This window comes from Pseudomonas sp. HN11 (assembly GCF_021390155.1).
Taxonomy (GTDB): Bacteria; Pseudomonadota; Gammaproteobacteria; order Pseudomonadales; family Pseudomonadaceae; genus Aquipseudomonas.
The window spans coordinates 6,136,754-6,194,424 of sequence record NZ_CP089985.1 but is presented as its reverse complement, the minus strand read 5'-3'; the positions used below and the strand labels follow the sequence as shown (position 1 = coordinate 6,194,424).

Annotated in this window: 48 protein-coding genes and 3 pseudogenes (2 of these 51 running past the window's edge); 18 read left to right on the top strand and 33 right to left on the bottom strand. The window is 60.1% G+C overall.

Annotated elements, in window-relative coordinates:
• The 7 genes from LVW35_RS28520 to aspA form a co-directional block, all read right to left on the bottom strand.
• Positions 1–288, bottom strand: partial view of a polyamine ABC transporter substrate-binding protein gene (locus LVW35_RS28520; RefSeq protein WP_233893011.1) — the start only. 804 nt of this gene lie to the left of the window's left edge; the window shows 288 of its 1,092 coding nt (coding positions 1–288); its start codon is at positions 286–288; the stop codon falls past the left edge of the window.
• Positions 285–1,322: a histone deacetylase family protein gene (locus LVW35_RS28515; RefSeq protein WP_233893010.1), complete on the bottom strand. Its 1,038-nt coding sequence runs from the start codon at positions 1,320–1,322 to the stop codon at positions 285–287. The genes LVW35_RS28520 and LVW35_RS28515 overlap by 4 nt, the downstream gene beginning before the upstream one ends.
• A gap of 133 nt (positions 1,323–1,455) precedes the next feature.
• The gene (locus LVW35_RS28510; RefSeq protein WP_233893008.1) at positions 1,456–2,442 is read right to left on the bottom strand and encodes an AraC family transcriptional regulator; all 987 of its coding nucleotides are present in this window, start codon (positions 2,440–2,442) and stop codon (positions 1,456–1,458) included.
• Between the two features lie 42 nt (positions 2,443–2,484).
• A complete protein-coding gene (locus LVW35_RS28505; protein WP_233893006.1) occupies positions 2,485–7,074 on the bottom strand; it encodes a hypothetical protein in 4,590 nt (1,529 codons plus the stop codon).
• Between the two features lie 106 nt (positions 7,075–7,180).
• On the bottom strand, positions 7,181–8,158 hold the full coding sequence (locus LVW35_RS28500) for an asparaginase (RefSeq protein WP_233893005.1): 978 nt from the start codon (positions 8,156–8,158) through the stop codon (positions 7,181–7,183).
• 77 nt (positions 8,159–8,235) lie between these two features.
• Positions 8,236–9,681, bottom strand: a complete 1,446-nt coding sequence (locus LVW35_RS28495; RefSeq protein WP_233893004.1) for an alanine/glycine:cation symporter family protein — start codon at positions 9,679–9,681, stop codon at positions 8,236–8,238.
• Positions 9,682–10,060: 379 nt separating this feature from the next.
• Complete coding sequence (gene aspA, locus LVW35_RS28490) at positions 10,061–11,485, bottom strand: aspartate ammonia-lyase (protein WP_010207594.1); 1,425 nt, start codon at positions 11,483–11,485, stop codon at positions 10,061–10,063.
• 182 nt (positions 11,486–11,667) lie between these two features.
• Between aspA and LVW35_RS28485 the strand changes: the two genes are divergently transcribed.
• Positions 11,668–12,579 carry a LysR substrate-binding domain-containing protein gene (locus tag LVW35_RS28485; RefSeq protein ID WP_233893003.1) on the top strand — a complete coding sequence of 304 codons (912 nt, stop codon included), beginning with the start codon at positions 11,668–11,670 and terminating at the stop codon, positions 12,577–12,579.
• 56 nt (positions 12,580–12,635) lie between these two features.
• On the opposite strand, the gene LVW35_RS28480 is transcribed toward LVW35_RS28485, so the two are convergent.
• The gene (locus tag LVW35_RS28480; RefSeq protein ID WP_233893002.1) at positions 12,636–13,160 is read right to left on the bottom strand and encodes a hypothetical protein; all 525 of its coding nucleotides are present in this window, start codon (positions 13,158–13,160) and stop codon (positions 12,636–12,638) included.
• A 486-nt stretch (positions 13,161–13,646) separates the two neighbouring features.
• On the opposite strand from LVW35_RS28480, the gene purE reads away from it, so the two are divergent.
• The 4 genes from purE (at position 13,647) to LVW35_RS28460 (ending at position 16,201) form a co-directional block, all read left to right on the top strand.
• Positions 13,647–14,138 (top strand): 5-(carboxyamino)imidazole ribonucleotide mutase, encoded by a 492-nt coding sequence (gene purE / locus LVW35_RS28475; RefSeq protein ID WP_003176980.1) that lies wholly within the window; start codon positions 13,647–13,649, stop codon positions 14,136–14,138.
• 11 nt (positions 14,139–14,149) lie between these two features.
• Positions 14,150–15,235 (top strand): 5-(carboxyamino)imidazole ribonucleotide synthase, encoded by a 1,086-nt coding sequence (locus LVW35_RS28470; protein WP_233893001.1) that lies wholly within the window; start codon positions 14,150–14,152, stop codon positions 15,233–15,235.
• A 106-nt stretch (positions 15,236–15,341) separates the two neighbouring features.
• The gene (locus LVW35_RS28465; protein ID WP_005792540.1) at positions 15,342–15,587 is read left to right on the top strand and encodes a GlsB/YeaQ/YmgE family stress response membrane protein; all 246 of its coding nucleotides are present in this window, start codon (positions 15,342–15,344) and stop codon (positions 15,585–15,587) included.
• A 77-nt stretch (positions 15,588–15,664) separates the two neighbouring features.
• Entirely contained in the window at positions 15,665–16,201 is a 537-nt protein-coding gene (locus tag LVW35_RS28460) for a DUF3299 domain-containing protein (RefSeq protein WP_233893000.1), read from the top strand.
• Positions 16,202–16,226: 25 nt separating this feature from the next.
• Here LVW35_RS28460 and LVW35_RS28455 read toward each other — a convergent pair whose 3' ends face one another.
• Both LVW35_RS28455 and LVW35_RS28450 read right to left on the bottom strand, forming a co-directional pair.
• Positions 16,227–17,126 carry a D-hexose-6-phosphate mutarotase gene (locus tag LVW35_RS28455; protein ID WP_233892999.1) on the bottom strand — a complete coding sequence of 300 codons (900 nt, stop codon included), beginning with the start codon at positions 17,124–17,126 and terminating at the stop codon, positions 16,227–16,229.
• Positions 17,127–17,184: 58 nt separating this feature from the next.
• Entirely contained in the window at positions 17,185–17,589 is a 405-nt protein-coding gene (locus LVW35_RS28450) for an acyl-CoA thioesterase (RefSeq protein ID WP_003176975.1), read from the bottom strand.
• 453 nt (positions 17,590–18,042) lie between these two features.
• On the opposite strand from LVW35_RS28450, the gene LVW35_RS28445 reads away from it, so the two are divergent.
• The 8 genes from LVW35_RS28445 (at position 18,043) to LVW35_RS28410 (ending at position 28,239) form a co-directional block, all read left to right on the top strand.
• The gene (locus LVW35_RS28445; protein WP_233892998.1) at positions 18,043–19,332 is read left to right on the top strand and encodes an MFS transporter; all 1,290 of its coding nucleotides are present in this window, start codon (positions 18,043–18,045) and stop codon (positions 19,330–19,332) included.
• 178 nt (positions 19,333–19,510) lie between these two features.
• Positions 19,511–20,497, top strand: coding sequence for a phosphate ABC transporter substrate-binding protein PstS (locus tag LVW35_RS28440; protein WP_092241611.1), 987 nt, complete (start codon positions 19,511–19,513; stop codon positions 20,495–20,497).
• Between the two features lie 384 nt (positions 20,498–20,881).
• Positions 20,882–22,915, top strand: a complete 2,034-nt coding sequence (locus LVW35_RS28435; protein ID WP_233896563.1) for an ABC transporter permease subunit — start codon at positions 20,882–20,884, stop codon at positions 22,913–22,915.
• Between the two features lie 15 nt (positions 22,916–22,930).
• A complete protein-coding gene (pstA, locus tag LVW35_RS28430) occupies positions 22,931–24,601 on the top strand; it encodes a phosphate ABC transporter permease PstA (protein WP_233892997.1) in 1,671 nt (556 codons plus the stop codon).
• Between the two features lie 94 nt (positions 24,602–24,695).
• Positions 24,696–25,529, top strand: a complete 834-nt coding sequence (gene pstB / locus LVW35_RS28425; protein WP_010207582.1) for a phosphate ABC transporter ATP-binding protein PstB — start codon at positions 24,696–24,698, stop codon at positions 25,527–25,529.
• Positions 25,530–25,643: 114 nt separating this feature from the next.
• Positions 25,644–26,405, top strand: a complete 762-nt coding sequence (phoU, locus tag LVW35_RS28420; protein WP_233892996.1) for a phosphate signaling complex protein PhoU — start codon at positions 25,644–25,646, stop codon at positions 26,403–26,405.
• 168 nt (positions 26,406–26,573) lie between these two features.
• On the top strand, positions 26,574–27,485 hold the full coding sequence (locus tag LVW35_RS28415) for a response regulator (RefSeq protein WP_028618509.1): 912 nt from the start codon (positions 26,574–26,576) through the stop codon (positions 27,483–27,485).
• Positions 27,486–27,576: 91 nt separating this feature from the next.
• Positions 27,577–28,239, top strand: coding sequence for a M23 family metallopeptidase (locus tag LVW35_RS28410; RefSeq protein ID WP_233892995.1), 663 nt, complete (start codon positions 27,577–27,579; stop codon positions 28,237–28,239).
• 3 nt (positions 28,240–28,242) lie between these two features.
• Here LVW35_RS28410 and LVW35_RS28405 read toward each other — a convergent pair whose 3' ends face one another.
• The 3 genes from LVW35_RS28405 to phoB form a co-directional block, all read right to left on the bottom strand.
• A complete protein-coding gene (locus LVW35_RS28405; protein WP_010207573.1) occupies positions 28,243–29,583 on the bottom strand; it encodes a hemolysin family protein in 1,341 nt (446 codons plus the stop codon).
• Positions 29,584–29,707: 124 nt separating this feature from the next.
• Positions 29,708–30,994 (bottom strand): phosphate regulon sensor histidine kinase PhoR, encoded by a 1,287-nt coding sequence (phoR, locus tag LVW35_RS28400; RefSeq protein ID WP_233896562.1) that lies wholly within the window; start codon positions 30,992–30,994, stop codon positions 29,708–29,710.
• Between the two features lie 136 nt (positions 30,995–31,130).
• Positions 31,131–31,820 carry a phosphate regulon transcriptional regulator PhoB gene (phoB, locus tag LVW35_RS28395; RefSeq protein WP_003176964.1) on the bottom strand — a complete coding sequence of 230 codons (690 nt, stop codon included), beginning with the start codon at positions 31,818–31,820 and terminating at the stop codon, positions 31,131–31,133.
• Positions 31,821–31,975: 155 nt separating this feature from the next.
• Between phoB and LVW35_RS28390 the strand changes: the two genes are divergently transcribed.
• On the top strand, positions 31,976–32,353 hold the full coding sequence (locus LVW35_RS28390; protein WP_078050766.1) for a COG4315 family predicted lipoprotein: 378 nt from the start codon (positions 31,976–31,978) through the stop codon (positions 32,351–32,353).
• A 128-nt stretch (positions 32,354–32,481) separates the two neighbouring features.
• On the opposite strand, the gene ubiA is transcribed toward LVW35_RS28390, so the two are convergent.
• A complete protein-coding gene (gene ubiA / locus LVW35_RS28385) occupies positions 32,482–33,372 on the bottom strand; it encodes a 4-hydroxybenzoate octaprenyltransferase (RefSeq protein ID WP_233892994.1) in 891 nt (296 codons plus the stop codon).
• The gene (locus tag LVW35_RS28380) at positions 33,372–33,935 is read right to left on the bottom strand and encodes a chorismate--pyruvate lyase family protein (protein WP_233892993.1); all 564 of its coding nucleotides are present in this window, start codon (positions 33,933–33,935) and stop codon (positions 33,372–33,374) included. Before LVW35_RS28380 ends, ubiA begins: the two co-directional genes overlap by 1 nt.
• Before the next feature lie 194 nt (positions 33,936–34,129).
• Between LVW35_RS28380 and LVW35_RS28375 the strand changes: the two genes are divergently transcribed.
• The 3 genes from LVW35_RS28375 (at position 34,130) to LVW35_RS28365 (ending at position 35,950) form a co-directional block, all read left to right on the top strand.
• Positions 34,130–34,297, top strand: coding sequence for a rubredoxin (locus tag LVW35_RS28375; RefSeq protein ID WP_015886569.1), 168 nt, complete (start codon positions 34,130–34,132; stop codon positions 34,295–34,297).
• Positions 34,298–34,334: 37 nt separating this feature from the next.
• A complete protein-coding gene (locus tag LVW35_RS28370) occupies positions 34,335–35,483 on the top strand; it encodes an NAD(P)/FAD-dependent oxidoreductase (RefSeq protein WP_233892992.1) in 1,149 nt (382 codons plus the stop codon).
• Between the two features lie 191 nt (positions 35,484–35,674).
• Complete coding sequence (locus tag LVW35_RS28365; protein ID WP_003176958.1) at positions 35,675–35,950, top strand: HU family DNA-binding protein; 276 nt, start codon at positions 35,675–35,677, stop codon at positions 35,948–35,950.
• Positions 35,951–36,220: 270 nt separating this feature from the next.
• Here LVW35_RS28365 and LVW35_RS28360 read toward each other — a convergent pair whose 3' ends face one another.
• From LVW35_RS28360 to tssA, 18 genes and pseudogenes are all read right to left on the bottom strand, one after another.
• The gene (locus tag LVW35_RS28360; protein WP_267924910.1) at positions 36,221–36,778 is read right to left on the bottom strand and encodes an AHH domain-containing protein; all 558 of its coding nucleotides are present in this window, start codon (positions 36,776–36,778) and stop codon (positions 36,221–36,223) included.
• A 24-nt stretch (positions 36,779–36,802) separates the two neighbouring features.
• A pseudogene (locus LVW35_RS28950) lies at positions 36,803–36,916 on the bottom strand (RHS repeat-associated core domain-containing protein); the annotation flags it as partial.
• Positions 36,917–36,982: 66 nt separating this feature from the next.
• Positions 36,983–37,261 carry an imm11 family protein gene (locus LVW35_RS29300; RefSeq protein WP_442799701.1) on the bottom strand — a complete coding sequence of 93 codons (279 nt, stop codon included), beginning with the start codon at positions 37,259–37,261 and terminating at the stop codon, positions 36,983–36,985.
• Between the two features lie 11 nt (positions 37,262–37,272).
• Complete coding sequence (locus LVW35_RS28355) at positions 37,273–37,551, bottom strand: hypothetical protein (protein ID WP_233892990.1); 279 nt, start codon at positions 37,549–37,551, stop codon at positions 37,273–37,275.
• Positions 37,552–37,590: 39 nt separating this feature from the next.
• Positions 37,591–37,854 (bottom strand): annotated as a pseudogene (locus LVW35_RS28350) (AHH domain-containing protein); the annotation flags it as partial.
• 63 nt (positions 37,855–37,917) lie between these two features.
• A pseudogene (locus LVW35_RS28345) lies at positions 37,918–39,022 on the bottom strand (RHS repeat domain-containing protein); the annotation flags it as partial.
• Positions 39,023–39,043: 21 nt separating this feature from the next.
• A complete protein-coding gene (locus LVW35_RS28340; RefSeq protein ID WP_122729912.1) occupies positions 39,044–39,484 on the bottom strand; it encodes a hypothetical protein in 441 nt (146 codons plus the stop codon).
• Positions 39,481–43,857: an RHS repeat-associated core domain-containing protein gene (locus LVW35_RS28335; protein ID WP_233892989.1), complete on the bottom strand. Its 4,377-nt coding sequence runs from the start codon at positions 43,855–43,857 to the stop codon at positions 39,481–39,483. The genes LVW35_RS28340 and LVW35_RS28335 overlap by 4 nt, the downstream gene beginning before the upstream one ends.
• Before the next feature lie 12 nt (positions 43,858–43,869).
• On the bottom strand, positions 43,870–44,304 hold the full coding sequence (locus LVW35_RS28330) for a DcrB-related protein (protein WP_233892988.1): 435 nt from the start codon (positions 44,302–44,304) through the stop codon (positions 43,870–43,872).
• Between the two features lie 15 nt (positions 44,305–44,319).
• Positions 44,320–46,263: a type VI secretion system Vgr family protein gene (locus LVW35_RS28325; protein WP_233892987.1), complete on the bottom strand. Its 1,944-nt coding sequence runs from the start codon at positions 46,261–46,263 to the stop codon at positions 44,320–44,322.
• Positions 46,264–46,359: 96 nt separating this feature from the next.
• Positions 46,360–49,017 (bottom strand): type VI secretion system ATPase TssH, encoded by a 2,658-nt coding sequence (tssH, locus tag LVW35_RS28320; protein ID WP_233892986.1) that lies wholly within the window; start codon positions 49,015–49,017, stop codon positions 46,360–46,362.
• A complete protein-coding gene (gene tssG, locus LVW35_RS28315; protein ID WP_233892984.1) occupies positions 49,010–50,053 on the bottom strand; it encodes a type VI secretion system baseplate subunit TssG in 1,044 nt (347 codons plus the stop codon). Before tssG ends, tssH begins: the two co-directional genes overlap by 8 nt.
• Entirely contained in the window at positions 50,017–51,876 is a 1,860-nt protein-coding gene (tssF, locus tag LVW35_RS28310; RefSeq protein ID WP_233892983.1) for a type VI secretion system baseplate subunit TssF, read from the bottom strand. The genes tssG and tssF overlap by 37 nt, the downstream gene beginning before the upstream one ends.
• The gene (tssE, locus tag LVW35_RS28305; protein WP_005792513.1) at positions 51,873–52,388 is read right to left on the bottom strand and encodes a type VI secretion system baseplate subunit TssE; all 516 of its coding nucleotides are present in this window, start codon (positions 52,386–52,388) and stop codon (positions 51,873–51,875) included. Before tssE ends, tssF begins: the two co-directional genes overlap by 4 nt.
• A gap of 90 nt (positions 52,389–52,478) precedes the next feature.
• Positions 52,479–52,967 (bottom strand): Hcp family type VI secretion system effector, encoded by a 489-nt coding sequence (locus tag LVW35_RS28300; RefSeq protein ID WP_005792512.1) that lies wholly within the window; start codon positions 52,965–52,967, stop codon positions 52,479–52,481.
• Positions 52,968–53,055: 88 nt separating this feature from the next.
• On the bottom strand, positions 53,056–54,552 hold the full coding sequence (gene tssC / locus LVW35_RS28295; RefSeq protein WP_233892982.1) for a type VI secretion system contractile sheath large subunit: 1,497 nt from the start codon (positions 54,550–54,552) through the stop codon (positions 53,056–53,058).
• Between the two features lie 2 nt (positions 54,553–54,554).
• Positions 54,555–55,061 (bottom strand): type VI secretion system contractile sheath small subunit, encoded by a 507-nt coding sequence (gene tssB, locus LVW35_RS28290; RefSeq protein WP_010207547.1) that lies wholly within the window; start codon positions 55,059–55,061, stop codon positions 54,555–54,557.
• 54 nt (positions 55,062–55,115) lie between these two features.
• Positions 55,116–56,135, bottom strand: coding sequence for a type VI secretion system protein TssA (gene tssA / locus LVW35_RS28285; RefSeq protein WP_233892981.1), 1,020 nt, complete (start codon positions 56,133–56,135; stop codon positions 55,116–55,118).
• Positions 56,136–56,528: 393 nt separating this feature from the next.
• Here tssA and tagH point away from each other — a divergent pair, with 393 nt between their 5' ends.
• On the top strand, positions 56,529–57,671 hold the 5' portion of the coding sequence (tagH, locus tag LVW35_RS28280; protein WP_233892980.1) for a type VI secretion system-associated FHA domain protein TagH. 186 nt of this gene lie beyond the right edge of the window; only the first 1,143 of its 1,329 coding nucleotides appear in the window; the start codon lies at positions 56,529–56,531; its stop codon lies beyond the right edge, outside the window.

Sequence of the window (57,671 nt, the reverse complement as noted above, 5' to 3'; positions counted from 1 at the left end):
GTCCAAGGGTTGGAAAACGCCGGCCTCAATCTGCTTGGCCAGGAATACGTTGGATGGCACTACCACGTCATAGCCGGAGTTGCCGGTGAGCAGCTTGGCTTCCAGGGCTTCGTTGGTGTCGAAAATGTCGTACACCAGTTTGATCGATGGGTTCTGCACCTTGAACGCTTCAAGGGCCTTGGGCGTGATGTAGTCGAACCAGTTGTAGACCTTCAGGGTTTTTTCTTCGGCCTGCACCGCGCCGCTCAGCACCGCCGCACACAGGGCCAGGGATGTGAACATCTTCATTGGGCTGCACCTTGTTCGAAACCTTCGAGGACATTGACGGCGTTGACGCCGATTTCTGCTACCGCGTAGCCGCCTTCCATCACAAACAGCGTGGGCTTGCCGAGCCGGGCGATGCGCCGGCCCATGGCCAAGTAATCCGGACTGTCGAGCTTGAATTGGGAGATGGGGTCGTCCTTGAAGGTGTCGACACCCAGAGACACCACGATGACCTCGGCACCGTAGCGCTCTATCTCGCCGCAGGCCGCGTCCAGTGCCGCGCTCCAGGGCTCCCAGCCGGAACCGGCGGGCAGGGGATAATTGAAGTTGAACCCTTCGCCAGTGCCTTCGCCCAATTCATCGGCATAGCCCAGGAAAAACGGAAATTCCGCCTCCGGATGCCCATGAATTGAGGTAAAGAGCACATCGCTGCGTTCGTAGAAGATCGACTGCGTACCGTTGCCGTGGTGGTAATCCACGTCGAGGATCGCGACCTTCTCGTGACCCTGGTCGAGAAACGCCTGAGCGACAATGGCGGCGTTGTTGAGGTAGCAATAACCACCCATCAAGTCGCTGGCGGCGTGATGCCCCGGTGGTCGGCAGAGGGCGAACGCAGCAGGGGCGCCGCGTTGTACCGCCTGCTGAGCCGTGAGCGCGACCTGGGCCGCACTGTATGCCGCTTGCCAGGTTCCGGCGGTGATCGGCGCGCCGCCGTCGAAGCTGTAGTAACCCAGTTGTCCATGCAGGCTGGTGGGCAATAACCGGCGCAACGTGCGTGCGGGCCAGGTGTAGGGCAACAGGTCGCCGTCCTGGCCATATTCGGCCCAGCGTGCCCAGGCGCTTTTGAAAAAATCCAGATAGTCGCGGCTGTGGATACGTTGCAGCGGTGCCATCCCGAAGTCTTGCGGTCCCTGCACCGGGCCCAGCTCACGCTCCTTGACCCGCTGCAGCACGTGATCGGCACGGGATGGCATTTCGAAACAAGGCATCAGTTGCCCATCCATCAATTCGCAGCGGCCGTGGTGCAGATGGTGATCGTCGGAGTAGATCGTCAGCATAGTGTTGTTCTCCCGGCATAGAGTCGTGTCCACAGTGTTGCTGCGCGGACGATGCATGAGAATGCCAGGAACGGCCAAAAGGGGATAAATAGGGCCAATAAACCTGACCGCTATTCGCCCCTTAACGGGGGCGTCAGGCCCGGAACTGGCTGGGGGCCACACCACTCCAGCGCACGAACGCGTGTCGGAAACTTGCCGTTTCGCTGAACCCCAGTAACTCGGCGATGCGGTGGATGGGCAACTGATCCTGCGCCAACCATTGTTTAGCCTGTTCGAAACGCAATTCGTCCAACAGCTCCTGATAACTGCACCCCAAATCGTGCAAGTGCCGACGCAGGGTGCGTGGCGAGCAATTCATCTGCACGGCCAGGCCATCGACTCCGGGTGCGGCATGTAACTGCGTGGCAAGTAGCTGGCGCACGCGGTTGAGCCAGGTCTGACGTCCGGTGAATTCGGTGTTCTGTTTGCGACAACGCTCGGTCACGGCGCAGTGGGTGATGGCATCGGCCAGGGGCAGTGGTTGTTGCAGCCAGCGCTTGTCGAACGCAAATCCATTGCTCGTTGCTGCAAATTGCAGCGGGCAGTCGAAGTGTTCGGCGTATCGGGCCTGGTAATCCGGCGCCGGGTAGGCAAATCGCGCACCCAGCAAGGGCAAGCGGTGGCCGAGCAGGTCATCGCAGATCACCTTCAGCGATACCAGGCAAAATTCGATATTGAATCGGGCCAGCGCCGGTGCTTCCCGATAATCGCTGGCGGTGAACCAGATGCGCTGCCCGTCCTCTTCAATGTTCAAATCGAACAGTGTTCCCAACAACGCCGGGTAGCGCAGGGCCAGGCGCAAAGCGTCACCGAAAGTGGCACTGGTGAGCAGGGCGTAGCCGAGCAGACCATAGGACGACACATGCATGCGCTGGCCCACCTCCAGGCCAATCTCCCTGCGCAGGGCCACCGCATTGGCGCACACCTGCATTTCCTGGTGGGTGGTGATGCAGGTGTCGGCCTGGCGCAGGTCGGCCAGGCTGATGCCGCTGCCCGCCAACAAGGCTTCGGGCGGTTGGCCTTCGAAGGTGGCCAGTAACAGGGAAACCGCATTGAGCGTGGTCAGATGTGAATGCAGCATGGTCAACGTACGCCAAGAGAGAGTCACTCTGGAAAGAGCAAGTTATGTGCCGTCGCCGAAAAACAGTCGGCGGGCCGCGCCGAGACTTATTTCACTGCGGTAGAAAGCAGTTTTCTGTTCGTCGCTCAACCCTTTCGGGGTGTCGGCGGCCGCACCCAGGCCGTGTTCCTCTACGGTCTTAAGGCGCCCCGACAGGTAGGTCTTGGCTGGCGTCCAGGAGGTACTGTAGTGAAAGTGCGCGTACCAGAGGGGTTTATGAGTGTTGCTATCAATCAGGGTGTATTCATCGAGGTAGTCGCGTGCCGGGCTTTTAAGACGGCGACGGATGATCGTCTGCTTGATGGTGATTGCGTTCTGGTGTTTCAGCCACTCCACGGCGGCGACTGTCGGGGGGTGCTGTTTGAGCAGGTGTATCACCTGCTCATTGCTCTTGCGGTATAGATTGGCGATGGCTTCAGTCAGCGCTTTGGTGACCCAACTGGCTGGCAGATTGGCGTCCTCGGTGACATTGCTTTGCGTCAACGCGGACTCGATCGCGCTGACGGCCTGTTCCAGGTGCTTGGCCTGTTGGTGATACAGGTACTCGATACCGATGGGGTTGCGTTCGGGCTGGGCCGCCATTGTCTCGGCGCGTGCCAGGAAGGCCGGCAGTTCATCCAGTAGGGCCTGGCCTCGACGGACACTGGTTTGCACATCGACCGCCGCGCGGCTGACCGGTGGAGTTTTGATGCGCTCGACCCAAAGCCCTGGCGTTTTTTCGTGGTAGGTGGCAACCACTTTGCGTGTTATCGGCGAAAAGATATCCACCAGGCCTGTGTCCAGGCCAATCGAGGTCAAGCGCGGCTCGCCGATCAACTGGCCGCTGTAACGGGTGCGGATAAACCGTTTCTGTGGACGCGGCGGCGTCGGTGGCGGGGCGGGTCGGTTGCGCAAGGTCTCCCGTTCGGCACTCGCCAGCGCCAGGTTAATGACCGCGCGTCGCTTGAACTCGGACAGTTGATCGCGCAGGCGTTGCAACGGTTCATCCAGGACATGGGCAGAGTGCTGGTCCTTGAGGTCGACCAGGCGCTCGTCCACCAGGCGAAATTGCTCGATCAGGTTGCTCAAGGTATCGAAGCGTTCATCCAGGCGGTTTTCACTCTGCTCGTCCAAGGTGTCACGCAGGCATTGGATCGCCACGCCTGCGGTATCGACGATGCTGTCCAGCATGGACCAGGCTTGCGGTTCGGTGCGCTCGGTCTGTTCGTTCAGGCATAGGTTGCGGCTCAACGCGACTTGCAGCGCCTTTAGCGCATCGATGTCGTACGCGGGCAGGGTGCTTTTGATGGTATTGATCAACCGCAGGCCATCGCGTTGCAGCTTGCGCAGTTCGACAAAACGGCCCTGCATGTATTCAAGGTGTTGGATCATCTGCCGATTCAGCGCGCTCATGCGTCGGGAGTCCTCAATATGGCGTTCTTGCGGTTCCTCGGCCTGACGATCGATCTGGTCCAGCACCGTGCGCAGCGTAGGGGTGAAATCGGTCAGCGCATCGCGAATATCCGCGCGGGTGAGTTCGGTCTGTGCCTTGAGGTAGTTGAGCGCTTTTTGCGAATAGTCGGCAATCGGCGCGTGCACGTTGAGCTCCTTGAGTTGCTGCAGGGCGGTTTCATAATCGTTGCGCTGGGTTTCCAGGATTTGCAGGTAGGTCTGTCGTGACGCTTGGGCAGAAGTAGAAGGGGCCGCTACCATAGCTTGGTGAGCCTGTTGCAACTCGCTTAGGGCTTTCTTTTTATCGTTTTCAAAGTCGCTCAGTTGCTTGCGTAGCTGCTCGGCACGCTTTTCGGCCAGGGTCTTGGATTTGCGCAGCATGCTTTTGGGGCCGCCGCCGCGCAGGCGCAAGCGCGTGTCTACAAACCAGTTGCCCTGGCGATTGCTGATCAAGGGGGGGCCGGTGCGCTCAGGTTGGGTGGAATCGACGATCAACACGGTATCGTTCTCATCCACCTTCACCTCGAACCAGCGCGAGCCAACCGGGGCATAGTATTTCCCAGCGTCGAGATATAAATGCAGGTGTGCTCCTGGCGCTTTGATGGGCTCGCCCAAGGTCGCCGGTTTGGCGACCTTGAAGCGCTCCAGTACCGCGCTCAGCCGTGCGGGTGTGCGGCTCATGGCGCCAAGGGTATGCAATGGCTGTAGGTGCGTTGTCGGCAGTTCGTCGGTACTGAGGGTGGCCAATCGGGTGGTCTGTTGGACCTTGGGCTTGGAGGGTCTGCGCGGCCCAGGAGCGCGTTTTATCGGTGGTTCGGGCCGCGCTTTTGGACCGTCTCGAGAAAGGCCGTGCAGTGCGGCGGCCATGCCGAGGTTGAGCAATAGCTCGCTCAAGGCTTCCCAGAGGGACTGCTGCTCGGGGTGCTCGCTGGCGTCGACCACCTGTTGCAGTTGATCCATGATTTGCCACAACCAGGCTGCTGCACCTGCGGTTCGCCCCAGAAACGGCAGTGCGGCATTGAATATCAGCCAGCCGGCACGTTTGAAGGTTTCCCAGCGGGCCTCGGCATTCGACACCGATTGACGGTTCGCCAACTCAGCCATCGCCTGGGCATTGGCCATGTACAGGAGTGCGAAGATATCACCTTCCAGGGCATGTACCCCCACGCTCATCGGCCCACTCAGGGTCCAGAGCTTGAGCGGGTCGACCAGAAACTCCGCCGCCGCCCACGGCGAGGGCAGCGCGCCGGGGAACACGTAGCGGGTGTAGTCCTCACGTGCGTCGTCGGGCAACCAGGCCAGTACGGATTCGCGCAGCCGTGACGACTGCTGCACGGCGTACAACAGGTTGGTCGGCGAAGGGTATTGGATCAGCGGCGGATCCAGCAGCGGGCGATACAACAGGCACGGCCCGGCGGATACGTCCTGGGGGCCGATCACGTACATGTTCTGCACCTCATCTTCTGAGTTATCGGAGCGCCGTTGTGGCACGAATGCCAAGGGCCGCAGGTTGATCCGCAGGCCATCCACCTGGCGGTCCACGGCCTGCTCCTGCATCAGTGCGGCCACGTAGCGGTAGCCTCGCTCGTCGATACCGTACTGCCCACGGATTTTGCATTGCAGCGCGAGCAGCGGTAGTTGGATACGCAGGTGGTGAGTGAAGAGTTGCTGGCGACGGGCCGATTCCTGGGGGTCGTTCAGCAGGGTGCTGTTGATCAGGGCCGGGTAACGTCGGCCAGTGTCGATGCGGCTGATCAGGCCTTCCAGATAGCTGACGGTGAGCCAGTCCGGCAGACCATTACCGCCTTGAAAGCGCAGCGTCTTATCGCCCAGTGGCACAGCGATCAGGTTTTGCAGGGCCAGTTCGGCAAGATTGAAGGTGGTTATGTCCGTTTGGCCCGGTACGGTGAAAGTGCCCCAGATCACCGGACTCTGCACCACCAACTCAATTTTATCGAGCATCAGTGTGGTGGCGTCGGCATGTTCCTTGAGCATTTCGCTGCGTAATTGGTCGAGGGCATAGGTCTGGATGGGCGCTATGGCATCCAGGTAAGTCTTGCCCTCGTTGACGCGATGCAGTGCCGCCAGATCCTTGAGGTGCCGGGAGAACGCGTTGATGTCGGAGCTGGTTGCCTGGCTCAGCCAATCCGGCAAGGCCTGTTGGAACCATTGCAGGTCATCGTCCGACGCGGCAGGTTCGCTGCCGGGTGGCGCGGCCAGTGGTGCACGACTGACGGCATCGCCCTGAATGTCGGAAAAGTCCAGCGCGCCGATGGCTTCGATCTGTATGGCGATCAATGCGCAGGCCAAGTGATCGAAGTAATTGCCCTGGGGCTCCACCAACCGCCACTGCAGGTTAGTGTGAGCGACTGAGGTATCGACCAGCATAGTCAATGCCTGGCCCAATTGCTCCAGGGTGCTGAATTTGTCGAAGCCTTGCAGAAGCGAGTGAGTCAGGATCACCTCACGGCCGTCCTGTTTGCCAATCAACACGGTGACCAGGTGCTCGTTCAGATGCCTGACCTTGCCCCGGCTGTCGACCTCGTCGATGTCCAGCAAATAGGCTCGAGTGGCATAGCTGTCCTGGTGCCGATCCTCCGAGTCGGGCGCGCGGTACAACTGGCGTGCCATCAGGCAGTCCGTTGTCGTCCAGCCCTGCACTTGATCCACGTTCCAGAGGTCGCGCAAGGTGCTCGATAATTGGTGCCAATAGGGGCCGCTGCCATTGGACTGGTTCCAGTAGCCCACCTGCCGATCTTGGTAGGCACGAATCATCACCGGCGCCAGCACGTTGATCAGTTCTGCGATTTCGTCGATGCGCACGGGCAGGTGCACGACGGGCTCGACGATGGGCAGGCGGGTAAGAAAGTGCTCGCCTTCAAGATAGATCGCAGGCACTGCCAGCACCGCCTGCCTGACCAATACATCACTCAGTGCCTGGTAATGCGGGGCGGCGGCGACGATCTGATCGTCGACGAACTCCCAGGAGGGTGTACCGACCACGGTGCTTTCGGGGTCGATGTCCAGCTTGGGGTAATGTGCTTGCAAGTGCTCGCGCAACAGTGCCGAAGCCACTTCGTGGAATGTTGGTCCGGCGGACATTTGGGCGATCACGGCGGCACTGGGGGCGGGCCGGGTGTGATTGGGCGGGGTTGAAGTCATGGACAGCTCCTGACGTGCCTAGGATTGGAAAACACCCGAGGTCATGCCTCGGGTGTCGCCATGCTAGGAAACGTGGAATCAGGAGGGCGGTGATTATGTAGAGGGCTTAACCCAACTCACCGCACAGGTTGGTTTGCGCCAGGCGGCGGACGTCGTCGCTATCGAGCCCTGCGCCGAGCAGCGCATTGAGTTTGCCGAACGCCGCTTCACGGGTCATGCCACCGCCCGACAACACGCCTACGCCGCGCAGGCGGCTGCCGGCTTCGTAGACATCCAACGCCACACCGCCTTCGTGGCATTGGGTGATCGCCACCACCACCACGCCTTGAGCCTGCGCGCGCTCAAGGCTGGCGAGGAACTCAGGGTTGTCGCTAGGGCCGGTGCCGCTGCCGAAGCATTCGAGCACCAGCGCTTGAATGCCGCTGCCGATCAGCGCGTCCAACTGCGCCGCGCCGATACCCGGAACCAGCGGCAGCACGCCGACACTGGCCAGGGTTTTGGGTTGGCGATAGTCCAGCGCCGCAGGGATGGACTCGGCACGGGCCACGCCACCCTGGCGATTCAATGCGGCGAACGGGTTGCGACCGAAGCTGCGAACCTTCGCGCAGGCGGTGGGCGCCATCGTTTCGCCATGAAAATGCAGGTGTACACCCGCCGACAGGCCTGCGCCCAGGGCTTGCAGCGCGCCACTGACGTTTTCCCAGGCATCGCTGTCCGGCACGCCGGCGGGTAACATCGAACCGGTAAACACCACGGGTACCGGCAGCCCCAGCAGTTGGAAGCTCATGGCCGCTGCGCTGTAGGCCAGGGTGTCAGTGCCGTGCAGGATCAGCACGGCATCGCAGCCGTCATCCACTGCCTCGACCACCGCCGTGCGCAGGCGCTGCCAGTAGCCCGGGGTCATGTTGGCGCTGTCGATCAGTGGCGCCATTTCGCGAAAGCGCCACGCGGGCGAGGGCTGAACGGCAAGCTGCTCGCGCATGCGCGCTTCGAAACCGGATGCCGGGGCCAGGCCATTGGCGCTGGCCTGCATGCCGATGGTGCCGCCGGTGTAGAGCACCATGACGTTGTTGGATGCTGACATTGAGATTCTCCTGAACGAAAAACGCCGCCGGGCCCAGAGCATGCCCAAGGCCGGGCGGCGTGTCACTGCTTAGCGTTTCAGCGTTGCGTTTGAGCGTTCAGCTCTGCCGACGACGCCACGTTCGGTTTGACCGGATTGGCCGGCCAGGCCTTGCGGTCCAGGTCCAGGTCGGGGAACTGGCTGGAGTCGAACACCGGGGTCTTGATGCCGGCGGCGCGCTGATTGTCGTAGTCGTTCAGGATGCGCATGGCGATCTTGAACAGAAACGCCAGGGCGAACAGGTTGACGAACGCCAGCAGGGTCATGGTGATGTCGGCGAAGGCAAATACGGTGCTCAGGTTCTCGATGGAACCCCAGAAAATCAGCACCAGTACCAGCGCCCGATAGCCCATCAGCACCTTGCGGTTGTTGCCGACCAGGAAGCGCAGGTTGCTCTCGCCCAAGTAGTAGTTGTACATGATCGAGGTGAACACGAACAACGCCAGGGCCACGGAGATAAACATGCGGCCCCAGTCACCGACCACGGCGGCCAGGGAGTTCTGGGTCAGGGCAATGCCGTCGCCTTCGAAACCTGGGGTGTAGAAGCCGGACAGCAGGATCAGCAACGCAGTACAGGTGCAGATCACGAAGGTGTCGAGGAACACACTGAACGCCTGAACCACGCCCTGAGCAATCGGGTGTTCTACCGAGGCCACTGCCGCCACGTTAGGCGCACTGCCCAAACCTGCTTCGTTGGCGAACACGCCGCGTTTCACACCCATGATGATCGCGCTGCCCACCAGGCCACCAAAGGCCTGGTCCAGGCCGAAGGCGCTCTTGACGATGGTCGCGAGCATGGCCGGCACGTGGTCGAATTGCAGCACGATCACGTACAGGGTCACGGCGATGTACACCAGGGTCTTGACCGGCACCAGCAGGTCGGCGATCGAGGCGATACGCTTGATCCCGCCGATGAATACCAGGCCCAGCAGTACCGCCAGCGCCAGGCCAGTGTAGGTGGTGTCGAGGCCGAAGGCGTTGTTCAACGAGTGGGTCACGGCGTGGGCTTGCAGGCCATTGAAGGCGAAGCCGAAGGTCACCAGCAGCAGGAACGCCATGACCATACCCAGCCAGCGCTTCTGCAGGCCGTGCTGGATGTAATAGGCCGGGCCGCCACGGTAGGTGCCTTCGGTGTCGGTGCGCTTGTACAACTGGCCGAGGGAGCACTCGATGAAGCTCGACGACATGCCGACCAACGCGGTGACCCACATCCAGAACACGGCACCCGGACCACCCAGGGTCACGGCAATGCCGACACCGGCGATGTTACCCGCACCGACGCGGCCGGCCAGGCTGAGCATCAGCGCCTGGAACGAACTGAGCTGGCCGGAGCTGCTCTTCAGGCTGTCTTTGAACACCGAGAACATGTGGAAAAAGTGGCGCAACTGAACGAAACGCGAGCGAATCGTGAAATAACCGCCGAGCCCGACAATGAGCACGATCAGTACTTTCCCTGAGAGGAAGTCGTTGATGACTTCGAGCATGGAGTGTTCCTCGCTGATTTTTCTATTGGCAAACGCAGGACGGTCCGACCACGCCGCATCGCACCAGGCAGTGCGCGACAGTTCGACCCCAATCCTTTTGCGGGTTGTTATTCATGCGGTTTCGCGATGTTTGCGGGGCTCGTTACCGACGGCCGCAGACGCGAGAGGGGCGGCACTATACCTAGGCGAACGTGATCCGTCTGCCCGAGGCGATTAAAGGTTTCAGCACAGAGGCGGGCATGCGGGGCGATATTGGATTTTTTATGGGCGTCATTTCACAACCTTTAGGCAAAAAAAAGGGCCTGAAGAACGAGCCTTCAGGCCCTCAAAAGGTGAGAGGTGTCTAGTCCCTCAACCTGGTGAGCGGTGCAACAAACGCTTAGGCCTTCAGGGGAACCAAGCGTGGGGCAATCATGTTTTCGGGGCGCAGGATGTCGTCGAGCATGGCGTCGTCGAGCAAACCTTCTTCGCGCACCAGTTCCAGCACGCCGCGGCCGCTTTCAAGGGCGATACGGGCAATGCGGGTGGCGTTTTCATAGCCGATGTACGGGTTCAGCGCGGTGACCAGGCCGATGGAGTGCTCCACCAGTTCGCGGCAGCGCGCTTCGTTGGCGGTGATGCCGACGATGCAGTGCTCGCGCAGCATGTCCATGGCGCGTTGCAGCAGGCGGATCGAGTCGAAGATCTTGAAGGCGATCAGCGGCTCCATCACGTTCAACTGCAGTTGACCGCCTTCGGCCGCCATGGTCAGGGCCAGGTCGTTACCGATGACCTGGAACGCCACTTGGTTCACGGCTTCCGGGATCACCGGGTTGACCTTACCGGGCATGATCGAGCTGCCTGGCTGGCGCGCCGGCAGGTTGATCTCGTTGATGCCGGTACGCGGGCCGCTGGACAGCAGGCGCAAGTCGTTGCAGATCTTCGACAGCTTCACGGCGGTGCGCTTGAGCATGCCGGAAAACAGCACGAAGGCGCCCATGTCGGAGGTGGCTTCGATCAGGTCGGCGGCTGGAACAACCGGTTGGCCGCTGATCACCGCCAGGCGCTGTACGGCCAAGGCCTGGTAGCGCGGGTCGGCGTTGATGCCGGTACCGATGGCGGTGCCGCCCAGGTTCACTTCGGTCAGCAGCTCTGGCGCCAGGGTTTTCAGGCGGGCCAGGTCTTCACCGAGGGTGGTGGCGAAAGCGCGGAATTCCTGGCCGAGGGTCATTGGCACGGCGTCTTGCAGTTGGGTGCGACCCATTTTCAGCACGTGGCTGAATTCTTCGCCCTTGGCGGCGAAGGCCTGGATCAGGCTGTCGAGGCTGGCCAGCAGCGCGTCGTGGCCCAGCAGCAGACCCAGGCGGATCGCGGTCGGGTAGGCGTCGTTGGTCGACTGCGCCATATTCACGTCGTTGTTGGGGTGCAGGTACTGGTACTCGCCCTTGTTGTGGCCCATGGCCTCCAACGCGATGTTGGCGATGACCTCGTTGGCATTCATGTTGGTTGAAGTGCCGGCGCCGCCTTGAATCATGTCTACCACGAACTCTTCGTGGAAATCGCCGCGGATCAGGCGGGCACAGGCTTCGCTGATGGCTGCGTGCTTGGCTTCGCTGAGCTGGCCCAGTTCCCGGTTGGCGTCAGCTGCCGCTTGCTTGACCATTGCCAGACCGACTACCAATTTCGGGTAATGCGAAATCGGAACGCCCGAGAGGCGGAAGTTGTTCACCGCTCGCAGGGTCTGGATGCCGTAATACGCTTGGGCAGGTACTTCGAGTACGCCAAGCAGGTCTTTTTCAGTACGGAAAGATGCAGCGGAGGACATGACGGAAATCATCTCAATATGAACCCGGAGCTGGCCGGAACGCTGCAAATGCTAGGCTTTTGGGCGTTTTTGGGCCAATGCTGTTAAACACTGGCCTATGCACAAACGGCATAATGTCGGTGTGACCCAGCTATGATGGCGGGCGTGTGTGCCAAAATGGTGCGTACCCGTGGGAGGAAGTGATGAACCTTGAGAGCAAATGGCTGGAAGACTTCAGCGCGCTGGCGGCAACCCGCAGTTTTTCCCAGGCGGCAGAACGGCGCTTCGTGACCCAGCCAGCGTTCAGCCGACGGATCCGCAGCCTGGAGGCTGCGTTGGGCCTGACGCTGGTCAACCGCTCGCGCACACCGGTTGAATTGACCGCAGCGGGGCAATTGTTCTTGGTCACTGCGCGCACAGTGGTCGAGCAGCTTGGTGAAGTGCTGCGCCATTTGCATCATCTGGAAGGCGGGCAGGGCGAAGTCATGCAAGTGGCGGCGGCCCACTCGTTGGCGTTGGGGTTCTTCCCACGCTGGATCGCGCAACTGCGCAACGAGGGTTTGAACATTGCCACGCGGTTGGTCGCCACTAACGTCGGTGATGCCGTGCATGCCCTGCGTGAGGGCGGTTGCGACCTGATGCTGGCGTTCTACGATCCGGATGCGGCGATGCAGATGGACGCTGAAATCTTCCCATCGCTGCATTTGGGCAATACCGAAATGCTCCCGGTGTGTGCAGCGGATGCCGACGGTAAGCCGTTGTTCGATCTGGAAGGCGAGGGCAGTGTGCCGCTGCTGGCCTACAGCGCGGGCGCTTTCCTCGGCCGCTCGGTTCACTTGCTGCTGCGCCAACGCGCGTTGCGCTTCACCACCGTGTACGAAACCGCCATGGCCGACAGCCTCAAGAGCATGGCCCTGGAAGGCCTGGGCATCGCCTGGGTTCCGCAACTGAGCGTACGGGCGGAGTTGGCGCGTGGTGAGCTGGTGGTGTGTGGTGGCCCGCAATGGCATGTGCCATTGGAGATTCGCCTGTATCGCTGTGCCTTGGTGCGCAAGGCGAACGTGCGGTTGTTGTGGCGCAAGTTGGAAGGTGGCGCGGCCGGCGCAACGGTGTGAGCGGCGAATAAACCCAGGGCAATGGTGACCTGTTGAAATTGACCGGGGGCACTGGCTCAGTCAAATTTATTAAGGTATTTGCGAATGTTTTGTTTGTTGGCGTCGGAGTAGTTCAAGTCATTGCCGCGCAGAAAGGACTCTCCGTTGTATTTCATGAACGTATCATTCCACCATCCGTTATAAGTGATATCCGCGTCCTCGCGCGTTGCACCCAGCAAAAGCCCGAGTGCGTGCGCGGCGCCTCGAGGGTTGCTGTAAGAAGTTACTCCATATGTATGGCTGGGGTCGGCCTTTGCAGGTTCGCGGAGGCTTGAATTGTCCGGAGTTATGAATAAAGTTTTCTCCAGTTTAGGCTCTTTCGATTGGCGTTCTAGTTTCCCGTTTCTGCTCAGGTGTTCGACAAAGCCACGCTCGACATCGTTGTCGGATTTATAGTTGAAGTCTCGAATTTTTGGGTCGCGGATCACATTGATGACAACTTCCCGTCCTGAAATTTCCTCAATGTGTTTTTTGGCCAAGGCCAAATGAGTTTGCTCGAATTCCCGTTCGGGGACATGACCCACGTCTTTGTGGAAAACCACATTAATATGAATCGGTTGTTTTAGCGGGGCGCGCGGAGTTTTCGGTTATTGTTGAGGTGTTTTGTGAAACGATTCGATAAAAATCGAAGATGGAATTAGTGCCCATAGATTTATTCCTCGTGTGTCGTGTCGAAGATTAAGTGACGAGGGACGAGCGTATAGTCAATGCACTTTCATGAAGTGATGACTTATCTGGCAAGTCGGTAAGAAACTGTGTCAGGTGTCGTAGTTCGCTCAATTATCAGTGTGGCGTTTTTAATGGGATTGAACAAAAATAGGCTGACTTCTGAGTCAATAAGTGGCCTTGGGCGATGCGCTAGACAGATGGTCATCCAAGGGGCTGTTTATCTCTATTATTACGGTATACTGCGCGGCCTTCGGCCGGTCCAACCGGCCTTAATTCGTACAACAAGCCACGCCGGATTTCCCGCGTGGCTTGTTGTTTTTTGACGCGCCTGCGGGCGCCCAGAGAGAAGAGGCACGACGATGAGTGCATTGGTTGGCGTGATCATGGGCTCCAAGTCCGATTGGTCCACCCTTAGCCACACCGCCGATATGCTGGAAAAACTCGGCATTCCGTATGAAGTGAAAGTGGTCTCTGCCCACCGCACCCCGGATCTGCTGTTCCAGTATGCCGATGAAGCAGAATCCCGCGGCATCGAGGTGATCATCGCCGGTGCCGGCGGTGCAGCGCACCTGCCTGGTATGTGTGCGGCCAAGACCCACCTGCCGGTACTCGGCGTGCCGGTGCAGTCGGCGATGCTCTCGGGCGTGGATTCGCTGTTGTCCATCGTGCAGATGCCAGCCGGCATCCCGGTGGCGACCCTGGCGATCGGCAAGGCCGGTGCAATCAACGCAGCCCTGTTATCCGCCAGTATCCTGGGCGCCAAGCATCCGCAGTTCCACGCGGTGCTGAAGAAATTCCGTGCTGAGCAGACAGACAGCGTGCTGGACAATCCAGACCCACGCATCGCCTGAGGGTGTTGACGATGAAAATCGGTGTAATCGGTGGCGGCCAACTGGGTCGCATGCTGGCCCTGGCGGGAACCCCGCTGGGGATGAACTTCGCTTTCCTGGACCCTGCGCCGGACGCTTGTGCGGCCGCGTTGGGCGAACACCTGCGCGCTGACTACAGCGACCCGGACCACCTGCGCCAACTGGCGGATGAAGTCGACCTGGTAACCTTCGAATTCGAAAGCGTCCCGGCCGAAACCGTGGCCTTCCTGTCGCAGTTCGTGCCGGTGTACCCGAGCGCCGAAGCGCTGCGCATTGCTCGCGACCGCTGGTTCGAGAAAAGCATGTTCAAGGACCTGGGTATCCCGACCCCTGCCTTCGCCGATATCCAGTCCCAGGCAGATCTGGACGCCGCCGTTGCCAGCATCGGCCTGCCGGCCGTGCTGAAAACCCGCACCCTGGGTTACGACGGCAAGGGCCAGAAAGTCCTGCGCACCGCTGCCGATGTGGTCGGCACCTTTGCCGAACTGGGCAGCGTTGCCTGCCTGCTGGAAGGCTTCGTGCCGTTCACCGGTGAAGTCTCGCTGATCGCCGTGCGTGCCCGTGATGGCGAAACCCGCTTCTACCCGTTGGTGCACAACACCCACGACAGCGGCATCCTCAAGCTGTCCGTGGCCAGCACCGATCACCCGTTGCAGGCCCTGGCCGAAGACTATTCCAGCCGTGTGCTCAAGCAGCTGGACTACGTCGGTGTGATGGCCTTCGAGTTCTTTGAAGTCGACGGTGGCCTCAAGGCCAACGAAATCGCCCCGCGCGTGCACAACTCCGGGCACTGGACCACCGAAGGCGCCGAGTGCAGCCAGTTCGAAAACCACCTGCGGGCGGTAGCGGGCTTGCCGTTGGGTTCCACGGCCAAGGTCGGCGAGAGCGCCATGCTCAATTTCATCGGCACAGTGCCGGCAGTGGAAAAAGTCATCGCCATCGACGACTGCCACCTGCATCACTACGGCAAGGCCTTCAAGGCCGGGCGCAAGGTCGGCCACGCCAACCTGCGCTGCAAGGACCGCGCGACGCTGCAAGCGCAGATCCTCAAGCTTGAAGCGCTGATCGCCGAGCAATAAGCCTCGGGTCGGCGGGAACCATTGGTTGCCGCCGTCTCTCTGATTGCAGGATGGCAAAGCCTGACTAGGCTTTGCCATGACTCACATTCAATCAGAGGGAAATGCCATGGGTATCATCGGAACCATCTTCATCGGCTTGATCGTCGGTCTGCTCGCGCGTTTCCTCAAGCCAGGCGACGACAGTATGGGCTGGATCATGACCATCCTGTTGGGTATCGCCGGCTCCCTGGCCGCGACCTACGGTGGTCAGGCGCTGGGTATCTACCAAGCGGGTCAAGGCGCGGGTTTCATCGGTGCCTTGGTCGGCGCCATCGTGCTGCTGGTGATCTACGGCTTGATCAAAAAGAAGTAATCAGCCGACAAAGTCCTCTGCGCTGCGCAGGCGCAGAGGGCTAGAATGCTCGGCACTTGTACTTGCCGAGCTTTTTCATGCGCCGTCTTCTGTTGACTCTTCTCTTGCTGGGCTCCGGCCTGGCGCACGCCGGTGAACTGCCGGAAACCGACTGGCTCGACCTGATGCCGCTTTCCGACCAGAAAGCCCTCGAAGCCATGCCCGAGATCGACCACAACTCCCCCGAAGCCCAGGGCACCTTTACTGATAAGGGTGGCTTGAAGCAGAGCAAGGGTTTGCCGGCGGTGATGTATTCGACCAAGACCGTGGCGGCCATGAATGGCAGGAACATCCGCATCGGCGGCTACCCGGTGCCGTTGGAAACCGACGCCAAGGGCCGAAGTACTTTGTTCTTCCTGGTGCCGTATCCAGGCGCGTGCATTCATGTGCCGCCACCGCCGCCGAATCAGTTGGTTCTGGTGCGTTATCCCAAGGGGTTGAAGCTGGATGATATCTACACGCCGCTGTGGGTCACGGGCACGTTGAAGGTTGAGAAGGTGAATAACGATCTGGCGGACGCTGCGTATGCGCTGGATGCTGGAAAGGTGCGGGTGGTGAAAGAGTCGGACCTCTAAATCCGACTCTTTGCAGTGAATCTACCTACAGACTGACCCCGGTGATGCTCACACCCAAGGTGTGGCTTTCGCCAGGCGCCAGCGTTACCACATCATCCAGCACATTCGCTGTTTCGATGCACAGCATGCCTGTCCAGCCATCGTCGGCCATGTCGTCGAAAGCCTTGGCGCGTTCGGTCCAGGGGTTCCAGATCACAGTCGACGTCGAACCCTCAGCAGTGAGTTGAATGCGACGCTGCCAGTCTTTGTCGACAATATCCAGCTGGGACGGCGTGTCGAGGTAAATGCGATCAGTCTCGGCGGTGAAGTGCAGCAGGCCGGATTGCTTTTTCTCGGTCCAGCCATCGGCGGTGTCGATATACGCCAGCCCGTCCAAGCCTTCGACCTGCACGTTGCGCACATCGCTTACGGTGAAGTAGGTGTGCAATGCCTGACTGAGCGTTACGGTGTCGGTGCCACGGTTATGGCTGGTCAGGCGGATATGCAGTTGGTCGTCCAGCAGCAGGCTCAGTTTCAGGTCGACCTGATGGGGCCAACCAGGAAAGCCGCCTGCCGGCACCGGCAGTACCAGATCCACGCGTAGCGCTTCACCTTCAAGCTCGGTCGCGACCAATTCCCACAACGCGGTGCGCACAAAACCGTGGGCACCCGCTGGCTGCTCGCTCTGACGCATTGCCTTGACGCTCTGCGGGTTACGGTCAAACACGCCAAACCACGGCCAGCACACCGGGACGCCGGTCCGAATGCCCTTGCCCTTCTTGAACACCGCTTCTGGGTTCGGCCAGATCAGCGGCTGCTCACCGTCGCGCCCGTAACTGAAGATATGTGCGCCCTGTTGGGCCACCCTCAGTTCGGCGCCGTTGTGGCGAATACGCCAGCAGTCCAGCTCGTCGATTTTCACGGTTTCAACGTGGGGCGTCGGCATAACAAAGCACTCTTCATGGCAGGCAATGGGGCAATTGACCGTCAAAAGCCGGTGAGGTTTAACGAGCGCGCGATGGTACCGAACGCGTGCGACCACTGCCGTCGATGGCGACGAATACAAATACTGCCTCGGTCACCTTGCGCCATTCGCTGGACAGCGGGTCGTCGCTCCACACTTCGACCATCATCTGGATCGAGCTGCGACCGATTTCCAGGGCCTGAGTATAAAAGGAGAGCTGCGCGCCCACGGCGACAGGGACCAGGAACGCCATGCGATCAATGGCCACGGTTGCCACCCGCCCACCTGCGACCTTGCTGGCCATGGCAGTGCCGGCCAGGTCCATCTGCGCGACCAACCAGCCGCCGAAGATGTCGCCAAAACCGTTGGTTTCACGCGGGAGCGCGGTGATTTGCAGGGCGAGATCGCCTTGCGGAATAGGATCTTCTTGTTCGAGTTCGATCATGCCAAGGGCCTCTGACCCGTAACGCTTCATGGGTATTTCAAGTGGATAGCCGTCTTCGAAAAAAACGTTTCAGCACCAACATACACCGCATGATGCGTTTCTCGTAAGGCGTGCTAAAGGGAAACTCTGCCAAATCGGCTGGATGGCAACCAACGACGTTTTGGCACAGCAGCCCCTCAAGACTGGGGTTCTTGCGCTTGCAAGGCCCGAGTATATCGAGACCCTGTCGCCACGACGACCTCTGCGCGCTCATTTGGTCGGCATTTAATGGCTGTATAGCGGCTTTTTCCGGCAACTGTGCTTCTCGAAGCCGTTAAAGCGCGGGAAAGGGAATATTTTGTGCCGTTGAGCTGTTACTCGCTCAACGCTGTGCTTTTTCTAGCGATTTGCTATCTTGCCAAGCCTGCCGCAAATCCCGCTTGCCATCCTGATTACTATAAGAGAAGCCTTGCCATGTCCTCCGTGCCCGCAAGCAGTGCGCAACCTTCGCGCCCGCTGACCCGCAACGACTACAAAACCCTGTCGCTGTCTGCCTTGGGCGGGGCGCTAGAGTTTTATGATTTCATCATTTTCGTGTTTTTCGCCACCGTGGTCGGGAAACTGTTCTTCCCCGTGGACATGCCCGAATGGCTGCGCATGATGCAGACCTTCGGTATCTTCGCAGCCGGCTATCTGGCACGCCCTCTGGGCGGCATCATCATGGCGCACTTCGGTGACCTGCTGGGCCGCAAGAAAATGTTCACCCTGAGCATCTTCATGATGGCCGTGCCGACCCTGATCATGGGTCTGCTGCCGACCTACGCGCAGATCGGCCTGTGGGCGCCGGTGCTGTTGCTGCTCATGCGCATCATCCAGGGCGCGGCAATCGGCGGCGAAGTACCGGGCGCCTGGGTGTTCGTCTCCGAACACGTACCGCCGCGCCATATCGGCTACGCCTGCGGCACCCTGACCAGCGGCCTGACTGCCGGCATTCTGCTGGGTTCGCTGGTGGCCACTGCGATCAACACTCTCTATAGCCCCGAGCAGGTCTCGGATTTCGCCTGGCGCATCCCGTTCCTGCTCGGCGGCGTGTTCGGTCTGTTGTCGGTGTACCTGCGCCGCTGGCTGCATGAAACACCGATCTTCGCCGAGATGCAGCAGCGCAAGACCCTGGCCGCTGAGTTGCCTTTACGCGCGGTATTGCGTGATCACCGTGGCGCTATCGTGTTGTCGATGCTGCTGACCTGGCTGCTATCGGCAGGCGTGGTGGTGGTCATCCTGATGACCCCGACCGTGCTGCAAACCATCTACCACTTCAGCCCGACCGTGGCGCTGCAGGCCAACAGCCTGGCCATCGTTACCCTTAGCCTGGGTTGCATTGCCTCGGGCGCCCTGGCTGATCGTTTCGGCGCCGGCCGCGTGCTGGTCACAGGGTGCGCGCTGCTGCTGGCGACCTCCTGGACGCTGTATCACAGCCTCTTCAACCACCCTGACTGGCTATTCCCGCTGTACGCCCTGACCGGCCTTTTCGTGGGCACCATCGGCGTGGTGCCGTATGTGATGGTCAAGGCCTTCCCGCCCGTGGTGCGTTTCAGCGGCTTGTCGTTTTCCTACAATGTGGCCTATGCCGTATTCGGCGGGCTGACGCCGCTGGCGGTATCGCTGCTGATGAAGGAAAGCCCGATGGGCCCGGCCTACTACGTTGCCGCCCTGTGTGTGATGGGGATGGTGGTGGGTGGGTATCTGTGGAAGCGTTCGCGCTGATTCTTTGACGATGACCGCTCCCGCGCTCTGCGTGGGAGCGATGGCAACGCCTCGCTGCGCCCTTCTCCTGGCCAATAGTGGCCTTTCATCTAACTGTCACATTTCAGACATAGAGTGTTCACACGGCCTCCCGATACTTGGCCCCGATCCAACTATCCCTATCTGCTAGGAGCAAGGCATGAAACTGAAACGTTTGATGGCGGCAATGACTTTTGTCGCTGCTGGCGTTGCGACCGCCAACGCGGTGGCCGCTGGTGTTGATCCGGCAATCCCGGCGTACGTGAAGACCACTGGTGTGTCGGGCAACTTGTCCAGCGTCGGTTCCGATACCCTGGCTAACCTGATGACCCTGTGGGCCGAGGGTTACAAAAAGGAATACCCGAACGTCAACATCCAGATTCAAGCTGCCGGCTCTGCCACTGCGCCACCTGCGTTGACTGAAGGTACCTCCAACCTGGGCCCGATGAGCCGCAAGATGAAGGACACCGAACTGGCGGCTTTCGAGCAGAAGTACGGCTACAAGCCAACCGCTATCCCGGTTGCCGTGGATGCCCTGGCTGTGTTCGTGCACAAGGACAACCCGATCCAGCACCTGACCATGGAGCAAGTCGACGCGATCTTCTCCTCGACTCGCCTGTGCGGTGGCAAAGCCGACGTGAAAACCTGGGGTGACCTGGGTGTGACCGGCGACCTGGCCAACAAGCCGGTTCAGCTGTTCGGTCGTAACTCGGTATCCGGCACCTACGGCTACTTCAAGGAAGAAGCCCTGTGCAAAGGCGACTACAAGCCAAACGTGAACGAACAACCGGGCTCGGCTTCGGTCGTGCAGTCGATCAGCTCTTCGCTGAACGGCATCGGTTACTCGGGTATCGGCTACAAGACCGCCAGCGTGAAGACCGTGGCCCTGGCCAAGAAAGGCAGCACTGACTTCGTCGAAGACAGCGAAGAAAACGCCCTGAACGGCAAATACCCGCTGTCGCGTTTCCTCTACGTGTACGTCAACAAAGCCCCGAACAAACCTCTGGCCCCGCTGGAAGCCGAGTTCGTGAAGCTGGTTCTGTCCAAACAGGGCCAGGAAGTTGTGGTGAAAGACGGCTACATCCCACTGCCAGCCAAAGTTGCCGCCAAGGCCCTGGCTGACCTGGGTCTGAAAGAAGGCAACTGATTGCCTCTGCGGGGCCGGAGTACCGGCCTCGCATCCGAATTTTCTAGTCCGCTGCCAGCCATGCTTCGCGGCGGATTTGTTGCGTCACTGCACTGTCATCTTTCTGTCATACAGGATCGCTAGGGTGTGCGCATGAATGATCTGGCCAATTCCACCATGACGACGACTTCTCCCCCCAAGCGCATTGATTTCAATACGCCTGAGCTGCAACGCAAGCGCCGCATTCGCGCGCTCAAGGATCGCCTGACCCGTTGGTACGTGCTGGTCGGCGGCCTCGCTGTCCTCGGCGCCATCACTCTGATTTTCTTCTTCCTGGCTTACGTCGTCGCGCCGTTGTTCCAGGGCGCCTCATTGACCAAGGAAGACGCCCTGACCCCGGCCTGGATCCAGGACGCCGGCAAGCCGCTGATGATCTCCCTCGAAGAACAGAACCAAGTCGCCATGCGGGTCTCCGACAAGGGCCAGGCGTTGTTCTTTAATGTGGAAACCGGCGCCGAACTCAAGCACGTCGACCTGCCACTGCCTGCCGGCACCAGTGTTGCCTCTATCGGTGAAGACCAACCCGGTAGCCCGTTGGTGATCCTCGGTCTGTCCAATGGCCAGTCCATGGTGTTCCGTCATACCTATAAGGTGTCCTACCCGGACGGCAAGAAAACCATTACGCCTGCGATCGAATACCCCTACGGCGAAACGCCGATCGTGCTGGATGACGCCGGTCGCCCACTGGAGCACGTCGCTCTCAACGCCACTGACTCCACTTTGGTGGTTGCAGGTTCCGCTGGTTCGCACTTGAACGTGCTGTCGCTGAATCGCGAAGAAAACATGATGACCGGCGAGGTCACCAGCGAGCAGAAGCGCATCGAGCTGCCGCAGATGACCGAGCCGGTGAAGGCGATCTTCATCGACCCGCGCCAGCAATGGTTGTACGTGATCAATGGCCGCGCCCTGGCCGACGTGTTCAGCCTGCGCGACAACAGCCTCAACGGTCGCTACAAATTGCTCGAAGACGGCAACGCTGAAGTTACTGCCAGCACGCAACTGGTGGGCGGCATCTCGCTGATCATCGGTAACTCCAAAGGTGGCCTGGCCCAGTGGTTCATGGCCCGCGACCCGGATGGCGAGCAGCGCTTCAAGCAGATCCGCACCTTCCAGATGGGTACCACGCCTATCGTGGAAATTTCCGCCGAAGAGCGCCGCAAAGGCTTCACCGCCCTCGACGCTTCCGGCCAGTTCGGCGTGTTCCACAGCACTGCCCACCGTACATTGCTGGTGGACCCGGTAGTCGATGGCCAAGGCGTGTACGGCATGTCGCCACGGGCCAACCGTGTAATTGTGGAAGCCGGCGGCAAGCTGCAACCGTTGGCGCTGGACAACCCGCACCCGGAAGTCTCGTGGAGCGCGTTGTGGAGCAAGGTCTGGTACGAAAACTACGACGAGCCTAAGTACGTCTGGCAATCGACCGCCGCCAACACCGACTTCGAACCCAAGATGAGCCTGGCCCCGCTGACCTTCGGCACCCTGAAGGCCGCGTTCTACGCCATGCTGCTGGCGGCGCCACTGGCGGTTGCCGCGGCGATCTACACCGCTTACTTCATGGCCCCGAGCCTGCGCCGCAAGGTCAAGCCGGTGATCGAGCTGATGGAAGCGATGCCGACGGTGATCCTTGGCTTCTTCGCGGGCCTGTTCCTGGCGCCGTATGTGGAAGGGCATCTACCGGGCATCTTCAGCCTGTTGATGCTGTTGCCGATTGGCATACTGGTGGCCGGCTTCATCTTCAGCCGCCTGCCTGAATCCATCCGCCTGCGCGTTCCCGATGGTTGGGAAAGCGCGATCCTGATCCCGGTGATCCTGTTTGTGGGCTGGCTCTCGCTGTACATGAGCCCGTACCTGGAAACCTGGTTCTTCGGCGGCGACATGCGCATGTGGATCTCCCATGACCTGGGCATCACCTACGACCAGCGCAATGCCTTGGTCGTCGGCCTGGCCATGGGGTTCGCGGTGATCCCGAACATCTACTCCATCGCCGAAGACGCCGTGTTCAGCGTGCCACGCGGCCTTACCCTGGGCTCGCTGGCCCTGGGTGCCACGCCGTGGCAGACCATGACACGCGTGGTAATCCTGACCGCCAGCCCGGGCATTTTCTCGGCGTTGATGATCGGCATGGGCCGTGCCGTCGGTGAGACCATGATCGTGTTGATGGCCACCGGTAACACCCCGGTGATGGAGATGAACCTGTTCGAAGGTCTGCGCACGCTGGCAGCCAACGTCGCGGTGGAAATGCCCGAGTCGGAAGTCGGTGGCAGTCACTATCGCGTGCTGTTCCTCTCGGCGCTGGTGCTGCTGTTGTTCACCTTCATCATGAACACCCTCGCCGAGCTGATCCGTCAGCGTCTGCGCAAGAAATACTCGTCGCTTTAAGAAAGGTAGAAGTCTGTGAAACAGAACTCCCTGAATGGATGGTTCAAGAGCGGCGCCCCCGGCGTCTGGATCAGCGGTGGCGCGGTGTCCATCGCGGTCATCATGACCATTGGTTTGCTGGCGGTGATTGCCGTGCGTGGTCTCGGCCACTTCTGGCCCGCCGACCTGATCCAGGCCAACTACAATGTGCCGGGACAGGCAAACCATATTGTTATCGGCGAAGTGGTGCAGAAAGAAGAAGTCCCCCGCGAGCGCCTGAAAAGCGCGGGCCTGCCGGTGCCGGACCAAGGCCCGGAGTTCATGACCCGCGAGCTGATCAAGGTCGGCAACCGTGATCTGAACGGCAACGATTTCACCTGGATCGTCGGCGAGTGGCTCAAAGACCAGACCACGCCTGCGAACCTGATGACCATCGAGCGCCGTGAATGGGGCAATTTCTACGGCACCCTGGTCAATGTCAAACAGGACGGTAAAGTCATCGCCGAAGGCGAGGCCGCATGGCCGGAGCTGCAGGCCCGTGTCGAGCGCGTCAACAAGCTGGCCGCCCAACTCAAGACCCTGGAGAAATCCGATATAGGCGCGATCAACGCCGGTCTCGAACGCATCCGCCTGCACGGTCGTAAGCTGGAACTGGAAGGCAAGCTCGACGCCGCCGCCCAGGCCGACATGGACTCAGGCCGCGCCGAGCTGAATGCCCGCTACCAGGATATCGAAGCACGCCTGGCCGACCTGCACGCCCAGTTCAACCGCGACGCGCTGACCGCCCGTGACGGCAACGGCAAGGAAATCGAAATCGGCATTGGCAAAGTGGTGCACGCCTATCAGCCGAACGCCATGGGGACTATTACCAAGATCGGGTTCTACTTCAGCAAAGTCTGGGAATTCCTCAGCGATGACCCACGGGAAGCCAACACGGAAGGCGGGATCTTCCCGGCCATCTTCGGCACCGTGATGATGACCCTGATCATGGCGATGATCGTCACTCCGTTCGGCGTGCTGGCGGCGGTGTACCTGCGCGAATACGCCAAGCAGAACACCCTGACCCGCGTCATTCGTATCGCCGTGAACAACCTGGCCGGTGTCCCGGCCATCGTCTACGGCGTGTTCGGCCTGGGCTTCTTCGTGTATGTACTGGGTGGCTCGGTTGACCGCCTGTTCTTCGCTGAAGCCCTGCCGGCTCCGACCTTCGGTACGCCGGGCCTTTTGTGGGCCTCGTTGACCCTGGCACTGCTGGCGGTGCCGGTGGTGATCGTGGCCACTGAAGAAGGCCTGGCGCGGATTCCTCGCACCGTACGTGAAGGCTCCCTGGCACTGGGCGCGACCAAGGCGGAGACGCTGTGGAAGATTGTGCTGCCGATGGCCAGCCCGGCGATGATGACCGGCATGATCCTCGCCGTGGCTCGCGCCGCTGGCGAAGTGGCGCCGCTGATGCTGGTCGGTGTGGTGAAACTGGCACCGTCGCTGCCGTTGGATGGCAACTACCCGTACCTGCACCTGGACCAGAAGATCATGCACTTGGGCTTCCATATTTATGACGTCGGCTTCCAGAGCCCCAACGTCGAAGCCGCACGGCCGCTGGTGTACGCCACCGCGTTGCTGCTGGTGCTGGTGATCGCCACGCTCAACTTGTCGGCGGTGTGGATCCGTAACCACCTGCGCGAAAAATACAAAGCGCTGGACAGCTAAAGCTATTAGCCACAAGCGGCAAGCTTAAAAGCCGCTTTTGCTCAAATCTTGCAGCTTGCAGCTAGAGGCTGGCAGCTACGAACGGAGTGAGACCATGCAACAAGACACCCACACCCACGGCATCAACATGTCTGCCCTGGGTCGCGACAAGCAGAGCCTGAGCCTGGCCCAGGAAACCGTGGCCATCGAAGTCCCGGGCCTGAGCCTGTACTACGGTGAAAAACAGGCGCTGTTCGACGTCAGCATGAACATCCCCAAGCAGCGCGTGACCGCCTTTATCGGCCCGTCGGGTTGCGGCAAGTCCACGCTGCTGCGCACCTTCAACCGTATGAACGACCTGGTGGACGGCTGCCGTGTAGACGGTGCCATCAACCTCTACGGCACCAACATCTACCGCAAGGGCGAAGACGTGGCCGAGCTGCGTCGTCGGGTGGGCATGGTGTTCCAGAAGCCCAACCCGTTCCCCAAGACTATCTACGAAAACGTGGTCTACGGCTTGCGCATACAGGGCATCAACAAGAAGCGCATCCTCGACGAAGCGGTTGAATGGGCCTTGAAAGGCGCAGCGCTGTGGGACGAAGTCAAAGACCGCCTGCACGAGTCGGCACTCGGTTTGTCCGGCGGTCAGCAGCAGCGCCTGGTGATTGCGCGCACCATCGCCGTTGAGCCGGAAGTGTTGCTGCTCGACGAGCCTTGCTCGGCACTCGACCCGATCTCGACGCTGAAAGTCGAAGAGCTGATCTACGAACTCAAGTCCAAGTTCACCATCGTCATCGTGACCCACAACATGCAGCAGGCGGCGCGGGTTTCCGACTACACCGCGTTCATGTACATGGGCAAACTGGTGGAATTCGGCGATACCGACACCCTGTTCACCAATCCGGCGAAGAAGCAGACCGAAGACTACATCACCGGTCGTTATGGCTAGTTGGGGCAGCTGCAAGCCGCAAGTTTCAAGCGGCAAGTAAAGGCAGTTTGATTAACGACACACATCAGCTTGCAGCTTGTAGCTTGCGGCTTACAGCTTTTGCGGAGCAAAACCATGATTTCGAAGGAAGGATTAACCCACCACATCTCCGCGCAGTTCAACGCCGAGCTCGAGGAAGTGCGCAGCCACCTCCTGGCGATGGGCGGGCTGGTGGAGAAGCAAGTCAACGACGCGGTCACCGCGCTGATCGAGGCCGACTCGGGCCTGGCCCAGCAAGTGCGTGAGATCGATGACCAGATCAACCAGATGGAACGCAATATCGACGAAGAATGCCTGCGCATTCTCGCTCGTCGCCAGCCGGCGGCGTCCGACCTGCGTTTGATCATCAGCATCTCCAAGTCGGTGATCGACTTGGAGCGCATCGGCGACGAAGCCACCAAGATCGCCCGTCGCGCCATCCAACTGTGCGAAGAAGGTGAAGCGCCGCGCGGTTACGTGGAAGTGCGCCACATCGGCGACCAGGTGCGCAACATGGTGCGCGATGCCCTCGACGCCTTTGCTCGCTTCGATGCAGAGTTGGCACTCTCGGTGGCCCAGTACGATAAGGTCATCGACCGCGAATACAAGACCGCGCTGCGTGAGCTCGCGACCTATATGATGGAAGACCCCCGCTCTATCTCGCGGGTCTTGAGCATTATCTGGGTGCTGCGCTCCCTGGAGCGCATCGGCGACCATGCGCGCAATATCTCGGAACTGGTGATTTATCTGGTGCGTGGCACCGATGTGCGGCACATGGGCCTCAAGCGCATGAAGGCTGAAGTTGAAGGTTCGGCCGATCTTATCCCTAATGTTCCGGGCGAATCTGACGATAAGTAAGGTTGCCCGAGAAATTAACGCCCGGCCTTTGGTCGGGCGTTTTTGTTTGTGGCCACTGAATTTTTTACACGTTGAGTGAGATAAATTCCCAACGTGACTACCGAGTTTTGGCAAAATGCCATCAGTCAGGCGTCTTGCGTGCCGAAGTGTTAATAGGATGAAGGGTCGATGAGTAAAGTCAGTGTATTAGTGGTGGATGACGCCTCGTTTATCCGCGACCTGGTGAAGAAGTGCCTGCGCAACTACTTCCCCGGGATCAAGCTTGAAGACGCGGTAAACGGCAAAAAGGCCCAGGCCATCCTGATGCGCGAGAGCTTCGACCTGGTGCTGTGCGACTGGGAAATGCCGGAGATGTCCGGCCTTGAACTGCTGACCTGGTGTCGTGAGCAGCCTCATCTCAAGGCCATGCCGTTCGTGATGGTGACCAGCCGCGGCGACAAGGAAAATGTGGTCCAAGCCATCCAGGCCGGGGTTTCCGGCTATGTCAGCAAGCCGTTCACCAACGAGCAGTTGCTGAACAAGGTCAAGCAGGCCTTGCACAAGATCGGTCGCCTCGACGCACTGGTCGCCAGCGCACCGACCAAAATGAACTCGGCGTTCGGCAACGATTCCCTCAGCGCACTGACCGGCGGCAAGCCCGAAGCGCTCAAGTCGGCACCTGTGGCGGCGGCTGCCCCTGCACCGAGCCGAGGCCTGCTCAACAGCCCGCCGGTTCAGGCGCCAGCGGCTGCATCCCCTGCTGGTGGTCGTGGCCAAGGCCAGTTGCGCCTGTCCAGTGGCACCCAGCAATGCGTGATCAAGGCGCTGAGCATCAAGGAAGCGCTGCTGGTAGTACGTCGCAGCGAAGTCCTGCCCCAGGTACTGGAAAGCGCCGTGCTCGACCTGGAGCAAGGCGACAACGCCGAAGTCGCCCGTCTCAATGGCTATCTGCACGCTATCGTCGCCTTCGAGCCGAAGCCCGACAGCGATTGGCTGCAGCTGACTTTCCGGTTTATCGACCAGGATGCGCAGAAGCTCGATTACATCTCCCGCCTGATCGCACGGGGTACGGCGCAGAAGCATTTTGTGCCGGGTGCTTGATCTGTAGTGAGCGGGCTTGTCGGGTCGCTCACTACAGACTGTAACGATCCCTTGCTAGCCTGCCGTTCAGTCATCCCGGCAGGTTCGCGCCATGCTCATGCGCCTTTTGCTGTGCTGTGGGCTGGCCACGGTCGCCGTGTCGACCCAGGCCATGACCCTCTACAAATCTGTCGATGCCTATGGCGTGGTGTTTATCAGCGACCGGTATACGCCGGGCGCCCAGGTATTTGTGATCCGGGAGCGCAAGCTTGAACGGCCGATACTCGACAGGCCTCCAGCCCGCTACCCGCCTCAGGCCTACCGCTATCCCTTGCCCTGGCGCGGCGGCCCATTTCGCCTGACCCAAGGCCCCAACGGCACCTTCAGCCATACCGATAGTAAGAGCCGCTACGCCATGGATATCGCCATGCCCGAAGGCACGCCAATCATCGCGGCGCGTAGCGGGGTGGTGGTGAAAACCGAGAACGAGCAGACCGGGCGCGGCAGTGATGCGTCGGGGAATTTCGTGAGGGTGCGCCACGATGACGGCACCGAGGGCGTGTACCTGCATCTTAAGCAAGGTTCGGTGAGCGTCCGGGTCGGGCAACGTGTGGCGGTAGGAAGCCCGTTGGCGTTGTCGGGCAATACCGGCAACAGCAGCGGGCCGCATCTGCATTTTGTGGTGCAGCGCGCCACTGACGCGGGGCTGGTGTCGATCCCGTATGAGTTCAACCAGCCGGTGGGTGCGTTGCCCAACTTTGCGTTGGGCAACTGAGGGTCAATCCAGCAGCAGGACCTTGGCCAATACGATCTTCGGCCCTTTCATCTTCTTGATGATGATGCGCAAGCCTTCCACCTCCAGCACCTCTTCCTCTTCCGGCACGCGCTTGAGCGTGTCGTAGATCAGGCCGGCCAGGGTTTCGGCTTCGATGTGGTCCAGGTCCACACCCAGCAGGCGCTCCACTTTGAACAGCGGCGTGTCGCCACGCACCAGCAGCTTGCCCGGCTGATAGGCCAGGATGCCGCGCTCGGCCTTGCGGTGTTCGTCCTGGATGTCGCCTACCAATACTTCCAACACGTCTTCCATGGTGAGGTAGCCGATGATCTTGCCGTCGGCTTCTTCCACCAGGGCAAAGTGCGCGCCGCCTTTGCGGAACTGCTCCAGCAGTTGCGACAGCGGCATGTGCCGCGACACACGCTCCAGCGGGCGGGTCAGCTCGGCCAGGTTGAACGACTCAGGGATGTGATCCAGGGCCGCCAGTTCCAATAGCAAGTCCTTGATGTGCAGCAGGCCCACGAATTCGTTGCGCACCGCGTCATATACCGGATAGCGGCTGAATTTGTGACGGCGGAACAGCGCGAGGATTTCCTTGAGTGGGGCGTTGAAGTCCAGGGTGACCAGGTCTTCCCGGGAATTGGCCCAGTCCACCACTTCCAGTTCGCCCATTTCCACGGCGGAGGCGAGCACGCGCATGCCTTGGTCGCTCGGGTCCTGGCCACGGCTGGAGTGCAGGATCAGCTTGAGTTCTTCGCGGCTGTAATGGTGTTCATGGTGCGGACCAGGCTCGCCTTGGCCGGCGATGCGCAGGATCGCGTTGGCGCTGGCGTTGAGCAGGTAGATCGCCGGGTACATGGCCCAGTAGAACAGGTACAGCGGCACAGCGGTCCACAGCGACAGCAGCTCGGGCTTGCGAATTGCCCAGGACTTGGGTGCCAGTTCGCCGACCACAATGTGCAGGTAGGAAATCACGAAGAACGCGGCAAAGAACGACACGCCCTTGATCACTTCCGGCGACTCGACGCCCACGGCGCCCAGCAGCGGCTCGAGGATGTGCGCGAAGGCCGGCTCACCAACCCAGCCCAGGCCCAGGGAGGCGAGGGTGATACCCAGCTGGCAGGCCGACAGGTAGGCGTCGAGCTGGCTGTGCACGGTGCGCAGAATTTGCCCGCGCCAGCCGTTCTTGTGGGCGATGGCCTCGACCCGGGTGGCGCGCAGTTTGACCATGGCAAATTCCGCCGCAACGAAGAAACCGTTGAGCAGTACCAGGATCAGTGCAAAAAGAATCATGCCGAAGTCGGCGAAGAGTGTAGCGAGGGTGATACCAGGGGAAGGGTCCATGATGGGGTTTTGCAGGTTCCGTGTGTTCGATAAGGGGTGGCAGGTGGGCCTGAAGCGCAGGCACAAGTCGGCCAATGTAGCGGCTGACGGGGCGCTTGCCTAGTGCCCACTGCCGGGCGGGGCGTCAGGTGTCCTGATCAATTGCCCGCGAACGCGTCATCTGTGCCGGCGGAAAATGGCAGGTAAACGTACTGCCATGGCCCAATACGCTGCTGATCTCCAGGCGTGCGCGGTGACGCAGCAGCACGTGCTTGACGATCGCCAGGCCCAGCCCGGTGCCGCCGGTGTTGGAGTTGCGGCTGGAGTCGACGCGGTAGAAACGCTCGGTCAGGCGCGGCAGGTGCTTGGCGTCAATGCCGATGCCGGAGTCCTGCACGCTCAGGTGTGCACCCTGGTCGTCGGCCCACCAGCGGATGCGGATATTGCCTTTGTCCTGGGTGTACTTCACCGCGTTGAACACCAGGTTGGAAAACGCGCTGCGCAACTCGCCTTCGCTGCCTTTGAGCAGGATGGCAGGGTCGGCTTCCAGGGTGATCTGCTGCCCGCGTTGGCCGGAGAGGGCCTGAGCGTCGTTCTTGATGGTCTGCAACAGGCTCTGCACCGCCACCGGCTGGTTATCGGACGGATAATCGGTCGCCTCCAGCTTGGCCAGCAACAGCAGGTCGTTGAGCAGTGTCTGCATGCGTGAGCCTTGCTGCTGCATTTGCTGCAGGGCACGGCTCCAGCGCGGGTTGATCTCGTCGACGTTGTCCAGCAGCGTCTCCAGATAGCCGCAGATCACCGTCAGAGGTGTGCGCAACTCGTGGGAGACGTTGGCGACGAAGTCTTTGCGCATCTGTTCCAACTGGTGGATGCGGGTGACGTCACGCACCAGCATCAGGTGTTCGTTGTTGCCATAGCGCGTCAGGTACAGCTGGATGCGCACGCGGTCATTGGTGGGCGAGGGGATTTCCAGGGCTTCTTCGTAGTTCTCCTGTTCGAAGTATTCCTTGAAGCGCGGATGGCGCACCAGGTTGGTCACCGGCTGGCCGCTGTCCTGGGGCGTCTTGAGGCCCAGCAGGGTCTCGGCGGCGCGGTTCCACCATTCAAGGTTGCCGTCGCTGTCGAGCATGATCACCGCGTCCTTGAGCGCGGCGGTGGACTCCTGCACCCGGTCGATCACGGCTTGCAGGCGCCCGCGTACCCGTTGGTCGCGGCGTTGCAAGTGGTAGATGCTATCGAACACTTCACCCCACAGGCCGTAGCCATCGGGCGGTGCTTCATCGGGTTTGTGCTGACGCAGCCATTCATGCAGGCGCAGCAGTTGCTTGAGGGTCCAGCCCAGGTACAAGGCAATGCCAACTGCCAGGCTCCAGCCGTAGTAACCGCTGACCAGGCCCACCAATAGGCAGCCGGTGATCAGCAAAAGCATGTGGCGGATCAGGGTGCCATGCCAGTTTTGGTTCACGATCGGTCCTTCGGACAGTGAAAAGTTTCAAGCTGCAAGCTTCGAGTCAGAGCCGATCAGCTTCTACTTGTCGCTTGTAGCTGAGCGCTTGTAGCTGCTTTCAACCCTTGGTTGAAAACCGGTAGCCAGTGCCGCGCACGGTTTGTACCAGATTCTCGTAGGCATCGCCCAAGGCTTTGCGCAGGCGGCGGATATGCACGTCCACGGTGCGCTCTTCCACATACACATTGCCGCCCCACACTTGGTCCAGCAGTTGGCCACGGGTGTAGGCGCGCTCCTGGTGGGTCATGAAAAATTGCAGCAGGCGGTATTCGGTCGGGCCCATTTCGGCCGGCTTGCCGTCAATGGTCACGCGGTGGCTGATCGGGTCCAGCAGCAGGCCGCCGACTTCGATCGGCGCTTCGCCATCGGTCGGGCCGGCACGGCGCAATACGGCTTTCAGACGCGCTACCAGCTCGCGCGGGGAAAAAGGCTTGGTGATGTAGTCATCGGCGCCGACTTCCAGGCCTTGGATCTTGTTGTCTTCTTCGCCCTTGGCGGTGAGCATGATAATCGGGATGTCCCCGGTCAGTTCGTCACGCTTGAGGCGGCGGGCCAGCTCGATGCCGGAGGTGCCGGGCAGCATCCAGTCCAGCAGGATCAGGTCAGGCTTGCGGTCGACGATAATGGCATGGGCCTGCTGGGAGTTCTCCGCCTCCAGGCAGTCGTAGCCGGCCATTTCCAACGCAACGGCGATCATCTCGCGGATGGGCGCTTCGTCGTCAACAATCAGAATGCTCCTGCCAACCATGCTCAAAAATCCTCTTGTCATTTAACTGTCTTGCGCCGCATTAGATAACGGAATTATTGCAGTCGTGTGACAGTAATTTAGTCGCTCGGGCAATTCCCGCCTCTCTGGACTACGCTTTGGGTCCGAATCCTGACAACCAAAAAAGGAAGGTTCCGATGACTTACAGCACGATTTCCTGGAAAGCCCTGCTGGTAACGGCGGCGTTGACGTTGCCGACCCTGGCATTTGCGGCGGAGCCGGCGATGACGAAAGACGGGATGCTGGTCGACCACAAGGGCATGACGCTCTACACCTTCGACAAGGATGCCGATGGCAAGTCAGTGTGCAAGGACCAATGCGCGACCAATTGGCCGCCGCTGAAGGCGGAGTCCACCGACACGTCGATGGGCAAATGGACAGTCATCACCCGCGACGATCAGACCAGCCAGTGGGCCTATGAGGGTAAGCCTGTCTACACCTACAAGGATGACCACAAGGCGGGCGACAAGACCGGTGATGGCAAGGGTGGGGCGTGGCACGTCATCAAACCCTGATCACGGGGTACCGTTGAAAACATCGCGGGCAAGCCCGCTCTCACAGTGGAACGCGTTCCAAATGTGGGAGCGGCGGTGCGACGATTCGACTTGCCCGCGAAGGCGTAAGCCCGGCCGCCACAAAAACCTCAGCGCAACGCATAATCCAGCACAATCCCGACAAATATCGCCAACCCCGCCCAGTGGTTGTGCAAGAACGCCTTGAAGCACTTCATCCGATCCTTGTCCCGGGTGTACCAGAATTCCCAGGCAAAACAGCCGGCCGCTGCCAGCAGCCCCAGGTGAAACCAGCCGCCCAGCTCAAACCGGGCTCCGGCCAGCAACAGGCACGCCAGCGACAGCCCTTGCAGGGTAAGAATGATCACGCGATCAGCTTCACCGAACAGGATGGCCGTGGATTTCACGCCGATCTTCAAGTCATCGTCGCGGTCGGTCATCGCGTAATAAGTGTCGTAGCCCACCGTCCACAGCAGGTTGGCGATATACAACAGCCACGCGGCGGCAGGCAGGCTGCCGGTCTCGGCGGTAAACGCCATCGGCATGCCCCACGAGAACGCCGCCCCCAGCACCACCTGCGGGTAATAGGTGTAGCGCTTCATGAACGGGTAGCTCGCCGCCAGCGCCAGGCCGCCGAGTGACAGCAGGATGGTGGTGGCGTTAGTCAGCAGCACCAGCAGGAAACTGATGCCCATCAGCACCGCGAAAAACACCAGCGCCTCTTTCGAACTGATCTTGCCGCTCACCAGCGGGCGCTGCTCGGTGCGCTTTACATGGCCGTCGACCTTGCGGTCCGCCCAGTCGTTGATCACGCAGCCACCGGCGCGGGTCAGCACCACGCCCAAAACGAAAATCACGATATTGATCAAAGAGGGCGAGCCCTTGCCGGCGATCCACAGTGCCCACAGCGTCGGCCACAGCAGCAGGTAGATGCCGATGGGTTTGTCCATGCGGGTCAATTGGATGAAATCCCAGGCCCTGGGGTTCAGGTGGTTCAGGGATTTGAGCAGGCGCTGGTACATCAGCAGTTCTCCGGATGGGCGTGCAACGCGTGCCAGAAGCTGGGCAGAAAGATCTCCGCGACCAACACGCTCAAGGGGCCGCGATCAAAGCGTGAACGGCGCGCCCACAGGCCGTCGACCTGGTCTGCCGCAGGCAGCCATTGTGGTGGGTAATGGCATACCTCGATGGCCTGGCGGGTGAACGCCCGGTCACAGAACAGCAATTCGCCCAGTGAGCGGCTGCCCAATTCATCCATATGCAAGCCGTCGCCCTGTAAAGCGCTGCGTGCCGCCACACTGCGCGCGAACACCCAGGGCTGGCCGTGGCCACGCAAATACACCTCGCGCACCCAGCCGATACTGGCCGGTGGCAGTGCCAGGGCGGCGCATTCATCGTCGCGCAGCGGCTGCCAGCCCTCGAACAGCGGCGTCACGCTGAAACCATCGTTGGACAGCCACGTCAGCCGCCGCGTCAGCGAGTCTTCGTTGAACAGCCAATTGAGGGTCAAGGGTGCGGGCGCGGGGTGCAGAAGGCTCTGGATCAGCCATTGGCAAGCATCGGGAGGGTCGATTGAGTGCGGCACGGTGAGTCAGTATTGGCAGCAAAAGAGGCGGCGAGCTTACCATGGTGCCCTGGGTTTTTGCCGGACCGACCCGGCTGTTTGCGTCGATCGTGCTTGCATCTGCCGGCCCCGATCAGTACAAAACGCCCTGAGCCGCACGGCAACGCGGGTCTATCGACCGTCGGCCAAGATGCCTGACCCTGAGGAAGCAAGTGATGAAGAAGTGGCAATGTGTAGTCTGTGGCCTGATCTATGACGAGAAAGACGGCTGGCCGGATGACGGAATCCTGCCTGGCACCCGCTGGGAAGACGTCCCGGAAGATTGGCTGTGCCCGGACTGCGGCGTGGGCAAAATGGATTTCGAAATGATTGAAATCGGCTGATTTTCAGTTTTCAGAAAAACACTACAAGGAGAAAGGAATGAACGCACCTGTCGTGATCATCGGCACAGGATTGGCCGGTTACAACGTGGCCCGGGAGTTTCGCAAGCTCGACAGCGAGACCCCATTGCTGCTGATCACCGCGGATGACGGGCGCTCCTACTCCAAGCCCATGCTGTCCACCGGCTTTGGCAAGAACAAGGAAGCCGATGGCCTGAGCATGGCTGAACCCGGCGCCATGGCTGAGCAACTCAAGGCCGAAGTGCGCACTCACACCCGCGTCAGTGGCATCGACCCCGGCCACAAGCGCTTGTGGATCGGTGAGGAAGCGGTGGCTTACCGTGACCTGATCCTGGCTTGGGGCGCTGAAACCGTGCGTGTGCCAGTGGAAGGTGATGCGGCTGACCTGATTTTCCCGATCAATGACCTCGAAGACTACGCACGCTTTCGCGCCGCCGCTGCCGGCAAACGCCGTGTGCTGCTGCTCGGCGCGGGCCTGATCGGCTGTGAGTTTGCCAACGACCTGATTCTTGGCGGTTATGAAATCGACCTGGTGGCGCCGTGCGAACAAGTCATGCCGACCCTGCTGCACCCGGCAGCGGCCGCGGCGGTGCAAGCCGGGCTGGAAGGTCTCGGCGCACGTTTCCACCTGGGCCCGGTGCTCAATCGCCTGCAGCGCACTGCTGACGGCCTGGAAGCCCATCTGTCGGACGGTGAAGTAATCCACTGCGACCTGGTGGTCTCAGCCATCGGCCTGCGCCCACGGGTGGATCTGGCAGCCGCCGCCGGCTTGCAGACCAATCGCGGGATCATGGTGGACCGCCACCTCAAGACCTCCCACGCCAATATCTACGCCCTGGGCGACTGCGCCGAGGTTGACGGCCTTAATCTGCTGTACGTGATGCCACTGATGAGCTGCGCCCGCGCCCTGGCCCAGACCTTGGCGGGCAACGCCACCGCCGTCAGCTACGGCCCGATGCCGGTGACCGTCAAGACGCCGGTCTGCCCGCTGGTGGTCTCGCCACCGCCACGGGGCACCGAAGGCGTCTGGAGCGTGGAAGGCGAGGGCGCCGACATCAAGGCCTTGTGCCGCGACGCCAGCGGCCGCTTGCTGGGTTATGCCCTGACTGGCACTGCCGTGATGGAAAAACTCGCCCTCAATAAAGAACTTCCGCCGTTGCTGGCGTAAATACCGGTCGTTCTGTCGGAATAAGCACGGTTTTCCCACTAGAAAGGCCGCCGCGAGACTGGCGGAGCGTGCGAGGGCATGCCATCCTCACTCCCGTCTGCCGCAGAGTAGAGCCTGCGGCGCTTTGGGCGCTGCTCCAGAAGAGAGCAGCACGGACATAACAACAAAAAACCGTCAAAGAGGCTTCACTTATGCGTAAACCAGAACTCGCAGCCGCCATCGCTGAAAAAGCCGATCTCACCAAAGAACAGGCCAACCGCGTCCTCAACGCCGTTCTCGAAGAAATCACCGGCGCCCTGCACCGCAAGGACAGCGTCACCCTGGTTGGCTTCGGCACCTTCCTGCAACGCCATCGCGGCGCCCGCACTGGCAAAAACCCTCAAACCGGTGAGCCGGTGAAAATCAAGGCCAGCAACACTGTTGCGTTCAAGCCAGGCAAATCGCTGAAAGACACTGTCAACGCGTAATGGCGTTACCGTCTCGAAGGGGGCGGGGTGGTAGGAGAGATGGGCACGCCGACTGGGTCGGGTGCCCATTTTTTGTAGGCTGGAGAATGTCACACCAGTAGTAACCTCCCGGTTACAACTCCCCCCAAGGATCAAATTTATAAGTGGCATCCAACGGTGTGAACTCTAGCCCAAAGAGCGCCTTGGATTCGAACATCGCCTTGAACTCAGCCGAACAGACCGTTTCGTTAATATCCGTGCATAGAAACAGGTGTTGATGAATACCTGGTTTTATCTTGAATGATTCGATGGACTCAAAAACGATAGCGGGTACATCACTTTCTTCTGGTGTCTTGAGTTTGCCGGTGTATTTGTCGCGGTCGATGGTGAATACCGAATGCTCAAGATCAAGCAGGCTGAGTCGGGCGGTCGGAACGAAAAGGTTGTAGCGTTTTTCAGGTGTTTTTTTTCTTTTAACTCTATCTCGACCTGACGCGTGATATGAGGAATTTCGAGCGTTGCGCAGATGTTCAAGACGGCATCTGTCGCCAGCAACTCTTCAATCATGAGGTCCGCTTTCAACTCCTTGATCTTGGCCTTGACTTTATAAGCGCTGAGCCTGTCCCTGACAGCATCGGTGTACTTGTTATGGTTCGACCAATGTCCAGGAAGCTGCGTTTTAGCGGCAAGGTCCTTTGATCCTGGCAGGAAAGCACCGTTGGAGGCGCCATCCGGGTCCCAACCTATCTTTTTCAGCCTGGAGAACATTTTGCCGAACTCTTTGTGTTTGATCAGCTCCTCGGGTATCAGGTGATGGTTGGCTATACCGTCACCTTCGCGAGCCCCCATGTTCTTGCCTAGCTTCGTCGAGCACCAGCCCAGTGGGTCACTCCAGCCCAGAGGGTTGGTGGCGTACTGATAGAGGTTAATGCCGCCCAGCAATCCAACCGGGTCTTCTGTAGTGAATCTGCCGATATCGGGGTCATAAAGATAAAGGGGTCAGATTTATTTATAGTCCCTATCCGGATTAAATAGATCCGTCCCCTTTATTGTTCAGACTTGGATACCTTTGGAACAGTCTACGAATCGAAGACCTTTAAGCTGGGATGCTTCGCATTGCTGCTTGAACTGCTGGGAAACAAAGATGCGTTGTGAACTTTCCTTAGCTCTCACGATATGGTGATTGCCTAAGGTAGCAGGTGGCGAACTTTGAATAGTAGTGAATCTCAGAGGACCATCCGGCATAAAGCTGAACATGGGACCATATTGAGAGTTATTCAAATCAATACAAGGAAGTATCTGGATCACATTGAATACATAGTAACCTTCCAGCTTTTCTTCTTTTAGATAAACGTTGGCAGGAAAAGCTGAATGTCTTTCGGGAATTTGCGCAGTACGTTGGCCATTGCCTCGCTTACAAATTCAAGCGTGTCACTTTGAAGAAGATCGAAGGACATTAATCGAGATGCGCTGACCTTATTTTTATTTCTAAAGGTTGGCGTAGTAGCAATTGATGATTGCTCTTCTCCACTAATAAACAATAGGTGGTCGGGAGATTTTTTCTGGTCGTATTTGAACCAGTAAATTGCTGAATAATTTTCACTGATTTCTAATAGGTACATATTATTTCCCGCAGCGACCTGCTTGAGTTGAGTTTTTATTCAACCGAGTACGCCCATTGCGTAATTCCGACCTTTCATCACTGCCTGCGCGTACTGGGTTTTTTTCCATTTTCCAGCCTTGCCCGCGAGGGATATTTCATTGAGTTGTGCTCGAACAGCTTTGTTGTAACCCGGATGTGAGCCTTTGTGAATAGTGCGATATTTGTGCTTGCCCTCTTCACTAGGCAAGTAAATGATGTTGGAGGTTTTGTGTATGTCGAATCCAGCCTTCTTCAGAGCAGGGTGATCAGCCAGCGATTGAGGAATAATATGGTGTTTCTGGAATCCATCGATTCCAGGCATATTTTTATAGTTCCAGTTAAACAGGCCCCATGGATCAACCCATGTAATTGGATTTGGCGCATATTGGTACAGGTTTATGCCGCCCAGTAAACTGATCGGATCTGGAGTCGTGAATCTCCCTATTTCGGGGTCGTAGAACCTGAGAGTGTTGTAGTGTAGCCCCGTCTCCCGGTCCAGGTACTGCCCTTGGAACCGCAGGTTCTGCTCTTCAATGTAATAAGGCTCACGCACCTCTTCCAGCGTGTTGCCCCACACCCGATAAGTCGCCTGCCAGACGCTGTGCCCATCGGCCTCGGTCAGTTGTTCCGGCAACCCGTTCAGGTCGTTGTGGTAGTAGCGAATCTTCTGTAGCGGGCCAAGGCCGTCGACGCGGGCCAGCGGTTCGTAGCCGTCATCATCGTAAACATATAGGCTGGTCTGGCTGTATTTATGCTCCTGCAATAACCGCAGTCCATCCCACACAAACTGCGTTTCTCCCAGCGGATATCCGTCACTGCCATGCTCGGTTTTTTCGATGCGTCGGCCCAGCGGGTCGTAGGTCATTCGCACGACGCTGCTGTCATCGTTACGCACTTCAACCAAACGGCTTTCAGCATCGTAGGTAAACCGCTGCACGCCCCGTTTCGCGCTGCGTTTTTCGATCATCCGCCCAAACGCGTCATAGCGATAACGTTTGTTCTGATACGTCAGCAGCCTGTTATGCACCACCAACCCGGCACCCGCCTGCGGGCCATCTAGCAGGTTGGCGGCGGCGTCGTAGGCGAAGGTTTCACGCTGGCCGTGCAGGCTGTCCTGGCAGGCGATGATGCGGCCGGTGGCGTCGTAGTGCAGCAGTTGGCGTTGGTCGCGGTGTTTTTCCCGATCACGCCCCAGGCGGCCGATCAGGTTAACGGCCGGGTCATAGTCGAAGTGTTTTTGCTGGGCGGCCGGCAGTTGAGTAGGCTGGCCATTGGGGCGCCGTATCCGTGAGCGCAGGCGGCCGCTGCCGCGTGCTGATCTGGCCTTGGGTACGCAGAACTTCGCGGTGTAGACGGTCGCGCTTAAAGTCGCTGATGACGCGGCCGTCGAGGTTGATCTGGTGCAGGTGGCCGCCGCCGCAGTACAGGCGATTGAGCCAGCGGCCGTCGGGTCATATAGTCTGGGCTCACTATCAAGTGTGGCCTGGTATCCAGAATAGGTTTTTACCTCCGGATTTAATGATTTTCTCAACCAGTTCAGTAAATGATTTTGCGATCAGTGTGCTCTCATCGGCCGTCGGGTAACTGTCCCAGAATGAGTCGTAGCAATAGCCAAATTGCGGGCCGGGTGTCAGATCAATTGAAATTATTTGATCTTCACATTTAACCAGCGCGTACCAGTTAGCGGAGTCTGGGTCCTCCAAGTCTTCGTTCATGACGACAAAGTCGGAACGTTCCAGCTCTGGCGCCTGAATCGTAAAGCTGTACTGTGCCCTTGGATAGAAAACAGCGCTGCTGTAATGCTTATAAAAATCGGCCAGGTCATCGGGGACGAGATTACTCGGCAACCCAGTAGAAGGTGCTGTCGTGCAGTCAGAATTCTCTATCAAATCAACGATTTTACTCAGGCTCATCTTCCGCATCCCTTCCGCAGGTAGTTTTTCATTGCTTTGTTGTACAAACCGCGTGAAGCCTTCGGGAAACCTTTAGCTTCGGCGGCCTTAAACATTTTGTTGGAAAGTCTGAGTATTTCGAATTTCGATACCTTCTTCCAATCGAAACCTTTAAAGCCCCGTTTCCCGGTTTTCTTCTGAACCCAGTCTTTAGCAACCTCTTTGGTCGCATTGTGTTGATCTACAGTCATCACTACGGTTGGTGTCTGGCCGTTTCGAGATACGTAGTCCTTGATGTTGTGCTTGGACCACGCATCGAGTATCCCGTGATGTTTCTCGAAGCCAGGTGCGCTTTTTCCATAATCTATAATGTCACCCGGTTTTGCCGGTGCCCAGCCCAGTGGATCGATCCACGTGATGGGATTCGGTGAGTATTGATAGAGATTGATGCCACCCGCCAACCCAATCGGATCCGGCGTCGTAAACCGTCCCACATCCGGATCATAAAACCGAAACGTGTTGTAGTGCAGTCCGATCTCTCGATCCAGATACTGCCCCTGAAACTGTAGATTTTGCTCTTCGATAAAGTACGGTTCACGCACCTCCCCAACCGTATTCCCCCACACCCGATACCGCGCCTGCCACACCGTCTTCCCGTCGGCTTCAGTCAGTTGCTCCGGCAACCCGTTCAGGTCGTTGTGGTAGTAGCGCACACTTTGATGCTCGCCCGTCCCATCCACTCGGGCTAGCGGCGCATAGCTGTCTTCTTCATAGATGTAGAGGCTGGTCTGGCTATGCCGATGCTCCTGCAACAGGCGCAAACCTTCCCAATCGAATCGGGTTTCACCCAGCGGGTAGCCGTTGTTGTCATGTTCGGTTTTAGCGATGCGCCGGCCAAGCGGGTCATAGGTCATTTTCACAACCGTTTCCCGTCCTTCCTTCTGGCTCCGCACTTCGATCAACCGGTGCTCGGCGTCGTAGGCGAAGCGTTGCAAGCCACGTGCAGCGCTGCGTTTTTCGATCATTCGACCAAAACCGTCATAACGGTAGCGCTTGTCCTGATAAGTCAGCAGCTTGTTATGCACGACCAGCCCTGCACTGGATGGCGGCCCGTCCAGCAAGTTGGCGGCGGCGTCGTAGGCGAAGGTTTCCTGCTGGCCTTGAGCGTTGTCCTGGCTGGCGATGATGCGACCGGTCGCGTCGTAGTGCAGCAGTTGACGCTGGTCCCGATGCTTGTCGCGGTCGCGTTCCAGGCGACCGATCAGGTTATCGGCCGGGTCGTAGTCGAAGTGTTTTTGCTGGGCGGCCGGCAGTTGCGTGGGCTGGCCATTGGGGCGGCGTATCCGTGAGCGCAGGCGGCCGCTGCGATCGTATTCGCTGCGCGTGGTGATCTGGCCTTGGGTACGCAGCACTTCGCGGTGCAGGCGGTCGCGCTCGAAGTCGCTGATGACGCGGCCGTCGAGGTTGATCTGGTGGAGGTGACCGCTGCCGTAGTACAGGCGATTGAGCCAGCGGCCATCGGGCAGTTGGGTCTGGATCAGGTTGCCGAGTTCATCGTAGTGATGGTTCAGGCTGCCGGCGGCGCTTTGTTCGGTAATCAGTTGACCAAGCGGATCGTAGGCAAAGGCCAAAGCCTGGGTGGTTTCATCATTACCTGTGAAAGTGACGGCGGTGAGCTGGTCCACCGGATCGTAGGCGTATTCGGTACGGCCATCATCGGTAACTTTCACCAGCAAGCGACCAACCGCATCGCGTTCCAGGCGATGCACGATAGGGGACGGCACTGCGAGTCCTTCATTCGAGGGAACGTACTCTAAGGCAGCCAGATTATCCAACGCATCATAGTCATAACGTCGAGCACTGCCGTCCAAGTCTTGCTGTTCCGTGAGGCGGTCTCCCTCGTCCCAGGCAAAACGGTAGCTTTCCGCGTTTTCATTGGTCAGGGTTTGTAACCGGCCATAGGCGTCGTAGCGGAACTCAATTTGCCTGCCGTGGGCATCTATTCGTTGGCGCACTTGCCCGCGACGGCCGTATTGGTAGCGAGTGGTGTGACCCGCAGCGTCGGTCCAGCCGATCAACAGACCGCTGGTGTCGCGCAGGTACAGCTCGGTGCGACCGTCCGGCAATTCAGTTTGCAGCAAGCGGCCTCGGCAATCGTGTTGATAACGTTGCCGTTCGCCCAAGGCGTCGATGACTACCTGCAAGTGGCCCTGGCGATCGTACTCAAACGCTGTGGGGTACCCCGAACAATCGACATGCTGAATTAACTGTCCGGTTTCATTCCAACGCAGAGTTTTGCTTTTGCCCGTGGCGTCGATGATCTCCACCACCTGACCAAACTTATCGTAGCGATACCGTGTGACATGCCCCAAGGGGTCGATTTCACTGACGCAATTACCCCGTTGGTCGTACTGATATTGCCACGCGTGGCCTGCCGCATCGGTCTCCACTAAGGGCAGCGACCAATGCTCCAGCCACAATGTGGATTCGATACGCCCCAACGGATCCTGAGTGCTGCACAGGTTGCCGGATTCATCGTAGCCGAACTGCCATTTACCGCCTTGAGGATCAATTGCACCGAGCAACTGGCGCTCGTCGTTCCACTCGAATTGCCAAGTCTTCCCCAGATTGTCGGTGTACTCGGTGATCTGGTACTGCGGGTTCCAGCGGCGCGTGCTGACGCGTTGCAAGCCGTCTGTAATATGGGTCACACCGGCCGACAGGTCATAGTCGAATCGGTACTCGTCACCTTCGTCGGTCCAGTGCCGCACCACACGCCATTCGCTATCGTCCACGCATTCCCACTGGTAGTAGCAACGTAGCCCGGCGGGTAGTTGGTGCTCGACCATGCGCTGGCCAGCGTCATAGGCGAAGCGACGTTGCACGTTTGTGGCGGCGTCGCGAACTTCGGCCAGGTCGCCGCGAGTGTCGTAGGCATAGCTGACGAGGGTTTCTCGACTGTGATCGGGGTACACGCGATCGACTCGCTCTACCCGCGCCGGCCATTGTTGGCTATAGCCCAACTCGACGCGCACATGATCGAAAGTATCTCGTAATTGGTTCAGCCGACCCTGGGCGTCATAATCGAGAAAAATGCGGTTGTCATTGCGATCCCCTAACTGGCTGAGGCGCAGTTGCGAAGGGGTGTCTGGCGTTGGCTCGAACAGTCGATAGAGTCCATCAACGCTTTCAATCAGTAGTTGGCCATTGGTATTGCGCCGCACGCTCAAGCCTTCACCGGCGCTGAATACAGCTCCACCCAGCGGGATCACGCCCATGTCGATCTGGCGCGCTTGCTCATCGGTATAGACCAGTCGCTCGCCACCTTCGGGGTGTGCGCCAATCTCGACAAACACTTCGTAGATCACGCTCCAGCTGGCGCCGAACAGGCCATTTCGACGTTCGTCTCGGCTGCTGTAGTAGCGCTGCCATTCGATAGGGAGAAGGCCGGGCAAGGCGAAGTCCAGGTCGTCCTCGCCATCAAGTATTTTCGCGCCCGTCGAGCTATGCACCGGGTTGGGCGAGCCAACCACTGCAGAGGAAATGGCGTTGGTAACCTGGCTGGTGCCCCACGACACCAGTCCGCCCACCACCATGCACGGCAGCTTGCTGAAGAACTTCGAACCACCGCCGCGCAGCATCAACAGTGCTGTCACCGCCAACCCAACACCCGGCGTCTTGCCGCTGCGAATCTCGCGGACCACCACCGGACTACCGCCAATGCGCACGTTGCTGGAGATCATCCCCGATTCGACAATCGAAGCATCGCAGGTGCTGCGGTCACCGCTACGGGCGGCTGGCTGACCGTTGATAGTGACCTTGCTGGAGCCTTCGGCAATAAACTGCGGCGGCATCGGCGGATGCTTGGTGCAGATCACGATATCCAGCGGCTTTGGTACTGCGCCTGGCGCAGGAACCGCGACTGTGGGGCGCCACATCTGCGAGAAAAAACCCTTGGCCATGTCCAGGTAGCTGGCTTCTTCGGGACTGCCACCTTCGGCGAGTTGCGAGCTGACCGGACCGATAGCACCTGCGGCACGTGCAGACGGTATGCCGTTGGTGAAGGTGTTGTGTGAGCCGGTGGCGATCGTCGCCATCACCACCGGCGGAAATAACGCGTTGCCTATCCAGTCGCAAACCTTTGTCAGTCCCTTGTCCGCCCCCGTCTTGCTCATGCCGATACCGACGACGATTCCCACCACCGCGCCGAGCACAAAACAGCCGAGGCCGCCGGTAACGACGGTAATACCGGTCGCGGCCACGATCGCAGCAGTGGCTACCGCTGTAATAGCGATATTGGCTGCGATTTCCAGCACGCCGCCCAGGATGTCGGCCATAACCGAGGTGTGTAGCAGGCTGTCGCCGAGGCGTGCCGCCCAGAGTGCGTCAGACATGGAGGAAGGGCTTCAAGGCTTCGGATTCAGCAGCAGGGTGTTTTTGATCGTTGCCCAGTGGACATTTTCAGCGTCGCCCAGAGGCTGGGCTTTGACATAGCTCAGGGCAAGCATCTGCTGGGTGCCCGGTACAACCAGCGCCAACTGGTATTGATAGATACGCTCGGCGCCCTTGCTGAACTGGTTATGTACTTCGATGGCATCGACATCCTGCGCCGCGCCCACGCGAACTACCTGCGCCGGTTGGTAGCGCAAGTCTTGCACCTGTTTCTCGAGTTTGACCAGTTGGCCTTCGAAGTTGCTTTGCAGTGTTTCACCATCGCCGAGCAGGCTACGGCTGACGATCAACGATGTGCCTAGCGCGGCGAACTTCAGGATATTGACGGACGCATCCTGCACCTCATCGCTGGGCAGTTTGAATTGCAGTTCATTGAGTCGATAGGTCATGAAACTAGGATCTCGTTATTGGCCGGAAGGCGGCTTTGGAAACATGGAATTGACGGCAGCGTCGATTTCGCCTTTGACCCCTTGGCCCATGGGCGTAGTGCCGCCCTTACCGCCAATGTTCAGGTGCAAGTTGCCCCCGGTGTTGATCTCGGAGCTGCCTTCGGAGTACACGTTAATCTGCACGCCGGTGAGGTTGATCTGCCCGCTGGCGTTGAGCTCCAGCACGCTCTTGCCACAGACCAGACGCAGGTTTTCACCCACTTCGATCAGATAGCTTTTACTGATGGCATCGGTCTTGCTGAACCCCACCATGAGCATGTCGTCATGCTTGACCGCACGCACGCGGTCGTTGCCGACCGTTACTACCTCGTCATGCCCAATGCTCTTATTCCGGTCATGCCCCACCGAATGGCTTTCATCCACCTCGACCACGATGTCTTGGTTACGCTCGGCATGGATATACAACTGCTCCAGCCCCTTCTTGTCCTCCATGCGGATTTCATTGAAGTTGGCCGGCGTGCCGCCCTTGCTGGAGCGGCTTTTCATGCCGCTCTGGGTGGCGTTTTCCGGCAGGTCGTAAGGCACGGTCTGCTCGGCGTTGTAGACCCGTCCGGTGATGATCGGCCGATCGGGGTCGCCCTCAAGGAAGCTCACGATCACTTCCTGGCCGATCCGGGGAATCTGCATCGAGCCCCAGTTCTTGCCGGCCCAGGCTTGCGAAACACGAATCCAGCATGAGCTGTTCTCGTTGGATTGGTCGTGACGGTCCCAGTAGAAATGCACCTTCACGCGGCCGTACTGGTCGGTCCAGATTTCCTCGCCTTTGGGGCCGACCACCAGCGCGGTCTGCGGGCCTTTGACGATAGGGCGGTGGGTGCTGGCCAACGGGCGGAAGCTCTGCTGGGCGTCGATGCAGGTGAGGCTGCTTTCGAACTGCGCCGAACCCGAGCCGCCGCCGCTTTCCAGGCTTTCCTGGACGATGTAGTAGCGGCAGCCGACGATCAGGTATTCGCGGTTCTGGTCCTGGCGGCTAAAGCCGGTGAGGCTGAACAAATGGCCCGAACCCAGGCCACGGGCGTTGCCGCTGAATTCGATCTGCTCATGCAGGGTCTGCAGGGCTTCAATGCGGGTGCGCGCATAGTGTTCGCCGTCCTCGCTTTGCACGTAGGTGCCGGGGTAATCGTACAGCGGGTAGTCGCCGGCGGTGTGCGGACGTGGCATGGCCGAGCGCACATCGATGCTGGCGCTGGGGCGCTGGAAGTCGTAGTCGTTGAGCTCCAGCGAACCGGGCTGCACCTCCTGCGCCAGGTGCCAGTTGTGCATGTGATCGCGCTCGCGCTGCTGCTCGTCCTTGGGGTAATACGGGATCGACGCGTAGCCCGGCACCGTGGTGTGGGCGCCGTAGGCGTCGGCCAGCACCAGCACATGGCGGTCCTGCTCGTGGCGGAAGAAGTAGTAAATGCCTTCCTGTTCCATCAAGCGGCTGACGAAATCGAAGCTGGTCTCGCGGTACTGCACGCAGTATTCCCACTCGCGGTACGGCCGGCTCAGGGCGTCTTCGAAGTCGGAAAACCCCAGGTCACGGAACACCTGCTTGATGATCTGCGGGATGCTCAGGTTCTGGAAAATCCGACAATCGGAGGTTCTGCTGAGCAACCATAGCCAAGGGCGCAGCGTCACCTGGTAACTGGCGAACTGGCCTTGGTCGATGTTCTGGCTGCACCGCGCGACGATGCCGTGGAAGTGCCGCTCACCACCGTCCGCCAGTTGCAGGCCCACGTTCATGGGTTTGCCGAGCAACTGGTTGAGGTCGATGTTGGCGTCCAGGGACGTCAGTTGCAGCTCATAGTTGAACAGCCTGCCCAGCTCCTCGCCGCCGCCCATTTCATTGAGCAGCAGCACATCCGGCCCGAGGGGGCTGGTGATCTTGGCCAGGCGTGAGGCTTGGTTGAATAGCATCGGTTAACCTGCAAATTGCGTAATAACTGTAGAAACCGAATCAAACTGTGGGAGCGAGCAAGCCCTCTCCCACAGTTTTGACCGCATTCCGTCAGGTCAATCGTTGAACTGGTAGTGCAATTCATTATCCCTGCTGCTGATCCGCACACCCGCCAGCGCCTTGCCTTCGAGCATGCGCGTGAGGAATTCACGGCTCATGTCCGGCAGCAGGCTGTTGGTGAGAATGGTGTCGATCATGCGCCCGCCGCTTTCGGTTTCGGTGCAACGCGAGACGATCAGGTCGACCACCGCCTCGTCGTAGTCGAAGGCCACCTTGTGCGTAGTCTCCACGCGCTTCTTGATGCGGTTGAGTTGCAGGCGGGTGATCGCCTTGAGCATCTCGTCGCTCAGCGGATAGTAAGGAATAGTCACCAGGCGACCGAGCAACGCCGGCGGGAAGATCTCCAGCAGCGGCTGGCGCAGGGCCTTGGCGATTTCTTCCGGCTCTGGCACGTTCGCCGGGTCTTTGCACACGTGGGAAATCAGCTCGGTGCCGGCGTTGGTGGTCAGCAGGATCAGGGTGTTCTTGAAGTCGATCACCCGGCCTTCGCCGTCCTCCATCACGCCTTTGTCGAACACTTGGAAGAAGATTTCATGCACGTCCGGGTGGGCTTTTTCCACCTCGTCCAGCAGCACCACGCTGTAGGGCTTGCGCCGTACCGCTTCGGTCAGCACGCCACCTTCGCCATAGCCGATATAGCCCGGTGGCGCGCCCTTGAGGGTCGACACCGTGTGGGCTTCCTGGAATTCGCTCATGTTGATGGTGATCACGTTCTGCTCACCGCCGTACATGGCTTCGGCCAGGGCCAGGGCGGTTTCGGTCTTGCCCACGCCCGAGGTGCCGGCCAGCATGAACACGCCAATCGGCTTGCTCGGGTTGTCGAGGCCGGCGCGGGACGTCTGGATGCGCTTGGCGATCATCTGCAGGGCGTGGTCCTGGCCGATGATGCGCTTTTTCAGGTGCTGGTCGAGGTTAAGCACGGTTTCCAGCTCATTGCGCGCCATGCGGCCTACCGGAATGCCGGTCCAGTCGGCGACCACGGAGGCCACGGCCTGGTAATCCACGGTGGGCAGGATCAGCGGGGTTTCGCCTTGCAGTTCGGTGAGACGTTGTTGCAGGGCGACCAGTTGGGCACGCAGTTCATCGTTGCCGCTATCTACCACGCCGGCTTTTTCACGCAATGTTGCACGGGTGGCGAGCAGTTCATCCACCAGGGCTTTCTCTTCGGCCCAGCGGCTTTCCAAGGTCGCCAGACGCTCACGCTCAGCGCTCAACAGCGCCTCGGTGTTGGTCTGGCGCGCACCAATCGCAATACCGATGGCATGCTCACGGGCGATGATTTGCAACTCGGTTTCCAGCGTCTCGATGCGACGGCGGCTGTCGTCCACTTCGGCCGGCACCGCGTGCAGGCTGATGGCGACGCGGGCGCAGGCGGTGTCCAGCAGGCTCACGGATTTGTCCGGTAACTGTCGCGCCGGGATGTAGCGGTGGGACAGCTTCACCGAGGCTTCCAGCGCCTCGTCGAGGATCTGCACCTGGTGGTGTTTTTCCATGGTCGAGGCCACGCCGCGCATCATCAGCAGCGCTTTGTCTTCCGACGGTTCGGCGACTTGCACCACCTGGAAGCGACGGGTCAGGGCCGGGTCTTTCTCGATGTGTTTCTTGTACTCGGCCCAGGTGGTCGCGGCCACGGTACGCAAGGTGCCACGTGCCAAGGCCGGCTTGAGCAGGTTGGCTGCGTCACCGGTGCCGGCGGCGCCACCGGCACCCACCAGTGTGTGGGCTTCGTCGATAAACAGAATGATCGGCTTGGGCGAGGCCTGGACGTCTTCGATGACCTGGCGCAGGCGCTGTTCGAACTCGCCTTTCATGCTCGCGCCGGCTTGCAGCAGGCCCACATCGAGGCTGCGCAGTTCCACGTCCTTCAAGGCTGGCGGCACGTCACCGGCAACGATGCGCAGGGCGAAGCCTTCGACCACGGCGGTCTTGCCCACGCCGGCTTCACCGGTGAGGATCGGGTTGTTCTGGCGACGACGCATGAGGATGTCGACCAGTTGGCGGATCTCTTCATCGCGGCCAACAATCGGATCGAGCTTGCCGCTGCGCGCTTGTTCGGTCAGGTCGACGGTGAAACGCTTGAGGGCTTCCTGCTTGCCCATCGCGCTTGGCGCCATGGCACCGCTGGCTTCACCGGGCACGGCACCGGCATTGAAACCGTCGCTGGCGCTCATGGCATTTTCCGGCGAATCACCGACGTATTCGTCGAAGCGCTCGCTCAGGGCTTCGGCCTTGATCTTGTCAAACTCGGAAGACAAGCCCAGCAGCGCATGGCGCAAGCTTGGGGTCTTCAAGATACCGAGTACCAGGTAACCGGTGCGCACCTGGCTTTCTCCAAACATCAGGCTGCCATACACCCAGCCACGCTCCACGGCTTCTTCCACGTGGGAGGACAGGTCGGTGATCGAGGTCGAGCCACGCGGCAAACGATCCAACGCTTCGGTCAGGTCGCGGGCCAGGCGCGCCGGCTCCACGTTGAACTGACGGATGATGCGGTGCAGGTCAGAGTCCTGCAGTTGCAGCAACTGGTGAAACCAGTGGGCCAGTTCCACATACGGGTTGCCCCGCAGTTTGCAGAACACGGTGGCGGCTTCGATGGCCTTGTAGGCCACGCTGTTGAGTTTGCCGAACAGTGCGGCGCGACTGATTTCACCCATGCTCTGGATTCCTTGAGGTGGTGGCGTGGTCGGCGTAGTGCCGAGCCAGGATTAGGTCGTTGGCGTCATGCTCGGGCTTGCCGAGCCAGGTGTTGAAGCCCAGGCGGAACTGGCCATTGAGTTGCAGTGCCGGCACTTCGGGTTGTTGCAGGACCAGGTTGAGGTCCCAGTCCAGTTCATGGCCCAGGTACTCGGCCACCCACGCCACCAGCTCGTTGAACGGCTGGTGGCCGGGCAGCATGCCCATGTAGTCATCCAGCTTGAGGGGGCCCAGGCGGATACGGAATTTGTGTTGGCGGTCCCACACGAAGCTGCCCAGGCAAAAGTCCACGCCCAGGCGGTTGGCGGTCACGCTGACGCGGCTGCGCTCGGGCAGTTCCAGCCATTGGCCGGCATACTCTTCAATCTCCACCGGCAGGCCGAAGTACTCGCCGAGAATGGTTTTCAGGCCGTCTGGATAGCGGGTTTGCGCCGAGAGGTGGCCGCTGTAGTGCAGCTTCGCGGTGTCCGGGATGAGCCCCTGATTCAGCAGGCTTGGCATACCCCGTCCACTCAAGGCGGCGAGGCGCGCGGACCAATAATCATCGTCCGGGCGGTCGTGGCTGACCGTCGGCCGCGCTTCGGCCCACGCCCGGTAGAACAGACTGAGCAGGCGATGGTGGAACACATCCAGGAACTGTTTGCTGGTGCTGTCGGCGTTATTGCGCTGACGCTCGCGCACATACTCGGTGATATGCAGCGGCAGCGGACCGTTGGGGCCGCCCAGGCCAAAGAAGAACTGCTCCAGCCGTGCCGGCTTGCCGCCACCACCGGGATCGACCGACGCCAGGGTGGCCGGCGCGAAGGTGCAATCGGCCTGCTGCCCCAGGCGCAACGGGTCATCCGCCAGGCGCAGGGAGTGGCCCAGCCGTGGCAGGTCCGGCGATTCGCACTCGATACGCCGCAGCGCCTGGAAGAAATCGTATTCCCAGGGTTCCTGATGCATTGCATCCAGGGTACTCACAGGGTCGGACGCCGTCCGGGCTTGGCTTTCCATCGCATGATCTCGCCGCGTTCGGTGGTACGGATCACCGTCTCGGTAAAACTGTTGATCGACACGTAGCGTGCCAGGAAGCGCTCCAGCACCGCACCGAGCAGGAACACGCCGGTGCCGCGAAACGCGTTTTCATCGAATTCCAAGGTGATTTCCAGGCCACGGCCAAACACGATCGGGCCGGGCATCGGCAAACGTCGTGTCACGGCTTTGCTGCTAACGTCGCGCAGGCCTTCGATCTGCAATTGCAGGGCAGCGTCGTTACTGTCGCCGTACAGGCGCAGCAGTTCGCGCAAAGCCGCGGCGCCCTGGCCCTGTTCGCTCAAGGACAGGTAGTTGAGCGAGAGCTGGCTGATCAAACGCCAGGCCTTGGCGTCGTGGGCGTGGCTGGCGCGTGGACGGCTCGGGCCTGCCACGCAACGCACGGACAGCACCGGGGCGCTGTCGGCCAGGGTGAAATCGGTCTTGCCGTTGCCAATGCTCATGAACAGGGGCAAGTCGCGGTTGGTGCATAGCGCGGTTACGCCGAGTTGGCGCAGGTCGTGGCGGTACGGCGATTGGCGGCTGTCCACCAGGCTGACAAAAGTCTCGCTGCCCACATAGGTGGATCGTGGGCCATGGCGGCGCTGGTCGCTGGACAACACGCGCGGCTCGCGGCGAACCGTGTAGTAGGCCTGGTCGCGGCCGTAGCGCGACGGATCACGCACGGCATAGAACGGCAAAAACGGTTGTTCCGGCCCGGTGCCATGGCCGGTGATGCCACTCAACGAATGAATCTCGAAATCCATCGGCCGTGTGCGGTCGGCGATCACGTGGTGTTCATTGACGCGGTCGGACAAGTGGATACGGTCCACGCGCTTGGGGAACAGGTTGATCGCCGGAGTGCAGAACGGCAGGAATTGCGCCGCGCCGACACTGCCTTCCAGGCTAGGCTCATGACGGTCGAACAATACGATCAGCTCCAGCTCCTGGCCGTCGCAGCGTTTGACTGCACGGCTCAGTTCCGCGAACTCGACGAACAGGAAGCGGTGGGGCAGGGCGAAGTATTCCTGCAGCAGGCGATAGCCCTGGAAGGCGCGTGCAACCACCGGCATGGCCGCGTCGGCATCGTCAAAACCACGGGAACGCAATGCATCCTGCGGCAGGCGCTCGACCCAATCGCCACCGGGTTTGCGGGCGAACACCGCGCAGGCATTGCCCAGCAGTTGCTCGTAGAGGCGGAACGGTTGCTCGTCGGCACCGCTGAGGTACAGCGGCAGGTTATCCAGGTCGAGGCTGTTGAACGGTAATTCGGCGCCTGTGCGCAGGGTCAGGCGCAGGCCGGCCTTGGCCTTCGGCTCACTGGCCGCCAAACGCCCGAGCACGGCGGCGGGGTTGCCGAAGTACTCGGCGTTGGCGACTTGCAGTGGCCACAGCGTCACCGGGTGAGCGGTGCGGTACTCGCAGCAGGTCTGGGTTTCGCGGCCCAGCGCAGCACGCAAAACGGTGTCGCGGGGCAGCGGGAAACCACTGGCCAGCGAGCCCTCGTCCGGGTCGGTCTGCAATTGCACAACGGTCATCGACGGCGTGGGCGCCAGGTAGTGCGGGTAGGCGATTTCCAGCAGGTTGTGGGTGAAGGTCGGGTACTCGGCGTCGAGCTTGAGCTGCACGCGGGCCGTGAGATAGGCAAAGCCCTCGAGCAAGCGTTCGACGTACGGGTCGGCGCAGTCCATGCCGGACAGGGTCAGCCGACTGGCGATCTTCGGGTATTCCTTGGCGAACTCGGCGGCGCTTTCGCGCACGTGGTGCAGTTCCTGGTTGTACAGCTCCAGCAGGCGCGGGTTCATGGGCGTCTCCGCTGGTCGGCATTCACCACACGCACATGGCCGGATTCCAGGTCGAGGTCGGTCTGCAGCAACAGGCGCAGCGGCACCGGCTGGGCCCACAGGTCGCCTTCGATCTCGAAACTCAGGGCGTTGTGATTCATCTCGCCATGGCCGACACGGGCCTTGACCCGCAGGGTATGGCGCAGGATGCGCGGCTCAAAGGTGGCGATAGCTTGGTAGATCAACGCTTCCAGGGCCTTGATATCGACACTGGAGACACTGTTGCCCGCCAGCGCCGGCAGGCCGTAATTGACTACCGAAGTACCGGCCGGGGTGTGCAGCGTGGCATCGGCATCGAGCAACGACGTGGTGTTGAGCAGCCACGCCAGGTCGCGCAGCACTGAGGCTTTCAATTGGGTCAGGGACAGCACGCGTTTGTCGGCGCTTTCCTTGGGATTGGTTGGATCGTCGTCCGTCAGCCGGTCCAGCAGGGACGGTTGCAGACGGTCGCGGGAAGCGATTTCAGTGACCACCAAAGCAGCTCCACGGACGGGTTGCGAGAAGGACAAAAGGCTGCACTTGAGACCGTAGTGCCGTGGCGCAGGGCCACGGCCCAAGGGCTATCAACGCTTGGTGTTGGAACGGATATTCCAGCCGAATTTGATCGCGCCGCCATCTTTGGTGCCGTCGGCTTTCTGCGGCTGGTAGTCGACCATCACTTGGGCAAAGTTCAAGGTGACGTTCTCGGTCAGGCGGTCATCGGTGCCCGAACCGCCGGTGCTCAGGGAGGTCACCAGTACTTCTTCCAGGTTGATCACCATGTACTCGACCTGGCTTTCGCCACCGGCCTTGCGCACGGTCAGCTTGACCTTGTCGATGTGCTTGCCGCTGGCGCAGTGCATCATCAGGTTCGGCGACGCCTTGTCGACGTATTTGGTCAGCGACAGGTCCTGGATATTCACCTTGCCCGCGCCGCCGCCACCGCCCACATGCATGTTGCCGGATTGGGCCATGCCCCAGCTCCAGTTCAGCACGTCGATTTCGTCCTTGTGGGCCTTGTCCATGGACTCGCCCTTGATGTCGCCGATCTTGATGAAAATATCAACAGCCATGTTTTCTCCCTGTGTGGTCTCAGCCACAGTGTTTGGTTTGTGTGGGAGAGGGCAAGCCCCCTCCCGCAAGAGCTAGCTCATCCGTGGTTTACGCGCTTTTCGCCGAAGGCAGTTTCGATACCAGGCGCAGCGACACTGTCAGCCCTTCGAGCTGGTAGTGCGGACGCAGGTAGAACTTGGAGTTGTAGTAACCCGGGTTGCCTTCGACTTCTTCCACGATCACTTCGGCAGCCGCCAATGGGTGCTGGGCCTTGGTGGTCTCGGTGGAGTGAGCAGGGTCACCGTCCACGTAGTTGAGGATCCAGTCCTGCAACCAGCGCTGCATCTCGTCCTTCTCTTTGAAGGAACCGATCTTGTCGCGCACGATGCACTTCAAGTAGTGGGCGAAACGGCAGGTGGCGAACAGGTACGGCAGGCGCGCGGCCAGGTTGGCGTTGGCGGTGGCATCCGGGTCGTCGTATTCGGCCGGTTTCTGCAACGACTGGGCGCCGATAAACGCGGCGAAGTCGGTGTTTTTCTTGTGCAGCAGCGGCATGAAACCGTTTTTCGCCAGTTCCGCTTCACGGCGGTCGCTGATGGCGATTTCAGTCGGGCACTTCATGTCCACGCCACCGTCATCGGTAGGGAAGGTGTGCGCCGGCAGATTTTCCACTTCGCCGCCGGACTCGATGCCACGGATGCGCGAGCACCAGCCGTAGTGCTTGAACGAACGGTTGATGTTCACCGCCATCGCATAGGCGGCGTTGGCCCAGGTGTATTTGGAGCTGTCGGCACCGTCGGTGTTTTCTTCGAAGGCGAAGGCCTCTACCGGGTCGGTCTTGGCGCCATATGGCAGGCGCGCCAGGAAGCGCGGCATGGTCAGGCCGATGTAGCGCGAGTCTTCCGATTCGCGCAGCGAACGCCAGCCGGCGTATTCCGGGGTGGTGAAGATCTTGGTCAGGTCGCGCGGGTTCGACAGTTCCTGCCACGAGCCCATGCCCATCACGGTCGGCGAGGCCGCAGCGATGAACGGGGAATGCATGGCGGCGCAGACTTTCGACAGCTCGCCCAGCAGCTCCACGTCTGGAGGCGACTGGTCGAAGTAGTAGTCGCCCACCAGGCAGCCGTAGGGTTCGCCGCCAAACTGGCCGTATTCTTCTTCGTACATCTTCTTGAAGATCGGGCTCTGGTCCCACGCGGTGCCCTTGAATTTCTTCAGGGTCTTGTGCAGGTCCGGCTTGGAGATGTTGAGCACGCGGATTTTCAGCTGCTCATCGCTTTCGGTGTTGTTGACCAGATAGTGCAAGCCACGCCAGGCGCTTTCCAACTGCTGGAAGTCCTGGTGATGGATGATCTGGTTGACCTGGGCGGTGAGCTTGGCGTCGATGGCGGCGATGATCGACTCAATCGACTTGATCGCGTCGTTGGACACCAGGTCAGTCTGGGCCAGGGCCTGTTCAGCCAAGGTGCGCACGGCGGTTTCCACAGCTTCGCGGGCGCGCTCGGTCTTGGGTTTGAATTCTTGCATCAACAGCGAGGCGAACTCGCTGGTTTCTTCGGTGGCGCCCAAATTGGACGCGCCTTCGCGAACGGTATTGTCAGCCATGATTACTGGTCCCCTGCAGGCTTGGGCGCGCTGGCAAGTGCCTGGAGCAGTGCCGGGTCCTTGATCGCCTTCATGATGATTTCTTCAGCGCCGGTCTTGCCGTCCATGTAGGTCAGCAGGTTGGCTAGCTGGGTGCGGGCTTCGAGCAGTTGGTTCAGCGAGTCGACCTTGCGCGCCACGGCGGCCGGGCTGAAGTCGTCCATGCTTTCGAAGGTGATGTCCAGGCTCAGGTTGCCTTCACCGGTCAACTCGTTCGGTACGTGGAACGCGACGCGCGGCTGCATGGCCTTGAGGCGTGAGTCGAAGTTGTCGACGTCCACTTCAAGGAACTTGCGGTCGGCCACCGGCGCCAAAGGCTCGGCAGGCTTGCCGGCGAGATCGGCCATCACGCCCATCACGAAGGGCAGCTGGACCTTTTTCTCGGCGCCGTAGAGCTCGACGTCGTACTCGATCTGCACCCGAGGCGCGCGGTTGCGCGCGATGAATTTCTGAGAACTTTGCTTCGCCACGTTGCTGCTCCTGGTCGCTTGAGCGACGGTGTTGTTACTGCACAGTCGGGCGGCTTACTCGCCGTCCGGGCCGCGCAGGTTTTCAAATTGGGACATGCCGTCGGGAATCAGATTGCGCACGATGGCCGCGAAGTCGGCGTGCACCAGATTCTTCGCCCGGTTCAACAGCACCGGCAGCGGGCTCGAAGGCTCGTGTCGGGTGTAGTACGCAAGGATCTTGTCGAGGCTGCGCAGCACGTCGTCACGGCTGGCAATATCGCCAACCGGGCGTGGTGCCGCGGGCGCAGCGGCGAAGTCGGCCGAGGGGGCATTGTCGTCACTGACGGCCTCGGGTTCGCTGCTGTCGGCGGTGCCGGGCACCGCTTGATTGAGGATCTGCAACGCCTGTTTGAGCGGTTGTTTCAAGGCGCTGAGGTCCACGCCCTGGGCGGAACCGACCTGATCGTTGACCTGCCGTTCGATGGCTTCGCACGTCGCACGCGCTGCAATCAACGCGTCACGGGTGGCTTGCAGTTGTTCGGGGTCGCTGTCGAGGAATGCGGCGTTGAGTTGCTGGGCGCCGAGTTGTTCATCGGGGAAGCTCAACAGGCCACTGGCGTTGAGCGCCGCGCGCAGAGTCACGGGGCCGAAGGTGCGCGAACGCGTGAGGATGCTCTCGCGCAGCAAGCGAATGTTGGTGTCGCAGGTCAGGCCGGTGAGGGCGTTGATACGCACGGTCGGGTCGTTGTCGTCGTCGGCATCCAGGCGCGGGTGCAGGTCGGCCCAGTAATCGCGCAGCAACGCGTCGATCAGCGTCAGCGCTTCGGCAAGGCCCGCGACACCCTGGAGGGCCAGGGCGCTTTGCAGCAGGAAATGGGTGATGCGCAGGTCTTTGCTGCGAGCGAGCAAGTCGAGGCTTTGCTGCTGGATGCTGCGCCACTCCGGCGGTTCAGCGGGCAGGATGGCATCGCCCATGCTGCGCTCGGGTTGGCCCTTGGCATCACGCTCCAACTGCAGAAATTGCGCGTCATACTCCATGTCTTCGCCACAGGGCGAAGTCGCGGAAACGGCGGTGAGCAGCAACGGCACATCCACTGAATTTGATCTCCCTATCAGCCCGTTAGATGACGGGCAATTCATGCATTAGTTGCGCGAGGAACTTTGCATGGTTTCTTGGTCATATAAGCAAGATGCCACTAATGTGCCATCACTGGTATTCAAGAAGTTGTGCATTTTTGGTGTAGTACTTATGCCTTGTCAAGGTAAGCTATTCGCCCTCTGTGACAGATGTGCGGTGCTTAACAACCTGCGCGACTGGTGGGTCGAACGTTGCACCGGAACAGGATTTTTGTCATAGAGCCCAGTTAAGATCAGCGATCATGCTGGCACTGGTAGGTTTAGACGGTCGATTGCTCGACCTGATGGCGATATCCCGGGAGGCGCTGTCCTGGGAATCGACCGCGCGCGAAGTATCAGCAAGGAGGCAAGATGTCGCTGTGTTTGACTATCACTAGTTATCACAAGATTACCCCTGGGCAGTGCTCCGAAAAGTCCATGAACCAGGGCGCGATGGCTATCGGCCGCAGCTTGGATAATGACTGGGTATTGCCTGATCCAGAGCGCCTGGTCTCCTCTCAACATTGCGTTATTCAATACAAGGATGGCCGTTATTATTTGACCGATAACAGCACTAATGGTGTGGAGTTGGTCAACGCCGGTGTACGTATGCGTCGGGGTAGCAGCGAGCCGTTGCAGGACGGTGAATTGATCCGTATCGGCGATTACGAGATCCAGGCGCGCATCGACTTCAACGTGCAGGCCGTCGACAGCCAGCCGTTTGCCGGTGATTCGCCCAACAGCTTTGAAGCGCTGATGGGGGCTGTGTCGAGCAAGCCCGCGCCAGTGCCGGTGATCGCGCCGCAGTTCCAGGGTGCGTCTTCAATGGACACGCTGCCGGACCTGTTTGATTTCCTCAGCCCCACCGCCGTGCCGCCGCCGACTGTGCCGGACCACGTGCCTTCCGAGCAACACGACTTTCGCCCACCGATGCCTGTCGCCGTGCCCGTGGCCGAGACGCCCGTCGTGTCGGGCTCGGTTATTCCCGAAGACTGGGACTTGTTTGGCGACACGCCAGCGCCCATTGCCAGTGCTCCGCCGCCGCCACCCACACCGCCGGTCATCCAGCCACCACCTGTAGTCGAGCCTGTGCTTCCCGTGGCAGACAGCCAACAACCTGATCTTCTGCAAGCGTTCCTGCGCGGCGCCGGCCTTGATCAACTGCGCCTGGACAAAGTCCAGGCCGAGGCCCAGATGGAGAACATCGGCCGCAGCTACCGCCTGATGGTCGAAGGCCTGATCGACGTGTTGCGCGCCCGTGCCAGCCTCAAGGGTGAGTTCCGCATGCAGCAGACCATGATCCAGCCCGCTGAAAACAATCCGTTGAAATTCGCCCCGAATGCCGACGAAGCGTTACTGCTACTCCTGCGCCACGGCAACCAGGCGTTTATGGCGCCGGATGCCGCCGTACGCGACAGTTTCAATGACCTGCGTGCCCACCAACTGGCGGTGATGGCTGGCGTGGAAGCCGCGATCAAACACCTGCTTGGCCGCTTCGAACCGGCACAGCTGGAA

What these genes read in the sequence shown, in the direction of transcription:
- LVW35_RS28455 (WP_233892999.1), bottom strand. Translation starts at nt 17,126, where the DNA reads ATGCCGACGCCCCACGTTGAAACCGTGAAAATCGACGAGCTGGACTGC.
- LVW35_RS28445 (WP_233892998.1), top strand. Translation starts at nt 18,043, where the DNA reads ATGTCCTCCGTGCCCGCAAGCAGTGCGCAACCTTCGCGCCCGCTGACC.
- pstB (WP_010207582.1), top strand. Translation starts at nt 24,696, where the DNA reads ATGCAACAAGACACCCACACCCACGGCATCAACATGTCTGCCCTGGGT.
- phoB (WP_003176964.1), bottom strand. Translation starts at nt 31,820, where the DNA reads ATGGTTGGCAGGAGCATTCTGATTGTTGACGACGAAGCGCCCATCCGC.
- ubiA (WP_233892994.1), bottom strand. Translation starts at nt 33,372, where the DNA reads ATGTACCAGCGCCTGCTCAAATCCCTGAACCACCTGAACCCCAGGGCC.
- LVW35_RS28415 (WP_028618509.1), top strand. Translation starts at nt 26,574, where the DNA reads ATGAGTAAAGTCAGTGTATTAGTGGTGGATGACGCCTCGTTTATCCGC.
- LVW35_RS28355 (WP_233892990.1), bottom strand. Translation starts at nt 37,551, where the DNA reads ATGTACCTATTAGAAATCAGTGAAAATTATTCAGCAATTTACTGGTTC.
- tssF (WP_233892983.1), bottom strand. Translation starts at nt 51,876, where the DNA reads ATGAACCCGCGCCTGCTGGAGCTGTACAACCAGGAACTGCACCACGTG.
- phoU (WP_233892996.1), top strand. Translation starts at nt 25,644, where the DNA reads ATGATTTCGAAGGAAGGATTAACCCACCACATCTCCGCGCAGTTCAAC.
- LVW35_RS28335 (WP_233892989.1), bottom strand. Translation starts at nt 43,857, where the DNA reads ATGTCTGACGCACTCTGGGCGGCACGCCTCGGCGACAGCCTGCTACAC.
- aspA (WP_010207594.1), bottom strand. Translation starts at nt 11,485, where the DNA reads ATGTCCTCCGCTGCATCTTTCCGTACTGAAAAAGACCTGCTTGGCGTA.
- LVW35_RS28370 (WP_233892992.1), top strand. Translation starts at nt 34,335, where the DNA reads ATGAACGCACCTGTCGTGATCATCGGCACAGGATTGGCCGGTTACAAC.
- LVW35_RS28390 (WP_078050766.1), top strand. Translation starts at nt 31,976, where the DNA reads ATGACTTACAGCACGATTTCCTGGAAAGCCCTGCTGGTAACGGCGGCG.
- LVW35_RS28510 (WP_233893008.1), bottom strand. Translation starts at nt 2,442, where the DNA reads ATGCTGCATTCACATCTGACCACGCTCAATGCGGTTTCCCTGTTACTG.
- tssC (WP_233892982.1), bottom strand. Translation starts at nt 54,552, where the DNA reads ATGGCTGACAATACCGTTCGCGAAGGCGCGTCCAATTTGGGCGCCACC.
- LVW35_RS28330 (WP_233892988.1), bottom strand. Translation starts at nt 44,304, where the DNA reads ATGACCTATCGACTCAATGAACTGCAATTCAAACTGCCCAGCGATGAG.
- LVW35_RS28375 (WP_015886569.1), top strand. Translation starts at nt 34,130, where the DNA reads ATGAAGAAGTGGCAATGTGTAGTCTGTGGCCTGATCTATGACGAGAAA.
- LVW35_RS28440 (WP_092241611.1), top strand. Translation starts at nt 19,511, where the DNA reads ATGAAACTGAAACGTTTGATGGCGGCAATGACTTTTGTCGCTGCTGGC.
- LVW35_RS28405 (WP_010207573.1), bottom strand. Translation starts at nt 29,583, where the DNA reads ATGGACCCTTCCCCTGGTATCACCCTCGCTACACTCTTCGCCGACTTC.
- phoR (WP_233896562.1), bottom strand. Translation starts at nt 30,994, where the DNA reads ATGCTTTTGCTGATCACCGGCTGCCTATTGGTGGGCCTGGTCAGCGGT.
- LVW35_RS28365 (WP_003176958.1), top strand. Translation starts at nt 35,675, where the DNA reads ATGCGTAAACCAGAACTCGCAGCCGCCATCGCTGAAAAAGCCGATCTC.
- LVW35_RS28515 (WP_233893010.1), bottom strand. Translation starts at nt 1,322, where the DNA reads ATGCTGACGATCTACTCCGACGATCACCATCTGCACCACGGCCGCTGC.
- tssG (WP_233892984.1), bottom strand. Translation starts at nt 50,053, where the DNA reads ATGGAAAGCCAAGCCCGGACGGCGTCCGACCCTGTGAGTACCCTGGAT.
- LVW35_RS28485 (WP_233893003.1), top strand. Translation starts at nt 11,668, where the DNA reads ATGAACCTTGAGAGCAAATGGCTGGAAGACTTCAGCGCGCTGGCGGCA.
- tssH (WP_233892986.1), bottom strand. Translation starts at nt 49,017, where the DNA reads ATGGGTGAAATCAGTCGCGCCGCACTGTTCGGCAAACTCAACAGCGTG.
- LVW35_RS28360 (WP_267924910.1), bottom strand. Translation starts at nt 36,778, where the DNA reads ATGGGGGCTCGCGAAGGTGACGGTATAGCCAACCATCACCTGATACCC.
- LVW35_RS28460 (WP_233893000.1), top strand. Translation starts at nt 15,665, where the DNA reads ATGCGCCGTCTTCTGTTGACTCTTCTCTTGCTGGGCTCCGGCCTGGCG.
- LVW35_RS28500 (WP_233893005.1), bottom strand. Translation starts at nt 8,158, where the DNA reads ATGTCAGCATCCAACAACGTCATGGTGCTCTACACCGGCGGCACCATC.
- LVW35_RS28300 (WP_005792512.1), bottom strand. Translation starts at nt 52,967, where the DNA reads ATGGCTGTTGATATTTTCATCAAGATCGGCGACATCAAGGGCGAGTCC.
- LVW35_RS28450 (WP_003176975.1), bottom strand. Translation starts at nt 17,589, where the DNA reads ATGATCGAACTCGAACAAGAAGATCCTATTCCGCAAGGCGATCTCGCC.
- LVW35_RS28410 (WP_233892995.1), top strand. Translation starts at nt 27,577, where the DNA reads ATGCTCATGCGCCTTTTGCTGTGCTGTGGGCTGGCCACGGTCGCCGTG.
- LVW35_RS28340 (WP_122729912.1), bottom strand. Translation starts at nt 39,484, where the DNA reads ATGAGCCTGAGTAAAATCGTTGATTTGATAGAGAATTCTGACTGCACG.
- purE (WP_003176980.1), top strand. Translation starts at nt 13,647, where the DNA reads ATGAGTGCATTGGTTGGCGTGATCATGGGCTCCAAGTCCGATTGGTCC.
- LVW35_RS28505 (WP_233893006.1), bottom strand. Translation starts at nt 7,074, where the DNA reads ATGACTTCAACCCCGCCCAATCACACCCGGCCCGCCCCCAGTGCCGCC.
- LVW35_RS28325 (WP_233892987.1), bottom strand. Translation starts at nt 46,263, where the DNA reads ATGCTATTCAACCAAGCCTCACGCCTGGCCAAGATCACCAGCCCCCTC.
- LVW35_RS28470 (WP_233893001.1), top strand. Translation starts at nt 14,150, where the DNA reads ATGAAAATCGGTGTAATCGGTGGCGGCCAACTGGGTCGCATGCTGGCC.
- LVW35_RS28465 (WP_005792540.1), top strand. Translation starts at nt 15,342, where the DNA reads ATGGGTATCATCGGAACCATCTTCATCGGCTTGATCGTCGGTCTGCTC.
- LVW35_RS28495 (WP_233893004.1), bottom strand. Translation starts at nt 9,681, where the DNA reads ATGCTCGAAGTCATCAACGACTTCCTCTCAGGGAAAGTACTGATCGTG.